The 55,078-nt window shown below is 73.6% G+C and carries 37 protein-coding genes and 2 riboswitches (2 of these 39 cut by a window edge); of the genes, 22 read left to right on the top strand and 15 right to left on the bottom strand.

Annotation, left to right across the window (positions count from 1 at the left end):
* On the top strand, positions 1-27 hold the 3' end of the coding sequence (locus tag STBA_RS30995; RefSeq protein WP_077062353.1) for a hypothetical protein. 1,437 nt of this gene lie to the left of the window's left edge; 27 of the gene's 1,464 nt are visible here — the last part of the coding sequence; its start codon lies off the left edge, out of view; the stop codon is at positions 25-27.
* On the opposite strand, the gene STBA_RS31000 is transcribed toward STBA_RS30995, so the two are convergent.
* Positions 1-1,496 carry the 5' portion of a PucR family transcriptional regulator gene (locus STBA_RS31000; protein WP_077062354.1) on the bottom strand. 7 nt of this gene lie to the left of the window's left edge, so the window shows 1,496 of its 1,503 coding nt (coding positions 1-1,496); its start codon is at positions 1,494-1,496; its stop codon lies off the left edge, out of view. The two genes, STBA_RS30995 and STBA_RS31000, sit on opposite strands and share 34 nt — an antisense overlap.
* A 110-nt stretch (positions 1,497-1,606) precedes the next feature.
* Between STBA_RS31000 and STBA_RS31005 the strand changes: the two genes are divergently transcribed.
* The 6 genes from STBA_RS31005 (at position 1,607) to STBA_RS31030 (ending at position 7,072) form a co-directional block, all read left to right on the top strand.
* Positions 1,607-2,110 (top strand): Lrp/AsnC family transcriptional regulator, encoded by a 504-nt coding sequence (locus STBA_RS31005; protein ID WP_077062355.1) that lies wholly within the window; start codon positions 1,607-1,609, stop codon positions 2,108-2,110.
* 84 nt (positions 2,111-2,194) lie between these two features.
* Complete coding sequence (gene ddaH / locus STBA_RS31010; protein WP_077062356.1) at positions 2,195-3,007, top strand: dimethylargininase; 813 nt, start codon at positions 2,195-2,197, stop codon at positions 3,005-3,007.
* Positions 3,004-4,233, top strand: coding sequence for an ornithine--oxo-acid transaminase (gene rocD, locus STBA_RS31015; protein ID WP_077062357.1), 1,230 nt, complete (start codon positions 3,004-3,006; stop codon positions 4,231-4,233). The genes ddaH and rocD overlap by 4 nt, the downstream gene beginning before the upstream one ends.
* Positions 4,234-4,419: 186 nt before the next feature.
* Positions 4,420-5,004: a hypothetical protein gene (locus tag STBA_RS39115; protein ID WP_077062358.1), complete on the top strand. Its 585-nt coding sequence runs from the start codon at positions 4,420-4,422 to the stop codon at positions 5,002-5,004.
* Between the two features lie 17 nt (positions 5,005-5,021).
* A complete protein-coding gene (locus STBA_RS31025; RefSeq protein ID WP_079252249.1) occupies positions 5,022-6,368 on the top strand; it encodes a sensor domain-containing protein in 1,347 nt (448 codons plus the stop codon).
* Between the two features lie 53 nt (positions 6,369-6,421).
* The gene (locus tag STBA_RS31030) at positions 6,422-7,072 is read left to right on the top strand and encodes a response regulator transcription factor (protein WP_077062359.1); all 651 of its coding nucleotides are present in this window, start codon (positions 6,422-6,424) and stop codon (positions 7,070-7,072) included.
* A 65-nt stretch (positions 7,073-7,137) separates the two neighbouring features.
* Here STBA_RS31030 and STBA_RS31035 read toward each other — a convergent pair whose 3' ends face one another.
* Positions 7,138-8,433, bottom strand: a complete 1,296-nt coding sequence (locus STBA_RS31035) for an aminotransferase class V-fold PLP-dependent enzyme (protein ID WP_077062360.1) — start codon at positions 8,431-8,433, stop codon at positions 7,138-7,140.
* 15 nt (positions 8,434-8,448) lie between these two features.
* Positions 8,449-8,567: riboswitch (SAM riboswitch) on the bottom strand.
* Positions 8,568-8,759: 192 nt separating this feature from the next.
* On the opposite strand from STBA_RS31035, the gene STBA_RS31040 reads away from it, so the two are divergent.
* On the top strand, positions 8,760-9,095 hold the full coding sequence (locus tag STBA_RS31040) for a hypothetical protein (protein ID WP_077062361.1): 336 nt from the start codon (positions 8,760-8,762) through the stop codon (positions 9,093-9,095).
* Between the two features lie 4 nt (positions 9,096-9,099).
* Here the strand turns inward: STBA_RS31040 and STBA_RS31045 are convergent, their stop codons facing one another.
* A complete protein-coding gene (locus tag STBA_RS31045; RefSeq protein ID WP_077062362.1) occupies positions 9,100-10,146 on the bottom strand; it encodes a zinc-binding dehydrogenase in 1,047 nt (348 codons plus the stop codon).
* Positions 10,147-10,282: 136 nt separating this feature from the next.
* Between STBA_RS31045 and STBA_RS31050 the strand changes: the two genes are divergently transcribed.
* Together STBA_RS31050 and STBA_RS31055 are read left to right on the top strand one after the other, a co-directional pair.
* Complete coding sequence (locus tag STBA_RS31050; RefSeq protein ID WP_077062363.1) at positions 10,283-11,506, top strand: acyl-CoA dehydrogenase family protein; 1,224 nt, start codon at positions 10,283-10,285, stop codon at positions 11,504-11,506.
* Complete coding sequence (locus STBA_RS31055; protein ID WP_077062364.1) at positions 11,503-12,540, top strand: phosphotransferase family protein; 1,038 nt, start codon at positions 11,503-11,505, stop codon at positions 12,538-12,540. Before STBA_RS31050 ends, STBA_RS31055 begins: the two co-directional genes overlap by 4 nt.
* A gap of 19 nt (positions 12,541-12,559) precedes the next feature.
* Here the strand turns inward: STBA_RS31055 and STBA_RS31060 are convergent, their stop codons facing one another.
* The 4 genes from STBA_RS31060 to STBA_RS31075 form a co-directional block, all read right to left on the bottom strand.
* Complete coding sequence (locus STBA_RS31060; RefSeq protein ID WP_171987820.1) at positions 12,560-13,429, bottom strand: alpha/beta hydrolase; 870 nt, start codon at positions 13,427-13,429, stop codon at positions 12,560-12,562.
* Complete coding sequence (locus STBA_RS31065) at positions 13,416-20,939, bottom strand: type I polyketide synthase (RefSeq protein WP_077062365.1); 7,524 nt, start codon at positions 20,937-20,939, stop codon at positions 13,416-13,418. The genes STBA_RS31060 and STBA_RS31065 overlap by 14 nt, the downstream gene beginning before the upstream one ends.
* A gap of 181 nt (positions 20,940-21,120) precedes the next feature.
* Positions 21,121-21,945: a GNAT family N-acetyltransferase gene (locus STBA_RS31070; protein ID WP_077062366.1), complete on the bottom strand. Its 825-nt coding sequence runs from the start codon at positions 21,943-21,945 to the stop codon at positions 21,121-21,123.
* 180 nt (positions 21,946-22,125) lie between these two features.
* Positions 22,126-23,151 (bottom strand): glycoside hydrolase family 5 protein, encoded by a 1,026-nt coding sequence (locus STBA_RS31075; RefSeq protein WP_077062367.1) that lies wholly within the window; start codon positions 23,149-23,151, stop codon positions 22,126-22,128.
* Between the two features lie 216 nt (positions 23,152-23,367).
* Here STBA_RS31075 and STBA_RS31080 point away from each other — a divergent pair, with 216 nt between their 5' ends.
* Positions 23,368-24,129: a GNAT family N-acetyltransferase gene (locus tag STBA_RS31080; RefSeq protein WP_077062368.1), complete on the top strand. Its 762-nt coding sequence runs from the start codon at positions 23,368-23,370 to the stop codon at positions 24,127-24,129.
* A 14-nt stretch (positions 24,130-24,143) separates the two neighbouring features.
* Here the strand turns inward: STBA_RS31080 and STBA_RS31085 are convergent, their stop codons facing one another.
* The 5 genes from STBA_RS31085 to STBA_RS31105 all read right to left on the bottom strand — a co-directional run bounded on the left by STBA_RS31085 (position 24,144) and on the right by STBA_RS31105 (position 30,177).
* Positions 24,144-24,629 (bottom strand): hypothetical protein, encoded by a 486-nt coding sequence (locus tag STBA_RS31085; protein ID WP_171987915.1) that lies wholly within the window; start codon positions 24,627-24,629, stop codon positions 24,144-24,146.
* Positions 24,630-24,682: 53 nt separating this feature from the next.
* Positions 24,683-25,495 (bottom strand): VanZ family protein, encoded by an 813-nt coding sequence (locus STBA_RS31090; RefSeq protein WP_253195130.1) that lies wholly within the window; start codon positions 25,493-25,495, stop codon positions 24,683-24,685.
* A gap of 108 nt (positions 25,496-25,603) precedes the next feature.
* Positions 25,604-26,809: a helix-turn-helix transcriptional regulator gene (locus STBA_RS31095; protein WP_077062370.1), complete on the bottom strand. Its 1,206-nt coding sequence runs from the start codon at positions 26,807-26,809 to the stop codon at positions 25,604-25,606.
* 170 nt (positions 26,810-26,979) lie between these two features.
* Positions 26,980-29,112 (bottom strand): PQQ-dependent sugar dehydrogenase, encoded by a 2,133-nt coding sequence (locus STBA_RS31100; RefSeq protein WP_077062371.1) that lies wholly within the window; start codon positions 29,110-29,112, stop codon positions 26,980-26,982.
* Positions 29,113-29,214: 102 nt separating this feature from the next.
* Positions 29,215-30,177: a sugar phosphate isomerase/epimerase gene (locus STBA_RS31105; RefSeq protein WP_077062372.1), complete on the bottom strand. Its 963-nt coding sequence runs from the start codon at positions 30,175-30,177 to the stop codon at positions 29,215-29,217.
* 361 nt (positions 30,178-30,538) lie between these two features.
* Here STBA_RS31105 and STBA_RS31110 point away from each other — a divergent pair, with 361 nt between their 5' ends.
* The 5 genes from STBA_RS31110 to STBA_RS31130 all read left to right on the top strand — a co-directional run bounded on the left by STBA_RS31110 (position 30,539) and on the right by STBA_RS31130 (position 35,667).
* Positions 30,539-31,339 carry an alpha/beta fold hydrolase gene (locus STBA_RS31110; protein WP_077062373.1) on the top strand — a complete coding sequence of 267 codons (801 nt, stop codon included), beginning with the start codon at positions 30,539-30,541 and terminating at the stop codon, positions 31,337-31,339.
* Between the two features lie 79 nt (positions 31,340-31,418).
* On the top strand, positions 31,419-31,799 hold the full coding sequence (locus STBA_RS31115; RefSeq protein WP_077062374.1) for a hypothetical protein: 381 nt from the start codon (positions 31,419-31,421) through the stop codon (positions 31,797-31,799).
* Between the two features lie 226 nt (positions 31,800-32,025).
* On the top strand, positions 32,026-33,315 hold the full coding sequence (thrS, locus tag STBA_RS31120) for a threonine--tRNA ligase (RefSeq protein WP_077062375.1): 1,290 nt from the start codon (positions 32,026-32,028) through the stop codon (positions 33,313-33,315).
* 145 nt (positions 33,316-33,460) lie between these two features.
* Positions 33,461-34,546 (top strand): LacI family DNA-binding transcriptional regulator, encoded by a 1,086-nt coding sequence (locus STBA_RS31125; protein WP_077062376.1) that lies wholly within the window; start codon positions 33,461-33,463, stop codon positions 34,544-34,546.
* A gap of 113 nt (positions 34,547-34,659) precedes the next feature.
* Positions 34,660-35,667 carry a hydroxyacid dehydrogenase gene (locus tag STBA_RS31130; RefSeq protein ID WP_077062377.1) on the top strand — a complete coding sequence of 336 codons (1,008 nt, stop codon included), beginning with the start codon at positions 34,660-34,662 and terminating at the stop codon, positions 35,665-35,667.
* Here the strand turns inward: STBA_RS31130 and STBA_RS36045 are convergent, their stop codons facing one another.
* Positions 35,668-36,660, bottom strand: a complete 993-nt coding sequence (locus tag STBA_RS36045; protein ID WP_171987821.1) for a GNAT family N-acetyltransferase — start codon at positions 36,658-36,660, stop codon at positions 35,668-35,670.
* A 241-nt stretch (positions 36,661-36,901) separates the two neighbouring features.
* On the opposite strand from STBA_RS36045, the gene STBA_RS31145 reads away from it, so the two are divergent.
* Together STBA_RS31145 and STBA_RS31150 are read left to right on the top strand one after the other, a co-directional pair.
* Entirely contained in the window at positions 36,902-38,155 is a 1,254-nt protein-coding gene (locus STBA_RS31145; protein WP_077062378.1) for a hypothetical protein, read from the top strand.
* Positions 38,152-38,766 carry a hypothetical protein gene (locus STBA_RS31150; protein ID WP_143659593.1) on the top strand — a complete coding sequence of 205 codons (615 nt, stop codon included), beginning with the start codon at positions 38,152-38,154 and terminating at the stop codon, positions 38,764-38,766. The genes STBA_RS31145 and STBA_RS31150 overlap by 4 nt, the downstream gene beginning before the upstream one ends.
* An 87-nt stretch (positions 38,767-38,853) precedes the next feature.
* On the opposite strand, the gene STBA_RS31155 is transcribed toward STBA_RS31150, so the two are convergent.
* A complete protein-coding gene (locus STBA_RS31155; protein ID WP_077062380.1) occupies positions 38,854-41,151 on the bottom strand; it encodes a tetratricopeptide repeat protein in 2,298 nt (765 codons plus the stop codon).
* A 301-nt stretch (positions 41,152-41,452) separates the two neighbouring features.
* On the opposite strand from STBA_RS31155, the gene STBA_RS31160 reads away from it, so the two are divergent.
* On the top strand, positions 41,453-44,482 hold the full coding sequence (locus STBA_RS31160) for a BTAD domain-containing putative transcriptional regulator (protein WP_077062381.1): 3,030 nt from the start codon (positions 41,453-41,455) through the stop codon (positions 44,480-44,482).
* A gap of 675 nt (positions 44,483-45,157) precedes the next feature.
* Here STBA_RS31160 and STBA_RS31165 read toward each other — a convergent pair.
* A complete protein-coding gene (locus tag STBA_RS31165; protein ID WP_077063739.1) occupies positions 45,158-46,204 on the bottom strand; it encodes an enoyl-CoA hydratase/isomerase family protein in 1,047 nt (348 codons plus the stop codon).
* Positions 46,205-46,353: 149 nt separating this feature from the next.
* Positions 46,354-46,501: riboswitch (cobalamin riboswitch) on the top strand.
* Between the two features lie 176 nt (positions 46,502-46,677).
* Between STBA_RS31165 and metE the strand changes: the two genes are divergently transcribed.
* From metE to STBA_RS31180, 3 genes are all read left to right on the top strand, one after another.
* Positions 46,678-49,002 carry a 5-methyltetrahydropteroyltriglutamate--homocysteine S-methyltransferase gene (metE, locus tag STBA_RS31170; RefSeq protein WP_077063740.1) on the top strand — a complete coding sequence of 775 codons (2,325 nt, stop codon included), beginning with the start codon at positions 46,678-46,680 and terminating at the stop codon, positions 49,000-49,002.
* A 254-nt stretch (positions 49,003-49,256) separates the two neighbouring features.
* Positions 49,257-50,723: a beta-N-acetylhexosaminidase gene (locus tag STBA_RS31175; RefSeq protein ID WP_253195132.1), complete on the top strand. Its 1,467-nt coding sequence runs from the start codon at positions 49,257-49,259 to the stop codon at positions 50,721-50,723.
* Positions 50,724-51,069: 346 nt separating this feature from the next.
* Positions 51,070-55,078 (top strand): type I polyketide synthase (locus STBA_RS31180; RefSeq protein WP_253195134.1); only part of this gene is annotated, 4,009 nt, incomplete at its 3' end.

Consider the following 55,078-nt stretch of genomic DNA (forward strand, 5'->3'; position numbering starts at 1 on the left):
GCGGCGGCGTCCCCGCGCAGCGCGTGAGCCTGGAGCGCGAGGGCCAGCTCAAGGCGGACGTAGGAGGAGTCCAGGTCCGCGTCCAGCACGTCGCCCACCACGCCGAGCCGGAAGTGCAGCGTGTGCCGGTGCACGCCCAGCTCGGCGGAGGCCCTGGCCACCGAACCGTTGTTGTCGAGGAACGCGCGGACCGTCGCGACCAGCGGGATGCCGCGCTCGGTCTCGGCGCGCCGCAGTGGGTCGATGAGCCGCCGCACCAGGGCGTCCGGCACGGAACGTTCGGCCGAGGCGAGCAGCAGCTCGATCACCCCCAGATCGCCCACCGAGGTGACCTGGCGGCCCTCGCGCAGCCCGATGACCAGGGCCTGCCGGGCCTGGCGCAGGCCCTCGGCCAGCTCGCCCGCGCCGACCCGGCCGCTGGCGCCCACGCCGGCGGTGCGGTCCTCCAGCAGGGCGAGCACCCGTTCGGGCTCTGAGGTCAGGAGCACGGTCTCGCCGTCGGTGCCCGCGGCGGCGAGCACGGGCAGGTCCTGGTCGGCGAGCACGTCGTGCGCGTCGCCCGGCCAGCGGGCGGCGCGGGCCACCAGCACGGTGACCGCCGCGGGGTCCAGGCCCCAGGCCGACAGCAGCCGCCGCGCCGCGGCCGGGTCCGCGCCCTCGCGCAGGGCCTGGCGCACCGCGTCCGTACTGGACCGCCTGGCCTGGGCCGTGGCGGCGCGGCGCTGCTCGAACTCGTACGTCACGAGCGAGGCCGCCGCGGCGACGACGCTGTGCTCGGGTCCTGTGAACGCGGTGTGCCGCCAGATCAGCAGTATCCCGCGGGCCGCCCCCGCGCCCAGTGCGTGCCCCACCAGGTGGCCGCGCGCATCGACGAACGAGAGCGACTGCCCCTCCCGGCCGCGCAGGCCGCCCGCCTCCGCGGCGGCCCCGGCCGCCTCGGCCGCCGCGGTCTCCGGGGCGGCGTGCAGGACCGCGCCCGAGGCGTCGACCACGGCCGCCCAGCCGCCGTACTCCCGGGCCAGCACGCGGACCGCGCCGGGCGCCGCGCCATGCGCGAGGGCCGCCTCGGTCAGGCGCCGGTGCACCAGCAGGGCACGTTCCAGCGCGGCCCGTTCCTCGCCCGCGACGCGGCTGGCCACCGCCTGGGAGATCGCCACGAACGGCGTCGCGTAGGGCACCACGAGCACCGGCAGCCCGGTCTCCTCGCCGACCGCCGCCACCTCGGGCGGCACGGTCCGGTACACCAGGTCGACGGCGATGCCGATGCCGGCCGCGCCGGTGGCCGCCAGCCGCCTGGCCATCGCCGCGACCGAGGCGGGGTCCTCGTGGCCGACGCCGGTGGTCAGCACGAGCGAGCCCGCCTCGAGCCAGGGGGTCGGATCGGGCACCTCACTGGCGTGCACCCAGGTGATCGGCCGGTCGAGCCCGGCCTCGCCCGCGACCACGGTCAGCCGGAACTCGCGGCGCGCCACCAGCTCCCGCACGCTCAGCGGCATGCCGGGGCCGCCGCCCGTCGCACGGGCGCCGCACCGGCGCCGACCGGGGTATTCACCATGACAGGCAGACTATCCGTACCGCCCACCGGCCGAACAAAGGGCTATCAACCATGACAAGTCACCCCGCGTCGCTGGACGATCTGGACCGCAAGATCGTCGCCGCCCTCGTGGCCAACGCCCGCACCAGCTTCGCCGAGATCGGGGCGGCCATCGGGCTGTCCGCCCCGGCCGTGAAACGGCGGGTGGACCGCATGCGGGACGCGGAGGTGATCACCGGCTTCACCACGATGGTCTCGCCGACGGCACTCGGCTGGCGGACCGAGGCGTACGTGGAGGTCTACTGCCACAGCGCGACGCCCCCGCGGCGGCTGGCGGAGGTGGTCCGCGACTATCCCGAGATCACCGCCGCGATGACGGTGACCGGCGGCGCCGACGCCCTGCTGCACATCAGGGCCGAGGACATCGGGCACTTCGAGGAGGTGCTCGAACGCATCCGGGCGGAGCCGTTCATCGACAAGACGATCAGCTACATCGTGCTCTCCCACCTGCTGTCCGGCAGCCCGGAGGCCGGCGCGAGCCCGGCCACCCCCGCCGACGAAACGAACCGCCGCTGAGCGGCCCAAGGACGCAACACTGCTGCGCGTATACGCAATCGTGGTTTCTTGTCGCCCGCCTGCGGCGTTCCTACCGTGGAAGACATGCCAGTCACGCGCGTTCGGCGCCCCAGGCGCTACCTGACCTGCGAACCCCGGTTCTTCGACGTGCGGTATGCCATCAATCCCTGGATGCGCGAGGACGCGCCCGTGGACACCGCCCTGGCCCTCACCCAGTGGCACGGCCTCCTGCGGGCCTACCGCGACCACGGCCACACCGTGGAGACGGTCGCGCCGGTGCCGGGACTGCCCGACATGGTCTTCGCGGCAAACGCGGCGCTCGTCCTGGACGGCCGCGTCCTCGGCTCCCGGTTCCACGCCGCGCAGCGGCAGCCGGAGAGCGCGGCCTACGAGCTGTGGTTCAAGAACGCCGGCTTCGACGTCCACGAGCCCCAGGCCGTCTGCGAGGGCGAGGGCGACCTCGTGCCCGTCGGCGGCCTGATCCTGGCCGGCACCGGCTTCCGCACGGCCATCGCCGCGCACGCGGAGGCGCAGGAGCTGTTCGGCGTGCCGACGGTCGGCCTGCGCCTGACCGACCCGCTGTTCTACCACCTGGACACGGCGCTGTTCGCGCTGGACGAGGAGAACGTCGCGTACTACCCGGAGGCGTTCTCCCCGGGCAGCCGCGCGGTGCTCCGGCGGCTGTTCCCCGACGCCGTCATCGCCACCGGGGCCGACGCCATGGCCTTCGGCCTCAACTCCGTCTCCGACGGCCGTCACGTGTTCATCGCCCCCGAGGCGTCCGGCCTGATCGCCGAGCTGGACCGCCGCGGATACGTTCCCGTCCCCGTCGAGCTTTCCGAGCTGCGCAAGGCCGGCGGAGGCATCAAGTGCTGCACCCAGGAGATCAGGTCATGACCGCACCGACCGCCCACGCCGCCACCCGCTCCTCGGCCGAGCTGATCCGCGCCGAGGACACCGCCCTCGCGCACAACTACCACCCGCTGCCGGTGGTCGTCGCCCGCGCCGAAGGAGTGTGGGTCAGCGACGTGGAGGGGCGGCGCTACCTGGACATGCTCGCCGGGTACTCCGCGCTGAACTTCGGCCACCGCCACCCGGCGCTGATCGAGGCGGCGCACCGCCAGCTCGACCAGCTCACCCTTACCTCCAGGGCCTTCCACAACGACCGGCTCGCCGGCTTCGCCGAAGGGCTCGCGGAGCTGACCGGCCTGGACATGACGCTGCCCATGAACACCGGCGCCGAGGCCGTGGAGAGCGCGGTCAAGGTCGCCCGCAAGTGGGCGTACGAGGTCAAGGGTGTGGCCCGGGACCGGGCGACGATCGTGGTGGCCGCGGACAATTTCCACGGCCGCACCACGACCATCGTCGGCTTCTCCACCGACGAGGTCGCCCGGGAGGGCTTCGGCCCGTTCGCCCCCGGCTTCCGCGTCGTTCCCTACAACGACCTGCCGGCCCTGGAGGCGGCGGTGGACGAGACCACCGCGGCCGTGCTGATCGAGCCCATCCAGGGCGAGGCGGGCGTCGTCATCCCGGACGACGGCTACCTCGCGGGGGTGCGGGACCTGACACGCCGCGCGAACGCGCTGTTCATCGCCGACGAGATCCAGTCGGGCCTGGGCCGCACCGGTACCACCCTGGCCGTCGAGCACGAGCGCGTGCTGCCGGACGTGCTGCTGCTCGGCAAGGCCCTGGGCGGCGGGATCGTGCCGGTCTCGGCCGTGGTGGCCCGCCGTGAGGTGCTCGGCGTGCTGGGCCCAGGGCAGCACGGCTCCACGTTCGGCGGCAACCCGCTGGCCGCGGCCGTCGGCTCCGCCGTGCTCGATCTGCTGCGCACCGGCGAATACCAGCGGCGGGCCGCGGAGCTCGGCGAGGTGCTCGACGCCGGCCTTGCCGCCCTGGCGGGCCGCGGGGTCGTCGGCCACCGCAGCCGCGGCCTGTGGGCCGGTGTCGACATCGACCCGGCGATCGGCACCGGACGGGAGATCAGCGAACGGCTGATGGCCGAGGGGGTGCTGGTGAAGGACACCCACGGCTCGACGATCCGCCTCGCCCCGCCGCTGACGATCACCCGGGAGGAGCTGACCTGGGCACTGGCCCGCCTGGCGGCGGTCCTCTCCGCCTGACCGCGGCGGGCGGTGCGGCTGCGCGAAGCGGATGCAGCCGTTCGAGTGCGGTTCCGGCGGGCCGGGTCGGCCGGTGTGCTGCCCGATCACCAGCTTTGGCAATAGGGCTGGGTGGGGGAAACCGAACCCCGGATCTCCGTGGTCGCACGATGGATCTCCGCGCCCGCGCCGCGTCAGGCTGGACGCATGACCGAGAGCCGCACCGCCACCGCCCGCACGCTGACCGTCCTGCGCCGGCCGTTCCTCGCCGAGACCTGGAAGCGCGTCGCCTACCTGCTGCTCGCCCTGCCCGTGGGCGCGCTCTGCGTGCCGTTGGCCCTGGCCGGGGGGCCGGCCGGCCGGGTGCAACGGGGCCTGGCCCGAGTGCTGCTCGGCGTCGAGGTCGCCGCGCCCGAGCGCGCCGGGCGGGTGCGAGGGCTGGCGCACGCGGTGCTGTCGCTGCCGCTGAACCTGGTCGCCGCGCTGGTCACCGTCTACGGCTGGTGGTTGGTGCCGATGAACCTGGGCTATCCGCTGCGGCCGGACGCCCGCCCGGAGACGGACTGGGGCGGGCCGACGCTCGCCGGTGCCTGGCTGACGCATGCCATTCCCGGTGGGGTGACGTTCCTGCTGGTGATGCCCTGGATAGGCCGGGGGCTGACCACCTCCCAGAGCCGGCTCCTCACCGCGCTGCTGGGTACGGACCATGCCCCGGGCCGAACCCTCGTCAGGGCGTTGCTGACCGTCGCGATCGGCGGCGCACTGGCGTGGCCCGTCGTGAACCAACTGTGAGGCGGATCCAGCGGCGAGTGCACCAGCGCCGGACCGGGGACTGGCTTCGCCCGGGCCGCCCGCGCCTGGCCTCGCCCTTCACCCCACGGGCACTCGCCGCCCTGCTGTGTGCCGTGTGCGCGCTGCCCCTCGCGCTCCTGGTGCTGGTGCTGGTGCTCGCCGGACTTCTCGTTGCGGGGGTGCTGTCCTGGACGACGTTCGGCCTGTGGCTGATGGCGCTCACCGTCCGTGGCGCGCTCGCCCTGGGCGACGTCCAGCGGGCCCTGACCGGGGCACTCCTCGGTCAACGGATCGACCGTCCGGCCGACATCCCGGTGGGGAACGAGCCCTCGCGGCGGGGTGCCCTGGGGTGGCGGAGGGCGCGGCTGACCCAGCGCAATGGCTGGCGTGCCGTGGGTTATGCGCTCACCGCGCCGTTCGCCGCGCTGCTGCCGGCGTGTGCGGCGCTGGTCGGATACGTGTACGGGCTCCTGCTGTTCGCCCACCCGGTGGTCCGGCACTGGAACAACCACACGGTCCGCCGCTCCGACGGGAGCATCGACCACGTCGCGATCGAGGTGGCGGGGGTGCAACTCGACACCTGGCCCCGCTGGCTGGTGCCCATGGCGGTAGGTGCCCTGCTGCTGCTGGCGGCGCCATGGCTGTTGCGGGTCGCCACCACTCCACACGTGCTGCTGCAACACGCGCTCCTCGGCCCCGGCGTCACCGACGACCGGGACCGCCGCATCAGGACGCTGGAGGAGACCCGTGCCCAGGCGGTCGACGACGCCGCTGCCACCCTGCGCCGTATCGAACGCGACCTGCACGACGGCACGCAGGCCCGGCTGGTGGGACTAGGGGTGCACCTCGCCACGATCCGGGAGCTGATCGAGGCCGGCGCGGACCCGAAACAGGTCCTGGCCGTGATCGAGACGGCCCGGACCAACGCCTCGGCGGCCGTGTCCGATCTACGGGGCCTGGTCAGAGGCATCCACCCACCGGTACTCGACCAGGGCCTGGACACCGCGCTCGCCACGCTCGTCACCGACGGGCCCCTGCCCACCGAGCTGACGACCGCCCTGCCGTTCCGGCCGGCCCCCGCCGTCGAGTCCATCGCCTACTTCTGCGCCGCCGAATTGCTCGCCAATGCGGCCAAGCACAGCCGCGCCACCCGCGTCCGGGTGGACGTCCGGGTGCGGGGCGGCACCCTGGTGCTGACCGTGTGGGACGACGGGGCCGGCGGGGCGACGCCCGGAGCGGGCAGCGGGCTCACCGGACTGCTGGCCCGGGTCCGTACGGTGGACGGCACACTCGCCTGTACCAGCCCGCCCGGTGGGCCGACCACCGTCACCGTCGAACTGCCCGCCCGTCGGCGCGCGGGCTGAGCGGGCCGGGGCCAGGCAGGCCGGAAGACAACCGCATCAGCGAACGGAAGCACATGCGCATCGTGATCGCCGAGGACTCCGCCATCCTGAGGGAGGGCCTCGTCCAACTCCTTGGCCTGCGGGGCATCGAAGTCGCAGCCGCCGTCGGGGACGCGGAGGCGCTGCTCGCCGCCGTCGCGGAACACCGGCCGGATGCCGCCGTCGTCGACATCCGGCTGCCGCCCGGCCACTCGGACGAGGGACTGCGGGCGGCCGTCGCCATCCGCAGGGACCACCCGGGCACCGGGACGCTGATCTTCTCCCAGTACATCGAGACCAGGTACGCCGCCGAACTGATCGGCGACGGCGCGGCGGGGGTCGGCTACCTGCTGAAGGAGCGGGTGATGGACATCGCCGAGTTCACCGACTCCCTGCGCCGGGTGGCGGCAGGCGGCACCGCCCTCGACCCCGACGTCGTGGGCCGTCTCTTCGGCGCGGCCCGGGGGGCCAACGCGCTCGACGCGCTGACGCCACGCGAGCGCGAGGTGCTGGCGATGATGGCGGAGGGGAGGACGAACCAGTCCATTGCCGCGTCGTTCGTCGTCTCGGAACGCGCGGTCGAGAAGCACGTCGCCCACATCTTCCTCAAGCTGGGGCTGCCCCCCACCGAGCCGGGCCACCGTCGGGTCCTCGCGGTGCTGCGCTTTCTCGAACACACGTCGTGACACGACCCGTTACGACGTGAGCGGGTCCGTGGCCGTTCCCGGCCGGGGCCGCGCCGCCCGCGTCCTCAGCCCGCCAGCTCCCGCACCGCGCGGACCAGGCGGTGCACGTGCTCGGCCGGGGTGCCGGCGCCGAAGCTGGCCCGGATCGCCTGCACGGGCCCTTCGCAGTCGCCGTCCGTATCCGCCTCGCCCAGCAGCCGGCGCACCAGCGGCTGCGCGCAGAACAGTCCCGAGCGCACCCCGATCCCGTAGCGCTCCGACAGCTCCCGCGCGAACTCCGCGCTGTCCCGGCCCGCCACCGTGAACGACACCACCGCGATCCGCGGCGCGTCCGGGCCGAACAGCGACAGCTCCCGGACCGCGGGCACCGCCGCGAGACCGTCCCGCAGCACCCCGAGCAGCCGCTCCTCGTGCTCGGTCAGCGCCCCGTACCCGGCCGCCGACAGTGCCCGGCACGCGGCGGCGATGGCGTAGGCCCCGATCACGTTCGGCGAGCCCGCCTCGTGCCTGGCCTCGCCCGCCGACCACTCCGCCGCCAGCCGGCCGTCCGCGCCGCGCGTCACCACGCGCGTCGCGCCGCCGCCCGCCAGGTACGGCTCGGCCGTGTCCAGCCAGTCCGCGCGGCCGGCCAGCACGCCCGAGCCGAACGGGGCGTACAGCTTGTGGCCCGAGAACGCCACCCAGTCGACGTCCAGGTCCGACACGTCCACCGCCCGGTGCGGCACCAGCTGCGCCGCGTCGAGCACGATGCGGGCGCCGTTCCGGTGCGCGGCCGCGGCCAGTTCGCGCACCGGCCACAGTTCACCGGTGACGTTGGAGGCCCCGGTGACGCACAGCAGCTTCGGCGCGCCCGCGGGCGCCTTCGCGAGGGCCGACTCCGCGGCGCGTACGGCCGCCGCGTGGGAACGGGGCGCGGGCAGGTGCGTGACGTGGTGGCGGCGCCACGGCAGCAGCGCCGCGTGGTGCTCGGTCTCGAAGACGAAGACGTGCGTGCCCGCGGGCAGCGCGGTGGCCAGCAGGTTCAGCGAGTCGGTGGTGGACCGGGTGAACACCACCCGGTCGTCCGGGCGGCAGCCGAGGAACGAGGCCACCGTCTCCCGGCTGCGTTCGAACAACTCCGTGGCGCGCTGCGAAAGGTACCCGGCGCCGCGGTGCACGCTGCCGTACAGCGGCGCGAACTCCGCGACGTCCGCCCACACCGAGCGCAGGGCGGGGGCGCTGGCCGCGTAGTCGAGGGCCGCGTACTCCACTTCGCCGCCGGCGGCGAGCGGCACGCGCACCCCGTCGCTCAGCACGGACAGCGCGGGGCCGGTGGGGGCGTGTGTGTTTCCGGGCAGCGTGCCGCAGGACAGAGTGGTCATGGCGAAAAACTCCAAGATCCGCGCTTGCCACGGACCTTGCTGTCCGCGGCCCGGTCATCACCCGGAGCACCCCACCACGGCAGGAGGGTTGCCGGACAGCGGACCGGGGTCCATCAGCGCTGTCACTCGTGACCTTGTGGGTGATTCTGCCACACACCGCCGCCTCGTCGGCCACTCGCCCGTGGGATGAGGATCACACGAAGGAAGTACGCAGTGCATGCGGGCGATTGCACCGGGTAGCACGGGCGGTGTTCATTGGCCCCGATCACGGCGCTGCCCCGCAGCGGCGCCGCCACGCAGGGCCATTGCCAAGCCGAGAGGACATCATGCGCATTCGACACGCCGCGGGCACCCTGGCCGCCGCCGCCCTCATCGCCGTCACCGGACCGGCCGTCACCGCCCAGGCACAGACCGGGGAGTTCAGGTACCACACCCTCGGCGGCAACGAGAACGTCGTCGACCTCCCCGAGCCGTACCTGTGCTACCCGCTGGCCGACCCGGAGGAGCCCGCCGTGGGCGGCTTCAACGCGACGGTGTTCACCGCCCGCCTGTACGCGGACGGCGCCTGCACCTACGAGTTGCCGCGGGACATCCAGTCCGGCGCCGGATTCGAGAGCGAGGGGGCAGGCAGCGTGAAGTTCTTCCCGACGAGGAACGCCTGACCGTTCACGGCACGAGCACCAGGCGTACCGGCCGGTCCGCGCCGCTCGTCAGCCGTTCCACCGCATGTGGCGCCTCGGTCAGCGGCACCAGGCCGCTGACCGAGGGCCCCAGGTCCAGGCGGCCCGTCGTGGCCAGCCGGATCAGCTCCTCGATGTGCCCTGGTCCTGAACCGTAGTGGCCGCGCACCTGGTTGCCCAGGTAGCTGAACCGCGTGCCCTGCGTGATCGTCAACGGTTCGTGTGTCAGCCCCACCAGCACCAGCACACCGGCCGCGCCGAGCACCGCCGCGGCCTGCTCGCGCACCGCGGGCACGCCCGCGAAGTCGAGCGCGACGTCGAGGCCCGCGCCGCCCGTCGCGCGCAGCACCGCCGCGGTGAGATCGGGCGCCGCCGGGTCGAGGGCGGCGTCCGCGCCGAAGGCCAGCGCCCGTTCCCTGGCCACGGGCAGCGGGTCCACGGCGATGACCGGCACCGCGCCCGCCAGCCGCGCCAGGCGCACGGCGTGCGCCCCCAGGCCGCCCGCGCCCCAGATCCCCACCGACTGTGCCGGCCGCACCCCCGCCGTTCCCACGACGGCCGCATAGGGCGTGGAGACCGCGTCGGGGATGATCGCCGCCTGCTCGAACGGCAGCCCGTCCGGAATCGGCACCAGCGTGTCCTCGCGGGCCAGCGCGTACCGCGCCCACCCGCCGTCGTAGTCCACGCCGCGGGTCAGCACCCGCGGGCACGGCCTGCGGCGCACGCACGAGGGGCACACCCCGCAGCTCTGCCCGGCCGCCAGCAGGACCCGCCGCCCGGGCGCCCAGTCGCCCACGAGCCGCGGGCCGGCCGCGTGCACCACGCCCGCCACCTCGTGCCCGAGCGTCACCTTCTCGCCCGCCAGGTACAGCGGCCGCAGCGAGCCGTCGATCAGGTGCGCGTCCGAGAGGCACACCCCCGCCGCCCGCACCTCGATCAGCACCTCGCCCGGTCCCGGCTCCGGCACCGGAACCTCCTCGACGGTGAACCGTCCCGCCGCCACGTCAAGCCGTCCCGCAGGCATCGTCTCCACCGGCCGAACCGTAGCCCCGCCTCGCCGCGCGCGCCAGAGCGCGCCAGGCCGCGCGAGGGCACGCCCTGTTGAGCCGCGCCCCGCCCGCCGCTAACCTCCCCGGGCACGCACCCCACCACCGCACGAGGAGGCCGATGTGGACTTCGCGCACACTCCCCGGGCGCGCGGCTACCTCGAATCCGTGCGCCACTTCCTCGAATCGGAGATCCTGCCCGCCGAGGCCGCACACCGGGCGCATCTGAGCGCCGCGCGCGAACGGCCAGGACCGTGGACCGTTCCGCCCGTGACCGCCGAGCTGAAGGCCGGCGCCCGCGCCGCCGGACTGTGGAACCTCTACCTCTCCGACCCGGCGCACGGGCCCGGCCTCACCACTGCCGAATACGCCCCGCTCGCCGAGCAGATGGGCCACTCGCCGCTCGCGCCCGAGGTCTTCAACTGCAACGCCCCCGACACCGGCAACGCCGAGGTCCTGCTGCACCACGGCTCCCGCGAGCAGCGCGACCGGTGGCTCGCGCCGCTGCTCGCCGGTGAGATCCGTTCCGCGTTCTGCATGACCGAGCCCGGTGTCGCCTCATCCGACGCCACCACCATGGCCGCCACCGCCGTCGTCCAGGGCGACGAGGTCGTCCTCAACGGCCGCAAGTGGTGGAGCACCGGCCTCGGCCACCCCGACTGCCGGTTCCTCGTCTTCATGGGCCTCACCGACCCCGCCGCCGAGCGCCACCGGCGGCACTCCATGGTGCTCGTCCCCACCGGCACCCCGGGCGTCCGCATCGAACGGATGCTGCCCGTGCTCGGCCACTATGACGAGCCCTACGGCCACGGCGAGGTCACCTTCACCGATGTGCGCCTGCCCAGCGACGCGGTCATCGGCGGCCCGGGTCACGGCTTCGCCATCGCCCAGTCCCGGCTCGGCCCCGGCCGCATCCACCACTGCATGCGCCTGATCGGCCTCGCGGAGCGCGCCCTCCACCTCGCCTGCCGCCGCGCCACGGCCCGCACCGCCTTCGGCCGGCCGCTGGCCGACCTCGGCGGCAACCGCGAACGCATCGCCCGCGCCCGCATCGCCATCGACCAGGCGCGGCTGCACGTGCTGCACGCCGCCTGGCTGCTCGACACCCGGGGGCCCGCAGCGGCCCGCGGTCCGCTGTCCCAGGTCAAGGCGGCCGTGCCCGCCATGGCCTGCGACGTCGTCGACATGGCCGTCCAACTGCACGGCGCCGTCGGCCTCTCCGACGACACCCCGCTCGCCGCCGCCTACGCCACCGCCCGCGCGCTGCGCCTGGCCGACGGACCCGACGAAGTGCACCTCGCCCTCGTCGCCCGCCTCGAACTCGCCGCGCAGCAGGAGCAGTCGTGAACGCCGTCCGCGCCGAGGACGCCTTCGACGTCGCCCGCGTCGACACCTGGCTCAAACGGCAGCTCCCGCACCTGACCGGCACCCCCGAGGTCTCCCAGTTCACCGGCGGCGCCTCCAACCTCACCTACCTGCTGCGCTACCCCGGCGCCGAACTCGTCCTGCGCCGCCCGCCCGCCGGGCACAAGGCCGCGTCCGCCCACGACATGGCCCGCGAACACCACGTGCTCCAGGCGCTCGCGCCCGCGTTCCCCCTGGTGCCCGCCGTCCGCGCGCTGTGCCGGGACCCCGCCGTCATCGGCTGCGACTTCCTGGTGATGGACCGCGTGCCCGGCGTCGTCCTGCGCCGCGACCCGCCGCCTGGACTCGCCCTGGACACCGCCCGCGCCAGGGCCCTCTCGGAAACCTACGTCGACACCCTCGTCGAGCTGCACCGCGTCGAGCCCACGGCCCCCGGCCTGGCGGAACTCGGCCGTGGCGAAGGCTACGTGCGGCGCCAGGTCGAGGGCTGGACCCGCCGCTACGAACGGGCCCGCACCCCCGGCTCGCCCGACTTCGCCGCCGTCACCTCCTGGCTCGCCGCCCACCGGCCGGCCGACACCGGGGCCCGCGTCATCCACAACGACTGGCGGCTGGACAACCTCGTCCTGGACGCCGACGACCTGCGCGTGCGCGGTGTCCTCGACTGGGAGATGGCCACCATCGGCGACCCCCTGATGGACCTCGGCGGCGCCCTCGCCTACTGGACCGAGGCCGGGGACGGCCCCGCCGCCCTCGCCGCCCGCCGCCAGCCGAGCCACCTGCCCGGGATGTACACCCGCGCCCAGATCGTGGCCCGCTACTGCGCACGCACCGGCCTGCGCGCGGACCACTGGCCGTTCTACGAGACCTTCGGCCGGTTCCGGCTCGCGGCCATCGCCCAGCAGATCACCTACCGTTACCACCACGGCCAGACCCACAACCCGGCGTTCCGCGACCTGCCCGCCGTCGTGGCGGACCTGCACCGCCGCTGCACGGCCGCCGTCCGCGCCGCCTGACCCGGCCTCCGGCGCCGGGTCACCGTGCGCCGCAGGCCAGTTCGCCCACGGACCGGCCCGAGAAGAAGTCGTCGAGCAGCCCGACGAACTGCCTGGGCCGCTCAAGCCACATCAGGTGGCCCGCGTCCGGCACCGTCACGAAGGCCGCCCCGGGGATCATCGCCGCCACCCGCCGGCCCGTCTCCGGCGGCGTGCACAGGTCCAGCTCACCGGCGAGCACCAGCGTCGGCACCTCGTGCCCCCCGGACCGCAGCCGCGGATGGGCGAGGACCCGCGCCGAGTTCTCCGCGTACCGGACGGCCGCCTCCGGCGTCATCCCGGCGAACTGGGCGCGCAACAGCTGCGTCAGCGCCTCGTTCCGCCCGTCCGCGGCTCCGGCCCGCGTCCGCGGCGCCAGCAGCGACAGCATCACCTCCGTGAACTCCACGGTCCGGCCGGCCGCGAGCAGCTCCACCGTCCGCTCGTGCGTGGCCTTGGTGTGCGCCGGAACGCCGTCGAACGCGCCGCTGAGCACCATGCGCGCGATCCGGTCGGGACAGCGCTGCGCCAGGCAGTAGGCCACCAGCGATCCGTAGGACGCCCCCACCAGGTTGACCCGCGGCCGGCCGAGCCCGGTGAGCAGGTGCTCAAGCGCGGCGGCCAGGAAGTCGTAACCGTACCGGGCCGGCAGGTCGTCCGCGTCGCCCCAGCCCGGCAGGTCGACGGTGACCAGGTCGGCCATCGCGCCGAAGTACGGCTGGTGCTGCCGCCAGGAGTCCTTGTCCTGGAACGCCCCGCCCAGGATCAGCACCGGGTCGAGGCGCGGGCGGTGCGCTGCGACCACCCGGCAGCTGTATCGGAACCCCTCGTAAGCGAACTCCCGCACCTCGCCGGTGTCATGCCCGGACACCCGTATGCTCCTTCCGCGCGGCGCGGCCGACCCTGGGCACGGTGCGCCGGGCGAGGTCGGTGAGTCCGGAGGCGTTCATGATCTCCAGGGCCGGCAGGTCGCAGCCCAGGCGCCGCCGCGCCGCGACCACCAGCTCCGCGGCCATCAGCGAGTCCATGCCCAGCCGGTCGAGGCGGCGGGCCCGGTCGATGCGGTCCGGCTCGGTGTGCAGCACTCTGGCCAGCTCCTCCGCGAGTACGTCGGCGACCACGCCCGTGGCCTCCTCCTCCGACAGGCCGGAAAGGCGTCTGCCCAGCTCCTCGGGGCCCCCGTCGCGCGGCCGGCCGCCGCCCTCGGAGAGGACGGCCGCGAAGCGCGGACCGTTCACCCCCGGCATCACCTCGCGCAGCCGGTCCCAGTCGAAGTGCCCGACGGTGCCCACCCCGACGCCCGCCGCCTCGAAGGCCAGGCTCGCGGCGTGCGCCTCCGCCGGCGTCATCGGGTGCACCCCGATCCGCTCAAGGCGGCTCGTCAGCAGCGGATCGCGCGCCGCGAAGCCCGTCTCGCCCAGCGTGCCGAGCGCCACGGCCAGCCCGGGGGAACCCGCCGCGCGCCGTCGGCGGACCAGCGCTTCGAGATACAGGTTCCCCGCGGCATAGGCCGCCTGCCCCAGGTTCCCGACGCCCGCGGCGAACGAGGAGTAGGCCAGGAACAGATCCAGCGGCAGCTCCGCGGTCAGCCCGTCGAGCAGCGCGCCGCCGAGGAACTTCGGCGCCAGCACGGCCCGGATGCGCTCCGCCGTCAGCTCCGCGAGCGGCGCGTCGTCGATGTGCATGGTGGCGTGCACGACGCCCCGCACCGGCCGCCCCTGCGCCGCGGCCCGGGCGACGATCCCGCGCAGCACCGCCTCGTCCGTGACGTCCGCCGCGTGCACGGACGTCCGCGCGCCGAGGCCGTGCAGGGCCGCGAGCAGCTCGGCCGCGCCCGGGGTGTCCGCGCCGCGGCGCGACAGCAGCGCCAGGTGCCCGGCCCCGCGCCCGGCGAGCCGGCGCGCGGTGTCGGCGCCGAGCCCGCTGAGGCCGCCCGCCACCAGATAGGTGCCGCCCGGGTCCAGGGCGGGCGGCTCGGCGGGACGTTCCACCCGCGGCGGGCGCGTCAGGTCGATGACGACCTTCCCCAGGTGCCTGGAGTGCTGGAGCGCGGCCAGTGCCTGCCCGACGCCCGCGGCCGGCCACTGCCGGTGCGGCAGCGGCGGGTACGTGCCCGCCGCGACCCCTTCCGCCACGGCGCGGAAGCGCTCGGCGGCCAGCTCGGGCGCGGCCGCCGTCAGCCGGGAGGCGTCCACGACGAACACGCTGATGTTGTCCCGCAGCAGCCGCATCGGCAGCGGGCTGTCCGCATAGATGTCGCGCTTGCCCAGCTCGACGAACCGCCCGCCGGTGCACAGCAGTTCGAGGCCCCGGGTCAGGGCCTCGCCGGCCAGCGAGTTCAGCACGATGTCGACGCCCCGGCCGCCGGTGCGCTCCCGCACCTCCTCGGCGAAGCGCAGGCTCCGCGAGTCCAGCACGTGCTCGACGCCGAGCAGCCGCAGCAGGCTCCGCTTCGCGGGCGTGCCCGCGGTCGCGATCACGGTGACCCCGAGCGACCGCAGCAGGTGCACGGCGGCCAGGCCCACCCCGCCGGCCCCGCCGTGCACCAGGGCCGTTTCACCCGGTACCGGACGGGCCAGCCGTTCGAGGCCGTGGTGCAGCGTGAACCACACGACGGGCAGGGTCGCGCCCGCCGCGAAGTCCATGCCGTCGGGCAGGCGCCCGGCGGAGCGCGCGTCCGTGACGACGTGCGAGGCGAGCGAGCCCGGCGCCAGGGCGAACACTCGGTCGCCCGGCGCAAACTCCTCCACACCGGCGCCCGTTGCGCGGACCACGCCGGCGCATTCGAGCCCGAGCCGGTGCGCCACGGCCGCACCGTCCTCCGCCCCCGCGGGCAGCAGCCCGGTGGCGAGGAGCGCGTCGCGGTAGTTGAGCCCCGCGGCCCGCACCTCGATCAGCAGTTCGCCGGGGCCGGGCGCGGCGGTCGGCGCGGGCACCCAGGCCAGCCGCGGCGTCAGGCTCGCCTCGCGCAACTGGAGCCGGAACGGCGCCCGTTCCGCGACCTCGCCCTCGCCCTCGCCCGCGTCCGTCGTCGCGTCCGCATCCTCACCCGTGCCCCCGTCCGCCGCGGCGCCCAGCGGCAGCATGCGCGGCGTGAAGCGGCCCCTGCGGGTCAGCACCACCTCGTCGCCGTCGTCCGGCGCCAGCAGCTCGCGGGCCAGCCGCCGGGCGTCCGCGGCCGGATCGGGACCGCGGTCCAGCGAGATGCGGCGCACGGCGACCCCCGGCCGCTCGTTCCCGAAGGTGCGGGCGGCGGCCCACACGGCCGCGTCCCGCACGTGGGAGACGCCCGCGGGCGCGGGCAGCGCCCCGCACGGCCGCGTGACCAGGGACAGCGCGGCCCCTGGCGCCGAGACGAACGCCTCGTGCCCGGCGAGCGCGGCGAGGAACGCGGTGCGCCGCACCGCCTCGTCCAGCGCCCCCGCCGGGTCCGCCGCGGCCGGGTCGTCCGCGAGCAGGAAGACGACGTGCGGCGCGCCCCGCACACCGGAGAGCACCTCGCCGGGCAGCCCGCCCGCCGCGCCCGCGTCCACCACGGGCACCGGCGCCCCGGCCGCCGCGCCGAGCTCCGCGGCAAGGGCGCGCGCCGCCGCGTCCGCCGGCCGCTCGGCGGCCACGACCAGGCCCGCCCCGCCGGCCGCGGGCGGCCCGCAGTCCGCCGCGGCGGGCCCGCCCGCCCGGCGGGCGAGCAGCACGGACATCGCCGGCTCCGCGCCGTCCGCCACCGGCTCCCCGGCGCGGCACACGTCCGTGAACCCGCACTCGGCGAGGAGCGTCGCCCAGCGTTCCGCGGGCAGCAGCGGCGACGCGGTGCGCAGCTCCGTGTCGGTGAACGCCCAGAAACCGTCGAGAAGTCCGAAGGCGATGGCGCCGAGGCGCGCGTCGTGGAACTCGAACGCGAGCAGCTGGCCGCCGTCCGCGAGCAGCCGCGCCACGTTTCGCAGGCAGTCGCGCAGATCGGCCGTCACGTGCAGCGCGTTCGCCGCGACCACCAGGTCGAAGCCGCCCGCGGGCAGCCCCTGCGCCACCGGGTCCGCCGCCAGGTCGAGCGTCCGGTACTCGATGAAGTCGTGCGCGGCGAAACGGGCCCTGGCCCGCGGCAGGAAGGCGGGGGAGACGTCGGTGAAGACGTAGGTGGTGCGCTCCGGCGGCAGCACCTGGAGCAGCTCGGCGGTCATCCCGCCGGTGCCGCCGCCGACCTCGAGAATGCGCAGCGGCTGGTCCGCCGGCCACGCCTCGACCGCGGCCCGCAGCAGCTCCCGCGCCGTCCTGTTGTGGAAGCGGCAGTCCGGGGTGTCGCTGTAGAACTGCTCCACCAGGTGCCGGTCGGCATCGGCGAACAGCACCTCCACCGGGTCGGCCCGGCCGCACAGCACCTCGGCGAGGTGCTCCCCGCAGTGGCAGAACAGGGCGAGCGAACCCGGCTGGTCGAGCAGCGCGGCGGACAGCACGGCCCGCACCGCACGGCCGGGCTCCGGCGGCGCGGCGACGCGCCGCGGCGGCTGCTCCCCGCGGCCGTGGGGCGGCGCCAGCAGCCCGTGTTCCGTGGCGAGGCCGAGGAGCAGCCGGCACAGACCCGCGTACTTCGGCAGCAGCCCGGCGGCCAGCAGCGCGGGCAGCCCCACCTCGTCCGCGTCCGGCAGCAGCTCGGTCAGCGCGCGGGCCGCCAGCTGCGCCTGCACCTCACGTGCGGCGCGCCGGGCGCGTTCCGGCCGCTGGGCGCGGTGGGCCGCGGTCAGGGCGGCGCGCCGCGCCGCGCTCGCTGCCAGCAGCGCGCCGGGCGCGGGCAGGGCGCACGGCGCGCCGTCCGCCGCGCGCGGCGCGGCGCGCAGCACCGTCGTCAGGCGCTGCGCCGCGCTGTCGCCACGGGCGAACAGCCGCAGCCGGCAGCCCGTCAGCTCCATGACGATGCGCCCCGTTCGATCGGTGACGGTGAAGTCCCAGCCGACCTCGGTGCCCGTGACCTCCCGGCAGCGGGCGTGCAGCCAGCCCGCGGCGGGCACGTCGTCCCAGCTGCGGGCGCTCTCGACGGCGGCGGGTAGGAACAGGGCGTCCTGGCCCGTGAGTTCGGCCGCGAGGCAGGCGCCCGCCTGCATGACGCCGTCCAGCAGCGCCGGGTGGGCCCGGTAACCGTCGGTGTCCACCTCGCCGGCGAAGGCGGCAAGCGCCTCGCCGTCGCGCGCCCACAGGCCGGTGACGACGCGGAACGCGGGCCCGAGCCCGAGGCCGCGGCGCGCGGCCTGCTCGTACGCCTCCGCCGCGCCCGGCCAGGGCCGAAGCCGCGCCAGGACGGCGTCGACGTCCAGGGGCGGCGGCACGGCGCGCAGCAGCCGGCGTGCGCGGCAGCGTGCGTGTTCGCGCCAGTCGGCGTCGGCGCCCTCGCGGGTGGCGATCCGCAGGGCCTGGCCGTCGGGCCCCGCGGAGACCTGCACCCGCGGGCCGCCCGCCGCCTCGTCGTCCCAGGGCAGCACGATGGCGCGGCTGATCGCCAGGTGCTGGACCTCCACGGGACCGGGGGCGAGCTGCCCCGCGGCGGCGAAGGCCATCTCCAGGTAGGCCACGCCCGGCATCACGACGAGGCCGTCCACCCGGTGGTCGGCCAGCCACGGCACGCGGGCGGGCTCCACGGGGCCCGACCAGACGGCGTCCCCGGCGGGCAGCCGGGCGCCGAGCAGCGGGTGGGGGCCGCCGCCCGCTTCGCCTTCGCCGGAACGCGACCACCAGCCGGGGGCGCCGTTCCAGTGCCGTTCCCGCTGCCAGGAGTAGGCGGGCAGGTCGACGACGCGCCCGGGCTCGGGGAAGACCGCGGACCAGTCCGCCGCGGCGCCCGAGGCCAGAATCCTCGCCACCGCCCGGTGCATCCGGTCCGGCCCGTCGTCCTCGCGGCGGCACGTGGGCACGATGGCCGCCGGCTCCGCCCGCAGGTTGGTCACGCGCCGCAGGTAGGGCGTCAGGACGGGGTGCGGACCGATCTCGACCAGCACGTCGCAGCCCTCGGCGAGCAGCGCCTCGGCGGCCTCGGCGAACAGCACCGGCTCGCGCACGTTGCGCCACCAGTAGTCGCCGTCGAGGTCCGTGCCGTCCAGCAGCGCCCCGGTGACGCCCGAGGCGAACGGGAGGGCGGGCCGGGCCGGGCGCAGCCGGGCGAGGGCGGCGCGCAGCGGCTCCTCGATCGGGTCCATGGACCGGCTGTGGTACGCGTAGTCGAGGTCCAGCATGCGGAAGAACACGTCCCGGCCGCTCAGTTGACGCCCCAGCTCCGCCAGGTCGGCCGCGGGCCCGGCGAGGGTGACGTCGCGCGGGCTGTTGACGCCGGCGAGCTCGACACGGCCGCCGAACGCGGCCAGTTCCTTGCGTGCCGCCGCCTCGGGGAGCCCCACGGCCGCCATCCGGCCCGCGCCCGCCGTGGCGGCCTGCGTGCGGCTGCGCGCGGCCACGACCAGCGCGGCCGCGGGCAGGTCGAGGGCACCGGCCGCCCAGGCCGCGGCGATCTCGCCGACGCTGTGCCCCAGCACCGCGGACGGCGTGATGCCGTGCGCGCGCAGCAGGCTGACCAGACCGGCCTGGACGGCGAACAGCAGCGGCTGCGCCACGGCGGCGTCCGCCAGGCCCGGGTCCGCATGGACGCCGGAGGCCAGGGCGGCGGCCACGGACCACCCCAGGTGGCGGGCCAGCGCCTTGTCGACATCGGCCACGGCCGCCGCGAACGTTTCTTCGCGGGCGAGGAGCCCGGCGCCCATCCCCGCCCACTGCGAGCCGTTGCCGGAGAAGACGAACGCCGTCCGGCCCCTGGCCACGGCCGTCGCCGTGGCGGCCCCCGGCGCCCGGTCGCCGGCGGCCAGCGCCCGCAGGGCGTGCGCCGCCTCGGCGGGGCCGTCGGCCAGCACGACGGCGCGGTGCTCGTGGTGCGCGCGCCGCCTGGTGGCCGTCCAGGCCGCGTCGCGGAACTCGGCGTTCCCGGCCGCCGCGAGGCGGTCGGCCATGCGGCCCGCCATGGCGGCCGCGGCGCGCGGCGTGCGCCCGGAAACGGTCAGCGGAACGGGCCGCGGGGCCGGTGCCGGCCGGGGCCGCGGCGGCGGGGGAGCGGCCAGCACGGCGTGGGCGTTCGCACCGCCGAAGCCGAAGGAGTTGACGCCGACGACCGGCCTGGCCGCCGCGGCGGGCACCGGCAGGTCGCCGAGCACGGGGGCGAGGCCCCAGGCGTCGAACGGGATGTGCGGGTTCAGCGGCTCGGCGTGCAGCGTCCGCGGGATGCGGCGGTGCCGGAGCACCAAGAGCGCCTTGAGGAGACCGGCCATCCCCGAAGCGCACTCCTGATGGCCGAGGTTGCTCTTGACGGAGCCGATCGGCAGCGGCCCCGCGGTGCGGTGCCGGCCCAGCGCGTGGCCGATCGCGGCGCACTCGATCGGGTCACCCGAGGGCGTGCCGGTGCCGTGCGCCTCGAAGTAGACGAGGTCGTCGGGAGGCACGCCGGCCCGGGCGTAGGTCTCCCGCAGCAAAGCTTCCTGGGCGGCCGAGTTGGGCACCGACAGGCCGGCGGTGCGCCCGTCGCTGTTCGCGCCGGTGGCCAGGATCAGGCCGTGGACGCGGTCGCCGTCGGCCAGGGCGTCGGCGAGCCGCTTGAGCAGCACGGCGCCGCCGCCCTCGGAGCGGACGTAGCCGTCGGCGTCGGCGGCGAAGGAGCGGCAGCGCCCGGTGGGGGAGAGCATGGCGGCGGCGGAGAAGCCGACGAACGGCGCGGGGTTGAGCAGGATGCTGACCCCGCCGGCGAGCGCCGCGCGCGAACGCCCGGCCCGCAGGTGACCGCAGGCGAGGTGCAGGGCGGTGAGGGACGAGGAACAGGCGGTGTCGACGGCGGTGCTCTCGCCGTGCCAGTCCAGGGTGTAGGAAATGCGGTTGGCCGCATTGGCCGCCGTGCCACCGGCCATGGTCCAGGCGTTGACACTGTCGGTGTCCGCCGCCTGGAGATCGGCGTAGTCGTGGCCGGAAATGCCGATGAACACCGCGGTGTCCGAGCCGGCCAGCGCGGTCCCGTCCTGCCCCGCGTCGTCCAATGCTTCGACCGCGAGTTCGAGCAGCAGACGCTGCTGCGGGTCGATCCGCGACGCCTCGCGGGGGGAAATGCCGAAGAATTCCGCGTCGAACTGACTTACGTCGTCGAGAAATCCGCCCGCCGCCGTGAGGCTGCGTCCCGGGCGCGGTCCGCGGGCGTCGACGAACCGCCCGGTGTCGAAGCGGTCCGGCGGTACGGTGGTGACCACGTCCCGGCCCTGCTCCAGGATGTCCCAGAGCCCGGCCAGGTCGTCGGCACCCCCGGGCATCCGGCAGGCCACGCCCACGATCGCGACGGTGTCTTCTGCATCTGCCACAGCGTCTGTCACGGGTAAGTCTCCACGCTCACGGATGTCGAACACCGGTAAAAAATGACGGTGTGATGCGGAGTTGGTCGTCGAGGAGCCTCGCGCATCCGGAATGCCCTGAAGCATGGGTACCAGACGCACCGTGAATTCCGCCAATGGCGTTCAGCCGAGCATCATTTCTGCATATGAACGGGATAGCCGTTCACTCAGGATAGTCTTTTCCGACCGGCCGGAGCACGTGAGGAGTCGTGATGCTCAGCGGTGAGAAGCCGAGGCGGGCGAGGATCGGGCGGCTGAGATCGGAGGCGTCCGCGTACACGTAGCGGTGGCCGAGCGCCGCGGCACGGGCGGCCCGGTACGCCACCAGGGCGCGGTAGATGCCGCGGCCCCGCCACTCCGGCGCGGTGCCGCCGCCCCAAAGACCCGCGAACGGCGCGCCGGCCACCAGCTCCATGCGGGCCGCGCTCACTGCCCGGCCGTTCGCCAGGGCCAGCACCGCGACGGTCGTCGTGCCGCCCGCGGCCGGTGCCCCGGCCCCGAGCTGCGCGTGCAGCCGCAGCCGCAGCCGGGGCGGCAGCGACCCGCCGAACGCCTCGTCGTGCACGTCCGCGAGCGCGGCGATGTCCGCCTCGTCCGCCACGGCGCGCAGGCGGACACCCGCGGGCGGCTCGTCCGCGGCCGACAGGACGGCGGTCTCCGCGACCATCAGCGTCTCCGGCGGCTCCGGCACGAAGCCCACGGCCCGCAGCCGGTCCGACAGGTCCCGCGGCCGGTCGTGCGAGTAGACCTTCCACTCGAACTCCCGGCCGAGCGCGGCGGCATACGCCGTCTGCGCGGCGATGTCCGCATCCGCCGTGGACGCGTCGAGGTCCGACCAGAGCACGCCCTCCCAGGCGCCGGCCGCCGCGTCCACGCCAACCTGCCGCACCACATTCCCGGCGTGCTCGACGCGGGCGCCGGGCGCGTCGGCCACCGCCCCGCGCCGCATCGTCCGGTCGAACAGGTCGAGCACCGCAGCATGATCCATGGGCCCACCTCAGCAGGGCGCGCCGGGCCCGGCAACGGGATTACCGCCGGGCCACTGCCGGACAGCGCCGCGCGGACGATGGCCCGCGCCATGCCGTCGGCCGCCTCCGCGACGCCGGGGTTGCCGAGGCGGCCGGTCCGCACGTTTACGCCCGCGGGGGCGGCGGGCGGCGGCGTGGCGTCAGGCGATCCGGTCCCTGATCCAGGTGCCGGCCTCCTTCAGCGAACCCGGATCGCCCCAGGAACCGCTGTCGCAGGTGCCGGGCTCGAATACGGCGCCGGTGCGGAAGTCATCCGAGAAGTTCCAGTTCGTCCAGCTGATGTTCTTCTCGGCCATCAGGTCGATGTACTGCTGGGCGAACGCGAAGTCGTTCGGCCCGTCGCCGGTGTACTCCTGGGTGCCGAACTCGGTGACGAAGATCGGCAGCTGGTCCGCCGCGCGGGAGAGCGTCGACAGGTACCCGTCCTGATGAGAAGCGGCGTAGAAGTGGAAGGTGTACATGATGTTGTCGGCGTTCACCGGGTTGGCCACGATCTCCGACTCGTCCGAGCCCTCCGAGACGCCGAGCGAGGACCAGCCGCGGGTGCCGACGATGACGACCGCGTCCGGATCACCCGCGCGCACGACCGGAACGATGTCCTCGGCATAGCTCTTGATGGACTGCCAGCTCACGCTGCTCGGCTCGTTGGCGATCTCGTACAGCAGGTTGTCCTGGTCGCCGTGCCGCGCCGTGATGTCCGTGAAGAATTGCTCGGCCAGCTCCGTATTGGCGTTCGGGTCGCCGGGCGTGAGCATGTGCCAGTCGACGATGACGTACATCCCGCGCGCCGTCGCCTGGTCGATGATGCGGCTCGCCAGCTCGGTGAAGTGCTCGGGGTCCGTCTCGTATCCGTCCTCCTGCACGTAGGTGGAGACGCGCAGCACGTCCGCGCCCCAGTCGCCGGCCAGTACGTCGAGGGAGCCGTCGGTGACGCACTGCGCGTACCACTGGGTGCCATGGGTGCTCATGCCGCGCAGCTGTACCGGCTGTCCGTCTTCGCCGCAGAGCGTGGTGCCGCACACGTCGAGCGCACCGTAGCTCTCGAACGGGGTGGCGGCGGGTGCGGCGCCCGCCGGGCCGGCGGGGAGCAGCGCCGCGGTGCCGGCCACCAGGCCGGCGGTCAGGGCGGGGGCGCGGAAGCGGCGGAGGATGTGGGCGAGGGCCATAGCCGTCCTCTCCAAGGTCCCCGGGGCTGCGAATGCCGTCCGGGGGGTGGGGGAATGGAGCTGCGGTCGGTGCGAAAGTAAGGGCAATTCCCGGCCCGGTCAACAGGTCTGTACCAACGGTCGGCGGCGGCCGGTCGCTCCCCTCGGCCCGGCACGCGGCGTGCGCCGGCGGAATTGCGGAGGCGGACGTTCCGCGGCGGCTTCTAGGCTGCCCCCATGTCAGGCTCTCACCTACCGCGGATTCGCTCCTTCCTGGCCGATTTCGCCCGCCGCCAGGCGGGGCGCACGATCGCGCTGCCCGGCGGTTTCGCCGTCCTCAACGACGCCCTGGGGCACTCCCACACGGACAACCAGCTGATCGTCGACGGGGCGGCCGACCCGGGCACGCTGCCCGCCACCGCCGACGCGCTCCTGGGGCACCTGCCGCACCGCCTGATCACCGTGCTCGACGAGCGGGCCGGAGCGGCCTGCGGCCCCGCCCTGCTCGCGGCCGGCTACACGAAGGCCGTTCACCTGGTCATGCTGCACACCGGGCCGGTGCCCCAGGGCGGCGCCGCCCAGGCGGTCGGCCTGGACGCGCTCCGCGCGCCGCTCGTCCGACGCTGGCGCGGATTCCTCCCGGCCGCCGACGAGGAGGCGATCCGCCAGCTCGTCGAGCGCCGCGCCGTACGCCACCGCGGCGCGGACACCGTGGAGTTCATCGCCTCCCGCGCGCCGGACGGCGAGGCCGCGTCCTGGGCCGACCTCTACCTCGACCCGGCCGCGGGCGTCGCGCAGATCGAGGACGTGCTCACCGCGGAGGAACACCTGGGGAAGGGACACGGCAGCGCCGTGCTGACCACGGCGCTGCGCCGGGCCGCGGACGCCGGCTGCGGCACGCGGTTCCTGCTGGCCGACGAGGCGGACTGGCCGCGCGACTGGTACGAGCGCCTCGGGTTCACGGTGATCGGCCGCACGTTCGCCTTCGAACGCGGCTGACCGCACACCGGAAGCTACGCGGCCTCGGGCAGGGGAGTGCCGCACCGGCCGCAGTAGCGGGCGTCCCGCTCGCCGGCCAGCCGCCCGCACTCCGTGCAGACCCGGTGGAGCAGGCAGGCCGCCTCGCCGCCCTCCTGCTCCGCGGCGGTGCCCCGGACGGCGAGCGCGGGGCGGCGCCGGTGGACCGTGAGGTGCACCAGGCCGGCGCGCCCGGCGGACAGGGCGCGGCGGCTGCCGCGCGGCAGCCAGGTGATGGTGCCGGGCACCAGGTCGAGGTCTCCGGCGTCCGTCTCCAGGTGCCCGGCGCCCTCGATCACGAACAGCAGGACGTCCAGGTCCCGTTCGACGTGTCCGGCGATGCCGGCGAGCGGGGCGAGACGCACCACGTTGGCGTCGAGCTGGCGGTCGGCGGGGCCGAGGCGCCACAGCGCGCCGTCCTGGTCCACGGGGGCCTCGCGCAGCAGCTCGGCCACCCGGGCGAGTACATCGGGTGTCTGCATCGGCGCCACGTCGTTCTCCTCAAGCGCTGTCGTTCACGTTCCCGGCCAGCATGTCACGCGGCCCGGGGCACGCGGTCCTCGTCAGCGCCGCGTTCCGCGTCGGCGGGTCCGCCGGTCCACCGGTGCCACCAGTGGTGGCGGCGGGGGTGCAGGGCCCGGCCGAGCCGACGGCCCGCGAGCACGTAGCCGAGCAGGGCCCCCGTCATGTTGAGGAAGACGTCGTCGACGTCGAACGCGCGGCCCGCCACGATCCAGCCCTGCGCGATCTCCACCATGATCATCACCAGTGCGGTGAACGCCATCACCCGCACCAGGCCGCGGACGCGCGGGAAGAGCATCGGCAGCAGCACGCCCCACGGCACCCCGAGCAGCACGTTGCCACCGATCTGCCGGACCGTGTCCTGCCAGTCGGGCTGGTCGAGGTAGGTGCGGATCGAGTGCCCGGGCCGCAGGTTGGTGTGCACCAGCTCCGTGGCGCCGGGCGAGGGCACCAGGGTGACCCGGGCCAGCGCGACCGCGAACGCCACCATGCAGACCATGGCCAGCCACCGGAGCGATTCGCCGTCCGCCCATGGGCCGCCGATGCCCTCGGCGGGCGGGACCAGCGCGGCCAGACCCGCCCCGATGACCAGCATTCCACCGGCCCGCGGCCAACCGTCGGCCGAGCCGACGGGTACCAGCCACGTCATCGTGCGCAGCGCTTGATCCTCGATCACCGGCCCGGACCGCTCGCGTAGTACGCCCACCACACGCGTACCGGCGAGCGAGGTGACGCGAACCGCGTCCCACCACCGGCCGGACGGCAACACCGCCGCACCACCGGACGGCAACCACTCGGGCAGGATCTCGGAGGCAGCTCTCGACATGTTCGCTCCTGTGACAGGTCATGTGCTGACCGTCACAGCGTGGCGTGTGCAACAGTCCGTGGTGTTCCCGTAACTGGGAACAACAGGGGGTGTTGCCGCGTAGCGCGTCTACAAGCCGACCCAGGCCGCCAGCGACGCGAGGGTGCCCGGGACCGCGCGCGACCGACGGACCAACACGCCGACCGTCTCCCGCATCAGCGGGTGATACCGAGCCTGCTGTGGCGCCGCCTCGCGCGCCCGGAACAACTCCTCCTGCGCCGCCTCCGACCGGCCCATCCGCGAGTAGGCCCGCGCCAGCTCCATGTGATAGCGGCCGACCCGCATCCGCGGGTGATCCGCCGGGAACCGCACCTTCCGCGCGGACTTCATCGCCTCGCCGAGCTGCCCCAGCTCGACCGCGGTCGCGACATCGAAGTGGGCGACACTGGTCAGCCCGAACGACGCCCAGTACACCAGGGGCACATCCCTGCCGATGCGGTCGGCGACGGCACGGGCCTCCGTCATCCGCTCCTTGACGTCCTCGGCGTTCTTCGCCTGCGCTGTGGCGATGGCTCCCGCGAGGTGGAGACTCCCGGACACCGCGAGCGCCGGCACGGAACGGGGCGCGTCATGCTGTGCCACGAGCTGGTGGGCGTGGTCGAGGACGCGGAGCGCCATCGGGTTGTCGCTGCGGCGCAACAGCATGCTCGATCGGCGCTGGAGCCGTAGTGCCAGGAGCAGCGGGTCCTGGGCCTGCTCGCCCATGAAGCCCATGCGTTCCAGTGCGATGGAGGCGAGGTGGTGGAACCCCAGCCGGTAGGCGAATTCGTAGGCCACCCAGTAGCACCACGCGAGTTGCGCAGCGGCTCGGCGGCGCTCGGCTCCTTCCGGCAGACCGCTGATGATCGTAGTCAGCTCGGACAGCAGCGCCGGCAGCCGGTCACCCGTCCTGGTGTACTCAGTCGCGCAGGCCGCTTTGCACAGCTCGTCGACCTCGGCCGACACCTGCTGGAGGGGCCTGGGCCGGATGCCCGGATCGGGTCCGAGGTCGTACGTGTCGAGGGCGTAAGTCAGCGGCGCGATCATGCGGTCGAGCTGGTCCTGCCGCATCTCTTCGAGGTACGGCTGGCCGTTGAGCACGGCGACATCGACTTCGAGCGCGCGGGCGACGGCCGCGACGACAGCGGGGGAGGCGGGCGACAGCCCTGCCTCGATCTTCGCGATGGTGCCCCGGGAGACGAACGCGCGCTGTGCCAAGCCCGCTTGGGTGAGGTGACGCAGCTTCCTGTAGTCGGCGATCCGTGCGCCGGTGTGGTCGTCAGCGGGACGTCGCATGCCGAACTCCGTTCTGAACTCAGACCATCAGGACGGTACCTCCCGTAAGTACCCGTAAGTACCCGGGCGAACAGCGAACAGCGAACAGCCCCGCCGTGACCGGCGGGGCTGTTGTGCTGCGGCCGTTCTGCGGGCGGCGTTACTGCCGCACGCCGCCCGGCGTGGGGGCATCAGTGGGTGGGCGTCAGTACGACCTCCGCCCTGCCGGTGACCGGCGGGGTGCCGACATCGGAGCCGGGGTCGGTGTAGGAGGCGTTGAACACGCCGGCGAGATTGTCCTCACCCTCGTGCCCCTCCGGGTGCGACGTCCGGATCGTTCCGGAGCAGCCGGTGGCGGAGGACTGCGGGTGGCCGTGGGTGTCGTGGCCGAGGATGTACGACACGGTGACCTGGGCACAGTCGACCGGCTGGTCGTCCGTCACCTCGACCTCGAACGCGACCTCGTCGCCGAAGGCGAACTCGTCCCCGTCCTGCGGGGTCACGAAGGTGACGACCGGCCGGTCGTTGCCGACCGAGATCTCCACCTCGGCCGACGCGGAACGCCCGCGGTGGCGCCCGCCGTGGTCGGTCACCTGGAGGCTGGCCAGGAACAGGTCGTTCTCCTCGTAGGTGTGCTGCGGGTTCGGCTCGCGGGAGTCGACCCGCCCGTCCGAGTCGAAGTCCCAGGCGTAGCTCAGGCGGTCGCCCTCGGCGTCCGCCGTGCCCTCGCTGGAGAACGACACGGTCAGCGGCGCGTCCCCGGACGTCACGTCGGCGCTCGCCACCGGCACCGGCGAGTGGTTGCCGCCGGACCCGATGTGGTCGATGCGGGCCAGCTGCGCCGCGTCGTTCTCCGCGAAGTAGCCCTCGCCGTACTCCAGGACGTACAGCGCGCCGTCGGGGCCGAACTCCATGTCGATCACGCCCCAGAGCTCGATGCCGGGTACCACGTCCTCCATGTCGGTCAGCTCGCCCGACCGGTCGAAGTGGAAGCCCTTGATGTAGTGGCGCGTCCACTCGTAGAACAGCGGGACGCCGTCGTACTCACGCGGCCAGGCGACCGGGTGCCGGCCGATCGCCGTCCACGGGTTGTAGTCGTACGCGGGGCCGGCCATGGGCGCCACGCCGCCCTCGCCCAGCTCGGGGAACTCCTCGGACGGCGAGCCCGGGTACCACACGTCGGGCTGCTCGACCGGCGGCAGTTCGGTGAGGCCGGTGTTGTGCGGCGACTCGTTGACCGGCGCGGCGCAGTCGAACGCCTCGCCCGACGTCTCGGCGGCGAAGTCGTAGTCGATGTACGGCAGGTCGGGCGTCACACAGTAGGGCCAGCCGTGGTTGCCCGCGTCCCTGGCCACGAACCATTTGCCGTGCCCCTGGGGACCGCGCTCCGGGTCCGGTTCGCCCGCGTCCGGCGAGTAGTCGCCGACGAACAGGTCGCCGGTCTGCCGGTCGATCTCGATGCGGAACGGGTTGCGCAGGCCCATGAGGTAGATCTCCGGGCGGGTCTGCGGGGTGCCGGGGGCGAACAGGTTGCCCCGCGGAATGGTGTACGAGCCGTCCCGGCCCACCCGGATGCGCAGCACCTTCCCGCGCAGGTCGTCGGTGTTGGCCGCGGTGCGCTGCGCGTCGAAGGCGGGGTTGCGCCCCTCGCGCTCGTCGATGGGCGTGTAGCCGCCCGACTCGAACGGGTTGGTGTCGTCGCCCGTGGCCAGGTACAGGTCGCCCCTGCGGTCGAACGCGATGTCGCCGCCGACGTGGCAGCACACGCCGCGGTCCGCGTCGACGTCCAGGATCTGCTGCTCGGAGTCGAGGTCGATGGTGTCCCCGTTCAGCTTGAAACGGGACAGCCGCGTCACACCCTCGAACGGCTCGAAGTCCGCCGGCTCCCCGGTGGTGGGCGCGTCGCCCTCGTTGACGTCCGGGGTGTCCGGGTTGTCCACGGGGGTGTCGAGAACGGGCGCGTAATACAGGTAGACCCAGCGGTTGGTGATGCCGTTGAACCCGGGGTCCACGGCGATGCTCTGGAGGCCCTCCTCGTCGTGCTCGTACACGTCGAGCTGGGCGGCGAGCGTATTGAGGCCGCTGTCGGGGTCGTTGAGCCAGACCTCGCCGTTCCTGGTGGTGTGCAGGACCCGGGAGTCCGGCAGGACGACCAGGTCGATCGGCTCGCCGGGCGTGTCGTTGAGGGTGACCTTCTGGAACGCTTCGTCGGCGGGGGCGGTTTCCTCCGGCGGATGGTTCTCGTGGGCCGCCGCGGGGGCGGGGGCGGTCAGCAGCCCCGCGGCCATGAGCGCCGCGGTGGCAAGGATGGGCAGGGTGCGCATGACGACCTTTCGTGGCGTTCCGGCCTGGGCGGGCGCCGCCGGGCAGGAACCGGTCGGGTTCTTCTGGGCGTTCTGAGCCGTGAACGGCGCGACTGCCGGACCTCAGCAGCGCCCGTGACGGAGGTAGGCGTAGCCGACCTCGGCGGTCTGCTGGGGCGTCACGTCCGGGGTGTCGTTCTCCACGATGTACTCCTTGACCGGATGGGCCCGGAAGATTCGCTCGAAGTCGATCATCCCGGTCCCCACGTCGACGGTGTCCCCGGTGACCGGGTCGCGGTCCTTGACGTGGTACTGGAGCACACGCTGCGGCGCGGACCTGATGACGTCGATGGTGAAGCGCTCCGGGTCGCGGACTCCGTCGCCGCTCTCGATGCCGCCGGTGACGGCCCAGTGAATGTCGATCTCCAGGTGCACCAGACGCGGGTCGAGCTCCGAGGTCAGCACGTCCCAGGGCGTCACGCCGCCGCCGAGGTCGCGGGTGAACTCGTGGGCGTGGTTGTGGTACCCGTAACGCACGCCGTAGCGCCGCGCCCTGGCCGCCTCGTGGTTCATCTGCTCGGCGAAGCGCTTCCAGTCGTCCAGGACCTCGGAGTCCAGGTAGGGCACGTTCATGTACGACTGACCCAGCGTCCTGGCGTCGCGCAGCTTGGTCTCCAGGGCCTCCTCGTCGGCGCTGATGTCGTTGTGGCTCGACGTGGCCCGGACGCCTATGTCCTCGTAGAAGGCGAGCAGTTCCTCCGCGGTGCGGCCGAAGAGGCCCAGGGCCTGCTCGACCCGGGGGTACCCGATGCGGGCCACCGCGCGCAGGGTCTCGTCGAAGCCGCGCTCGCCGTTCAGGTCGTCGCGCATCGAGTACAGCTGCAGACTGATGCGCCCCGGGGGCACGAGCGGACGCCCGCGCCGGTGCGTGTGGGCGTGCGCGCCCGGCGCGGTGGCCACTCCCGCGGCGAGCGCGCCGGCGCCCACCGCGCCCGCGAAGGCGCCCCTGAGCATGGCGCGCCTGCCGGGGCCGCGCTGGGCACGCGCGGCGCTCAGCGCCTGTTCATCCGGAAATCCGTAACACATGGCGGCTCCTGTCGGGGAAGGTCGGTACTACGGCGGGCCCCGCCGCGGGCTCGCGGAACGGGGCGCGGGGCCGGTGGGGCGGGGACCGGGGCGAGACGGCGGGCCGGGGATCGTGGGGCGGGGGCACGCGCCGGGGAACGCGCGGGCGTGCGCTCATCGAGGGTCGCGAGCCGGGATGTTCGTCGATTCCTGCGGGCCGGACGTCTCCGGCGCGCCTGCCATGGCCGACAACGTAGAAACGACTTTCCTCATAGTCAAGAGAAAGTTCCGCACTTTTGCGCGAAACCCTGTCCAAGAGCGGTACAAAGCCCCGGAAGCCCGCCGGTGCACGCCCCGCGTTCCGGCTGCGTAGGGTCGGGGCATGCCCACAGCCATCACCCGGGACGGCGTCACGCTCCACCACCAGACCCGAGGCCGCGGCGAGCCGCTTCTGCTGCTGCCCGGTCAGTCCAACAGCCACCACTGGTGGGACGGAGTCCGGGAGGACTTCGAGGAGGCCGGCTACCGCACCACGACGTTCGACTACCGCGGCACCGGCGCGAGCGACAAGCCCGACCTGCCCTACAGCACCCGCGAGTTCGCGGCCGACGCCGTCGCCGTGCTCGACGCACTCGGGGTGCGGCGCGCCCACGTCTACGGCACGTCCATGGGCGGCCGGGTCGCCCAGTGGCTCGCGGCCGACCACCGCGACCGGGTCGCCGCGCTCGTCCTCGGCTGCACCTCACCCGGCGGCGAGCACGGCGTGGAACGCGGCTACGACGTCAGGAAGGCGCTGTCACAGCCGGACCGCAAGGCGGCGGGCCGCACCCTGCTCGAACTCATGTACACACCCGCGTGGTTGGCCACCCACCGCGGCCCGTACCGGACCGTGGGCGATCCGGGCATGCCCGCGCACGCCCGGCGCCGCCACCTGGCCGCGAGCGCGGAGCACGACGCCTGGGACGCGCTGCCCCGCATCACCGCCCCGACCCTCGTCATCCACGGCACCGACGACAGGTTCAACCCCGCGGCCAACGCCCCGCTCCTGGCCGACCGCATCCCGAACGCCACCACGCACCTCGTTCCCGGCGCCAGGCACGCCTACTTCGAGGAGTTCCGCGAGACCGCCTCCCCGGCCGTCCTGGACTTCCTCGCCCCCCACCGGCAACTCGCCGACCGATAACGTCAGCACACGTCGGCGGAGGTGGCCGAGTGCACGCGGTACGGGAGAAGCGCCGACGGCACGATGGGGAGACGACGCCATGGCCACCTTCAAGTATTTCTTCGATCCGGGATCGGGCACCGTGCTGTGGGCCGTCGGGCGGGAGGCCCGCGAAGTCTGGGACTATGCGGTCGATCACAATCGGCTGCCCGTCAGTCAGGAGCTCCGGGATGAATTGTCGAGACTGGTGAACTGGTTCGACACGTCGCTGAACTGGGATTACCCCCCTGACCCCGGACCGTGGCGCGAAGCGGAGTGCCGCCGGTTCAACGAGGCAGCACTCCGGGCCATCGATCGTCTGCGTACCGAGCTCGGGCAGGGATGGCAGATCCTCAACGAGTTCAGCGAGCTCCACGAGGACCCGGACCTGGACCGCTACGAGGCCGACCCCGCCAATTTCGATCGCTCGAATTGCCAGTGAGCACCGGGCCGCTCTTGGTAAGGGACTTGTGGAAAACGATGTCTATCCGTGCGATCCGGTGCGGGGCGCTCTGCTACGGTTGCCGGTATGAAGCGCGCTGTGTTCGAGACGACGACGCCGGAGAGTGTCCCGGCGCGCTGACAGACGTTTTGTTCTCAAGCCCCGGGGCGAGTGCCCCGGGGCTTCTTCCTGTGGTCACCCGTCCCATGACCGCAAGGAGATCCCCATGCAGGACCAGCACGCCGTTCCCGGCCACCGCCACGACCACCGCAGACTCGGCCGCGAACTCGGCATCTTCGGCACCGATCCGCTGATCGGCGCCGGACTGCCCTACTGGCTGCCGGACGGCGCCGTCGTGCGGCACACCCTGGAGGAGTACATCCGCACCGCCGAGCGCCGCGGCGGCTACCGGCACGTGTACTCGCCCGTGCTCGGCAAGCGCGAACTGTACGAGATCTCCGGGCACTGGTCGCACTACAGCGACGACATGTTCCCGCCGGTCGACCTGGGCGGGGAACAGGTCGTCCTGCGGCCGAGCCTGTGCCCGCACCACGCCGTGATCTTCCGTTCCCGCGGCCGCAGCTACCGCGAACTCCCGCTGCGCATCGCGGAACTGGGCGCCATGTTCCGTTCCGAGCTGTCCGGCGTGCTCGGTGGGCTGACCCGCGTGCGGTCCATCCAGCTCAACGACGCGCACATCTTCTGCACCCTCGACCAGGTCACCGAGGAGGCGCGGGCCGCCCTGGAGCTGATCCGCGCCGCCTACCAGGCGCTGGGCATCCGCGCCGCGCGCTACCGCCTCTCCCTCGCGGGCGAGGGCGGCAAGTACGTCGCCGACCCCGGCATGTGGCGGCGGGCCGCGGCGCTGCTGACCGACGTCCTGGAACGGTCCGGGCTGCCCTACGAGGCCGTCGAGGGAGAGGCGGCGTTCTACGGGCCCAAGATCGACGTCCAGGTCACCGACAGCGCGGGCCGGGAGTCCACCCTGTCCACCGTCCAGATCGACTTCCACCAGCCCGAACGCTTCGACCTCCACTACACCGGCGCGGACGGCGGCCGCCACCGGCCCGTCATGGTGCACCGCAGCATCATCGGCAGCGTCGAACGGGCCGTCGCCCACCTGATCGAGCAGCACGGCGGGGCGTTCCCGGCCTGGCTCGCGCCCACCCAGCTGGTCGTCCTGCCGGTGTCCGACGCGGAAGTGCCGCACGCCGCCGCGCTGGTCCAGCGGTGCGCCGAACACGGGCTGCGGGCCGAGGTCGAGGGCCCGGAGCGCGGCAGCCTCGGCGCCCGCGTCCGGCAGGCCAGGCTCGTGCCCTACCAGGCGGTCATCGGCGCCAGGGAGGCCGCGGCCGGTCAGGTGGCGCTGCGGCTGCGCGACGGGCGCCGCCCCGGCCCGCAGCCCGCCGAGGCCGCGCTGTCCCGCATCGCGGCACTCGTCGGCGCGCACCGCACCGTGCTGTGGGAGGAGGAGGGGGACGGTGCGGGGAACGGGGGCGGTGGCGGGGGCGTCTGAGGCACGGCGCGAACGGCCGTCCCGCGGCCCGCCGCGCCCGGAACTCGCACCGCCGGTGCGGCCCCGTTCCGTAAGATGCGCGGGCCGCACCGCGGGCCGCGCGACGGGGGAGGGCCCGTGTGGGCCCGCGGTTAAACTGGCGCGTGTGACGACGCAGACCGGGCAGCCTGGCGGCGCCGCGACGGGACGGGCCACGCTCAAGGACGTTGCGCACCGGGCCGGTGTCTCGGTGCCGACGGTCTCCCGGGTCATCGCGGGCAACTACCCGGTCGCCTCGGCCACCAGGCGACGGGTGGAAAAGGCGCTGCGCGAGCTGGACTACGTGGCCAACACGCACGCCAGGGCACTGCGCGGCCACGGCGCGCAGACCGTCGCGTTCGTGCTGAAGGACGTCCGCGGGCCGTCGTTCGCCGAGGTCGCGCACGGTATCGAGGAGGAGGCGTCGCGCCGCGGGCGGTTGTGCCTGGTGTGCGTCAGCGGGGGCGATCCCGCGCGCGAGCTGGAGGCGGTGCACCTCATGCGGCAGCAGGGCGCCGAGGCCGTCATCCTCATCGGCAGCGTCCGCGACGACGAGCCGTACCGGCGGCAGATGTCGGCCATCGCCCGTTCCCTGCACCAGTCCGGCTCGCGGCTGGTGCTGTGCGGTCGGCCGGCCCCGGGGGAGTCCGTGCCCGCCACCGTGGTCGAGTACGACAACGAGGGCGGCGCGCACGCGATCACCAGCCGCCTGCTCGCGGCGGGGCACCGGCGGGTGCTGTTCTTCGGCGGCGACGCGGAGCTGACCACCAGCGCGGAGCGCCTGGCCGGGTACCGCAGGGCGCTGTCGGACTTCGGCGTTCCCTTCGACGCGGCGCTGGTGGAGAAGGTGCCCTTCGACCGCGGCGAGGCGTACCTGAGCATGCGGGCCCGGCTGCACCGGGACCGTGATTTCACCGGCGTGTTCGCGCTCACCGACGCCGTGGCTGCGGGCGCGCTGCGGGCCCTCGCGGAGGCGGGGCTCTCCGTGCCGCGCGACGTGTCACTCGTCGGCTTCGACGACGTGCCTCCTGCCACGGATCTGCGTCCCCAACTCACCACCGTGCACGTGCCGTACGAGGAGATGGGCCGTACCGCGGTCCGGCTGGCGCTCGACCGCCGCGGGGACGGCGCGGGCGTTCCCGAGCAGCATGTGCTGCTCGGGACGCACGTCGTCGTCCGCGAGTCCGTCGCCCCGCCGCCGAAGGCGGACTGAGCCCGCGGCCGGCCCGGCCGCGGGCTCAGTCCGCCTTCGGGGGGAATTGACCGCGCGGTTCGCCGCCTCCTAGATTAGAGAACGATTTCTACCGCCCGGGAGGGACCTTCCTCATGTCCGCACGTCCCTCTGCGCTGTTCGTCCTGGACGCACAGCACCTGCCGATGCTCTTCCCGCCCGCGGTGCTGTCCCGGCTGACGACTGTGGCCGATATCGACCCGGGGCTGGTCGCGGCCGACTTCCACGACCCGCGGATCGGGCCCCTGCTGCCGTCGCTCGACGTGCTGATCACCGGCTGGGGCTGCCCGCAGGTGCCCTCCGAGGTGCTGGCCGCCGCCCCCAGGCTGCGGGCCGTGCTCCACACCGGCGGTTCGGTCCGCCACCTGCTCCCGACGCGCGGGTGGCAGCGCGGCCTCGTCGTCTCCTCTGCCGCCGCGGCCAACGCCCTGCCCGTCGCCGAGTACACGCTGGCGATGATCCTGCTGGCCGGGAAGGACGCGCTCGGGCTCGCCGACCGCCTCCGTGCCGAACGCCGCTTCACGCTCGGGAAGATTCACCCCGGCATCGGCAACCTCGGCCGCCGCGTCGGCATCATCGGCGCCTCCCGCATCGGCCGCCGCGTGATCGAGCTGCTGCGGCCCTTCGACTTCGACGTCAGCCTCTACGATCCCTACGTGGACGACGCGGCGGCCGACCGGCTCGGTGTGCGGTCCGCCGGCCTCGCCGAGCTGCTCGCCGACAGCGACATCGTCAGCGTGCACGCCCCGGCGAACGACGGGACCCGGCACCTGATCGACCGTTCCGGCCTGGCCCTCATGCGCGACGGCGCCGTCCTGATCAACACCTCCCGCGGGTCGCTGGTCGACACCGGGGCGCTGACCGCGGAGCTGGCCGCCGGGCGGCTGCGCGCCGTCCTCGACGTCACGGAGCCGGAGCCGCTGCCCGCCGACTCCCCGCTGTACGGCCTGCCCAACGTGCTGCTCACCCCGCACATCGCCGGCTCGCACGGCAACGAGCTGCGGCGCCTCGGGCTCACCGTCGTCGAGGAGCTGGAACGCCTGCTGGCCGGCGTGCCCCTCCTGCACCGCGTGACCCCCGAGCAGCTCGACCGGGCCGCCTGATCAGGCGTCCACCAGCACCGGCCGCGCGGGCGGTCCTTCGGCGAGCAGCCGGGCCAGCAGCCCGGGCAGCCCGGCCGGGCGCAGCACGTCCGCCGTGGCCGCCAGCTCCTGCTGCGGCCACCAGCGGTGGCCCGTGACGCGCGCCCGTTCCAGCTCGTCGAAGCCGGACGTGTCGATCTCGCAGACCGGCACCCGCGCCAGGAAGTAGCGCTGTCGCAGCTCGTGCGCGACGCCGCCCCACCGCGCGATCACCGGCCGGCCTCGCCACACCTCGCCGCTCAGCCGCACCCCGGTCAGGCCGGTCTCCTCGCGCAGTTCGCGCAGGGCCGCCTGCTCGTGGCTCTCGCCGGGTTCGAGGCCGCCGCCGGCCGAGTACCAATAGGTCGTCCCGTCCCTGCGCCCGGAGAACAGCAGCAGCCGCCCCTCGTCGTCCACCAGCAGAACGCGCGCCGCCGGCCGCGGCACGGGCACCGGCCCGGGCGGCGGGCCGAACGCCCGCTGGAACAGCCGGTACCCCCGCGCCTCCCCGGCCGCGGCGAAGCCGAGCCGCCCCAGCACCGCCGCGCCGCGCCGGTTGGCGCCGGTCACCGCCGCGTACACGTCGCGCGCGCCGCGCACGTCCCCGGCGTGTGCGACGGCCGCGCGCGCCGCGGCCGTCGCGAGACCGCGCCCGGTGTGCCGTTCGTCCAGCCAGTACGCGATCCGGTAGCGCGAGGCGGCCGTCGCGATCAGGTCCACCCGCCCGACCAGGCTTCCGCCCAGTCGCAGGCCGAACCGCACGGAGCCGTCCGACGGCACCTCCGCCAGCTGCTGCCCGATCCACCCCGGATCGGACGACCGTTCGTCGTCCCAGTCCGCGTACCGCCCCAGGTGCTCCCGGTTCGCCGCCAGCAGACTCACGTACTCCCCGGCGTCCGCGGCCAGCAACTCCCGCAGCACGAGACCGGGTTCGGACGTCGGTATGCAGGTCCCACCATCCCGCCGATGCGTCATACCGGCGTACCTTAACCGGGCCCGTGACGTGCGGGAACGCGGGGGCACACCCCGCGCCGCCGCCGGGGCGTGGCGCCACGCGGCACCGCGTGGCAATGCGCTGCAACCTTTCTGCAAGGCTTCCGTCCACCCGCGCGGGAATGCGCCGTACTGGCGGCCGAGAGGCACCATGCCGTCGGCGGGTGCGCGGCCGTGCAACCGCCCCGATCAGGGGGATCGGGGCGATCCTAAGGGGGATGTCATGTCATCCGTGATCGGCCTCGACGGGCCGATACCTCACACTCACGAGCAGTGGCTGACCGTTCGTGGCTGCAAGAGGGTGCTCGTTGTCGCTCAGACACTCACCTTCGCTCAGCGTCTGCTCGACATCTTTCCGCTGCTCGAGTCCGACATGCGGATCGAGGTCCACTTCACCGTGGCCCCGCACGCGTTCAGCGAAGGAGTGGCGCGGTTCCTGCACCGCCTCGGCAGCCCGGTGCTGCCGTGGCGGGAGGCGACCGCGACCGAGTTCGACCTCGCGCTCGCCGCCGGCTGGGAGGGTATCGACGCGGTGCGCGCGCCGCTCGTTCTGCTCTCTCACGGCGCCGGGCACATCAAGCTTCAGAAGTCATGGGCCGGAGGCACCGTGCGGGAGCGGCCGCCCGGCATGCTCAGCCGGGACAACCTCATGCGCGGCGACCGGCTCCTCACCGCCGCGCTCGCCCTGGCCCACCGCGACGAACTGACCACGCTGGCCCGGGACTGCCCCGAGGCACTGCCGGTCGCCACGGTGGTCGGCGACCCGGCGTACGACCGGCTCCTGGACGGCATCGGGCACCGCGACCGGTACCGCGGGGCACTGGGCCTGAACGACGGCCGCAAGCTGGTGGTGGTGGCGAGCACCTGGGGCGCTTCGGCGTCCTTCCAGGCGTTCGACGCGCTCCTGCCCCGGCTGCTCAGCGAACTGCCGCAGGACACGTTCCGCACGGCCGTGCTGCCCCACCCCAACATCTGGGCCGCACACGGCTGGTACCAGATCCGGGCCTGGCTGGCCGCATACCGGCGCCGCGGCATCGCCATCATCCCGCCGGAGGTCGACTGGCGGGCGGTCCTGCCCGCGGCCGACTGGGTCATCGGGGACCACGGATCGCTGACCTCCTACGCGACCCTCATCCCGGTCCCCATCCTGCTGGCCCGCTTCCCGCACGCCGAGGTGCACCATGCCTCACCCGCGGCGGCCCTGGCCGCCACCGCGCCCGTGCTGTCGCCCGGGTCCCCGCTCGAAGAACAACTCGACTACGCGAGAAGGGAGTACCGGCGGTCCGCGTACGCGCGCATCGCCGAACGCATCTCGTCCGAGCCCGGGCGCTTCCACCGCAACATGCGGTCGCTGATGTACCGGATGCTGGGGATCGGGGAGCCCGCCTGCCCGCCGCTGCTGCCCCCGCTCCCCGCGCCGCCGCCGCTGGACACCTGGACCCACGGGGCCGGGGACGACGCGGAGGTGGCGGCATGAAACGGTGCCTGTCCGTCGCCGTGGCCCGGGCGGGCGAAGGACCGCCGCCGGCCGGGGCGGGGGCGCGTCCCGGAATGACGGTGGAGCTGACCCGTTCGTCGGAGCGGCTGCACTTATGGGCGCGGCACTGGTCCCCGCCCTTCACCTCGCCCCCGGACTGCGGTCACGGCGTGGGAGCGGCCGACGTTCACCTGAGCGCGGCCCTCGATCCGCGGTACGGCTCCCGCTGGTACGAGACCGCCGACGTGCTGCGCGTCGACCGCAGCCAGCCCGTCGGCCGCGCCGCCGAGGCGGTCGGCCGGGCGCTGTCCCGGTATCCGGGTTGCCTGGTCGCGGTCGCGCGGGAGGACACCGGCGGCTGCGTCGTCGGCGCCCGGGACGGAACGCGCCTGCGGGCCGTACCGGACGGCGCGCACCGCCCGGCCCTGACGGCGGCCGACTGCTGTGCCGTGGCCTCCCTGCTGCACTGCCAGTTGGTACTGGGCCGCCCCTGGTCCACGCTCGGCCCCGTCGCCCTGACCCGGAACGGCCTGCTGGTGGCGGGCGGCGCGCTACGCGTGCTGCTGCTGCCGCTGAACGGCCCGGCGGCGGGCGGTGACACGGTGGCCTGAGGGCGGCGGGCCCCGTCCCGGAGCCCCTCCGGGGCGGGGCCCGTCTGCCGGACGCCCTTTGCAGGCGGCCCCTTGTGCAGCCGGAGGTCAGGAGGGCTCGGGGGCCTCGGGGGGCTCGGGTTCCGGCTCCTTGAGGCGCTCCGCGACACGTTCGGCCTCGGGCGCGCCCGCGGCGGTGAGCAGCGGGAAGGCCTGCTCGAAGAACTTCCGTGCCCCTGCCGTGTCGCCCCGGTGCGCCGCCAGTTGACCGAGCATGTCGAGAACGCGCCCGTGCCAGAAGCCGGAGCCCGTGGTGGCGAAGTGCTCCCGAGCGGTATGCAGCCGGTCGAGCCCTTCGCGTTCGTCCCCCTGCTGAACGAGGGCGAAGCCGAGCAGGGCACCCGCCCGGGTGCCGTCATATGTGTCGTTCTCCGCGTCGAGGTCGGCACAGGCCCGCCGCAGGAAGGCGACGGCCCGCGCGAAATTCCCAGTTTCCAGGGCGAGTTCGCCCAGGCGCACCCGCGAGAGCGCGGCCCCACGGCGGTACCCGATCTCCTCGCGCAGGGTGAGGGCCTCGGTGAAGCACCGCTCCGCCTCCTCACGCCGTCCGGCACCTTTCAGCGAACTGCCCAGGCCGTTGAGCGCCTGGGCCTCGTCCCGCCGGTCGGACGTCTCCCTGGCCAGGTCCAGCGCCTGGCGGAACCACTCGACCGCGTCCTCCCAACGGCCCGCGCTTCGAAGGCCGATGCCGCCCGAGGTCAGCATGCGTGCCTCGGCCCGCCTGTTCCCGGCGCGCCGCGCGGCGGCGAGCCCGCGCCGGTGGGCATCCGCCCAGAACTCATAAAGGCGCAGCCGCTGGAAGAGCGGCCACAGGGCATCGGTGAGCTGCCACACGGTGTCGTCCCACCCGGCGTCCGCGGCATACCGCAGGGCGGCCGCCAGCGTCTCGCGGTGAGTTTCGAGCCATGCCATCGCCGTGCCCTCGTCCGGCAGGGAGCACGGCGGCGCGGGCGGGTGGCGGTACGTGCGCGGGCCCAGCGTTCTGTGGGAGGGCGTCAGCGTCTCCTCGGCCGCGGTGGCGCCGGCCAGGCACCAGTCGAGGAACCTGCCCACCGTCTCTTCGCGTGCGGCGTCGGCCTCCTGGCGGCCCCGCTGCACGGCATGGGTGTGCACGAGGTCGTGAAAGCGGTAACGGCTCCCATCGACTGCCTCCAGCAGGTTGACGTCCAGCAGGAGTTGCAGCCGTCGGTCGGCCTCGTGCTCGTCGGAGCCCAGGGCGGCGCCGGCCAGGGACGCGTCGAAGACGGTGATCGGGAGCAGGCCGAGGCGCCGGTAGGCGTCCGCCGCGTCGGGTGCCAGGGCCGCGTACGACTCGTCCAGAACGGTCTGCATGGTGCGGTCACCTTCCACGGCCAGCGTGCCCAGCGGCCCGGCGCCCCGGGTCAGGGCCTCGACGAAACGCGCCATCGGCTGCTCGGGGCGCGCGGTGATGCGGGCCGCGGCCAGGCACAGGGCCAGCGGCAGAGAAGCACAGAGCGTGACCACCTGACGCGCGGCGGACTGTTCCCGCGCGATCCGTTCATGACCCACGCTGAGTGACAGCAGTTCCACGGCCGCCCCTTCGTCGAGCGTGCCCACGTGCCGGAAGGACGCACCGTCGGTCACCAGCCCGGTCAGCCGGTGTCTGCTGGTGACGACCACCAGGCTCCCCGAGGCGCTCGGCAGCATGAGCCGGGCCACGGCCGCGGTGAGCACGTTGTCCAGGACGAGGGCGAACCGGAGCTCGGCGGTCACCGAACGCCACAGTGCGGTCAGCTCCGGCAGCTTTTCGGGCAGTTCTTTCCGGCCGAAAGCCCGCAGCAGATCACCGAGTATGTCGGAGGGGGAAACCGGAGGCCCGGGTGAGTAGCCCTTCAGGTCCGCATAGAGGTGGCCATCGGGGAACTCCTCCTTGTGCTGCCACAGCCACTGCGACACCAGGGTGGTCTTGCCCACCCCCGCCGGGCCGCTGACCACGATGACCTGGGGCCGGTCGGCCCTTCGTGCACTGCGCATGACGTCGAGCGCGTCAAGGTCGTTCTCCCGCCCTGTGAAATGGGCGGGAACGGGCAGAAGTTGCCGCGGCACGGGCGGCCGGGTGACCTGCTCGTGCAGATGAATGCCCCCGAGGATGTCCCGGGCCTGAACAGCCATTCCCCAGCTCTGGCCGAATCCGTCCATCACATTGTGGTGATCGGCACGGTCGGGAAGGCGGGGCCTGTTCCCCAGTGTTCTGCCGACCCAGTGGCGCAGCTTTTCGGCCAGTGCGGCGTCCCGCTCGCCATATCGGGCCAGGGCCTCGGCGAGCGACGCGATGTCCCCGGCCCCGGCGCCGGTCTTCGTGAGCCGTGCCCATTGTGTCGCCATGTCGTGGTATTGACCGCGAAGTTGACCGAGGATGGCGGCCAACTCCGCACGGGCCGGCTCATCCTGCCCCCGGTCGAGAGCCACTGCAAGTGCCCTTGACAACTCAGATTCCGCCACTGCTCCCCCTCGGCATTTCACGCGGCCAACCTGAAACTTCAGTATCGTACAAGTGATCGAAGGCGGGCAAGGGTGTCAATCGCGAGCGAGAGGGCCTTCGGGGCACTGGTGGCAACTCCGGCTTGTGTGCCATTCTTATACTGTCTTACTTGAATCGGGGAGCGATACCGGCAGGAGGGGGCTGGTGGAGTTCCGGATACTCGGCAGCGTGGATATGGTCGTGGACGGTGAAGTGCGCCGTCCCGGCTCCATCAAAGAGCGCATCGTGCTTGCCTCCTTGGCGCTTGACGTGCGCAAATCCGTATCCTCCGACACATTGATCAACCGATTGTGGGAAGATCGGCCCCCGGTTTCCCCGCGTGGCAATCTGCGCTCTCTGACGTCGCGCCTCAGGAAGGCAACGAAGCATCCCGGAACGCATCAGTCCCCCGTGGTGCAGCAGGATCACGGCTACCTCCTCGATGTCGTTCCGCAGAGCATTGATCTCTACCGTTATCTCGGGCTCAGTGCACGAGCCCGCCATCTCGTCGACGGAGGCGATGACGAGGGGGCACTTCAGGCGCTCGACGAAGCGGCGCCGCTGTGGCGCGGCGACCCGCTGGCCGGAATCACCGGTCTGTGGGCCGAAGAAGTGCGCCGTTCACTGACGCCACGCCTGCTCGCGGCGGCACTCATCCGGGCCGGAATAGGCCTTCGCCGTGGCCATTTCGCCGATATCGTCGGCGCGCTGGTGTCACTCACCAGCCAGTACCCCGAGGATCAGCGGCTGGCCGAGTACCTGATGCTCGCCCTTTACGGCTGCGGGCGGACTTCGGAAGCTCTTCAGGTCTACCAGAGGACTTGGCGGCGGTTGCGCGAGGAATCCGGCGTCGAGCCCGATCACCGACTCAGGCGCCTCCAGAAGAGCATCCTGCGCAACGTCCCCGTAGGGGAACTCGTGCCCGGTGGCGTCAGGGAGCAGCTCCGGTCTGCCACCGGTCCGCCCCCCGACAACCTGCCGCCCGCCGCCGGTCTCGTCGGCCGAGATCAGGAACGCTCCGCGCTGAGGGGTGCATTGGAGCGCGGGGAGAGCGCGGTGGGCGGCTCGGTGGCCCTGGAGGCCATCGAGGGGATGTCGGGCGTGGGCAAGACCGCGCTGGCCGTCGCCGTGGGGCGTGAGATGCGGCATTTATTCCCTGACGGGCTCATATATATTAATTTGCGGGCGCACGCCGGTGCCTCCGCCCCCATGAGTCCGGCGGCGGCGCTCGATTTCCTGCTGCGCTTCCTCGGCACGCCAACCGACCGCATACCGAGGGACCTTGACTCGGCGACGTCGCTGTGGCGCGCGATGCTCACCCAGCGAAGGGTGCTGGTACTGCTCGACGACGCGGCCGACCCCGGCCAGGTGCGCCCGCTGCTGCCCGGCGACTCCCCGTCCGTAGTCGTGGTGACCAGCCGCCGCCGGCTGGTCGGCATCCCAGGACTGCGCCGCATCACGTTGAGCATGCTGCCGGAGCGCGACGCCATCGCACTGTTCCGGCGTCTGGTGGGCGAGGAACGCACGCGGGACGATGCGGAAGTGGCGGACATCGTCCGGCTGAGCGGCTACCTGCCGCTCGCGCTCGAGATCATGGCCGGTCGGCTCAACTCCCACCCCACGTGGAGCCTTTCCGACCTGACCCGACGGCTTCTGGGCAGCAGTCAGCGGATAAGTGCGATCCGCGACGGCGATCGAGAGATCTGGCGAGCATTTGAGTTCTCCTACCGCTTGCTCACCGGTGAACAGCAGTGCCTCTTCCGGCGCCTCGGCCTCCATGTCGGCCCGGACATTACGCCGGAGGCGGTAGCCGCGCTGACCGGCATGACCAGCCACCGGGCGGAGCACCTTCTCGAAGATCTCCTCGACCGGTACCTCATTCAGGAACTCGTGCCCGGGCGCTACTCCCTACATGATCTGCTGCGAGAGTACGCGCAGATACTGGCCTCTTCGGAGGAGCCGGAGACGGAACGCGCGGCTGCGAAGGGCCAGCTGATCGACTTTTACCTTCGGTACGCGGACGCCGCCGATCGCACTCTGTACCCCCACCGCCCGCGAACGCCTGTCGACGCAGTGGCGCACACAATCTCCGAATGGGCCGACCAAGCGCAGGCGCGTACGTGGTTGGGAGCGGAACGGGAGAACCTGCTCGCAACTGCTGAACACGCGTGGCACGTCGGCCCGCCACGACGCGCCGCCCTGTTTGCGCATGTCCTTGCCGGATTCCACGACGCGGAACGTCTCGGCTCCGTGGCCGCGGAGCTGATACGGCGGGCCGCCGCTTATTGGCGGACCACGGAGGAACGGGCGGAAGAGGCCCGCGCCCTGATTGACTTGTGCGCGGCGCGCACGCACGCCGGTCTTCTGCCGGACGCGGTCACCGCGGGGAAAAGGGCGCTGGATCTGGCTCGCTCGCTGGGTGACGCGGACATCGTGGCGGAAGCGCTCACGCGATTGTCCCTGCCCGAGACTTTCCTCGGGAACCGGCACGGTGCCGCCGAACTGCAAAGAGAAGCACTCGACATCTGGCTGCGGACATCCGATCGCAGCCAGTCTGCCAGGGCGCAGAACAATCTCGCCATTACGCTTCTCCACCTGGGCGATCTCGACACCGCTCAGGAACTTTTCCAGTCCGCTCTGAAGGGTTTCGAGGCGAGCGGCCATCACCGGTTGATGGGGTTGGCGCACAATAACCTGGGTGACATTTTCGGGGAACGCGACAAGCCGGGTGAGGCTCGTTCCTCCTACGAGCGTGCACTCCGGATCTTCGAGACTCATGGCAGTGCTGTGGAGCGTGCGACCGTGCAGCTCAATCTGGCGGATCTACTCCAGCACTTCGGCGAATTCGATGCCTCGCTCGACCTGTACGAGAAAGCGCTGCCCGTGCTGCGCGACGCCGGTGAACGGCGCACCGAATCCATCGTTCTGAATGGAATCGGTGTAATCCTGCGGAGGCAGGGCCGGAGAGAGGCGTCCGTACGGCACCATGAGGAGGCCCTGCGGGCCGCCCGAGCCATCGGTGCCGCGCCGGAAGAGGCGCAGGCCCTGCTGGACATGGCTGCCACCGAGCATGACTTCGGCGCGGACGAGGCCGCGGCCTCGTCCGCGGCGGCGGCACTCGAGGTGGCGCGGCGTATCGGTGCGGAAAGTGAGGCTGCACGTGCACAGGAGTTGCTTTCCGTCCTGAGGTCTTGACAGCAGTCCTGTCCGGCGTGACCGGGCGGTCGGCCCGCAAGCTCTCGGTGACTGACAAGTTCACCGATCAACGAGACAGCTGAGACCGGGCCGTAGGCCCTGGCAAGCGCGTGGGGCAGAAGGTATTCGCGGTCACCGGCCCGCCCTGCGGGGGGTACCATATTCGTGGTCCGTGCCACCGTCGGCGTGACGCGCGAATGTGCTCCCGTGTGAATCTGCCGGCGATTGAGTCATGCCCATGGGGTAATGCCCGTGTGCTCGTCGGGCCCGATATCTCTCAGGGTCCTCCTTCGAACATACGATTTTGCATCCGTCGGCTGGATGATCTACGCTGATCCAGCCCTCGGCGGATAAGCCGCCCGAGGCGGATATTTCCGTTCGGAAAGGCGCGCCCTTTTGTCCCCGAAGCGTTCTTCGATTGTTACCCTCTTGGCCTCCACCGCCGTTGTCACGGTATTAATGACGAGCGGTGCGTCCGCGCACGACCGTCATCCGGTGTCAGGTGCCGCGGTCATAGCGGACGAAGAGGCGGGAGCCGCATATCAGACGAAGCTGGTGAGGCTGGTGCCCAAGGTGTGCCTCTACGCGTGAATCGATTTGATCCGGGTCCGGGACCGTACGGTCTCGGACCTTCTTTGTTTTCGGGGGGTTCGCGGGTTTCAGGGGCCGAGTTGTTTACGGCAGGGTCAGTTCTTCCGGGCCGCGGTGGGTGAAGAAACGGGAGATTGTTGAGGGGGTGACTTCTTGCAGGGTGGCGGGGGACCAGTGGGGGGTGCGGTCCTTGTCGATGACCTGGGCGCGGATTCCTTCCACCAGGTCGGGGGTTGACAGGGCGGCGCACGAGACGCGGTAGTCCTGTTCCAGGACGCGTTCCAGGCAGTCGAGGCGGCGGGCGCGGCCCAGGGCGGCGAGAGTGACCTTCAGCGCGGTGGGGGAGCGGGCCAGGAGGGTGTCGGCGGTGGTGCGGGCGGCGGGGGTGGGGGAGGTGCGCAGGCGGGCCACGATCTCCTCGACGCTGCCGGCCGCGTAGCAGTGGTCGATCCACTCGCGGTGGGCGGCGAGTTCGCCCGCGGGTGCCGGGCGTGCGTGGCGGGGCAGGACCTCCGCGGCGGGGGCCGTGGCCAGATCGTCGCGGAGGGCGCCGAGCCGGTCGGCGGGCACGTAGTGGTCGGCGAGCCCGCAGGCGATGGCGTCCGCCGCGCCCACCGGGGCGCCGGTCAGGGCCAGGTGCGTGCCGAGCCGGCCGGGGGCGCGGGCCAGCAGGTGCAGGCCGCCGACGTCGGGCGCGAAGCCGATGCCCGTCTCGGGCATCGCGACGCGCGAGCGTTCGGTGACGACCCGCACGCTGCCGTGGGCGGAGAGACCGACGCCGCCGCCCATCGTAATGCCGTCCATCAGGGCCACATACGGCTTGGGGTAGCGCCCGATGCGCGCGTTGAGGCGGTACTCGTCGCGCCAGAACGCCCGCGTGGGCCCGTTGTCGCCGGCCAGCGCGTTGCGGTGGATGGCGCGGATGTCGCCGCCCGCGCACAGCCCGCGGGGACCCGCGCCGTCGATCACGACGGTCTGGACCGCGGGGTCCTCCGCCCAGGCGGTCAGCGCCCGGTCCAGGTGCTGGACCATGGGGTGGGTGAGTGCGTTGAGGGCCTCGGGCCGGTTCAGGGTGAGGCGGGCCGCGCGGCCCTCGGTGTGCAGCAGGACGGGGGCTTCTGCGGCCATCATGCGGTCCATGGTGTCGTGCGTTCCCCTCGGTCTCCGGTCGGGGTTTCGGACGATCTTCTCAATTCGCGGGCGCAGCCTCCGCGCCGGGGCGCCGCGCGTTAGGCTGGCGGCGCAGCTGGTTCGCCCTGCCCGCCAGGCAGGCGCGTCGCAAGAGGGAACCCGGTGGGAATCCGGGACTGCCCCGCAGCGGTGAGCGGGAACGACCGCCGTCTTGATGCACTGGGTCCGGCCGGGCCTGGGAAGCGACGGCCACTAGGTCTCTGCCCCTGGCAGAGGTGCCCGCGAGTCCGAAGACCTGCCACTGCCCGCGCGGGACCGATTCCGCGCGGTGATCGCGGTGACCTTCGAGGGCGGGTCGGCCTGGGCGAGCGCGGCGCGGCAACCACCGTGCGGCCGCCGTCCGTTCGCCATCCCTTCGCAGCCCTCGTCCGTCCCGGCGGTCAGCAGGAGACATGCTCGCGAAGGAGAGTTTCTTGACCACCAAGTCCGCAGCCGCGGCAGCACGGGCCACCGTGTACGGCTATCCCCGGCAGGGCAGCAACCGCGAACTGAAGAAGGCGACCGAGGGCTACTGGAAGGGCCGGGGCACCGCGGAAGACCTGCGCGGCACCGCCGCCCGGCTGCGCCGCGCCACCTGGGAGCAGCTGTCGGAGGCGGGGATCGACGAGGTTCCCACCGGCCACTTCTCGCTGTACGACCACGTCCTGGACACCTCGGTGATGGTCGGCGCCATCCCGGACCGGCACCGCGCGGCCGTGGCCGCGAGCGCCCTCGACGGCTACTTCGCCATGGCCCGCGGCACGCAGGATGCCGCGCCGCTCGAGATGACGAAATGGTTCGACACCAACTACCACTACCTCGTGCCGGAGCTGGGCCCCGACACGTCCTTCGCCGCGGACCCCGCCAAGCAGCTCGCCGAGCTGAAGGAGGCCATCGCGCTCGGCCTGACCGCCCGGCCCGTGCTGCTCGGCCCGGTCAGCTACCTGCTGCTGGCCAAGCCCGCCCCCGGCGTCGCGGGCGACTTCCCGCCCCTGGCCCTGCTGGAGCGGCTGCTGCCGGTGTACGCGGAGGTGCTGGCCGATCTGCGCGCGGCGGGCGCCCGCTGGGTGCAGCTGGACGAGCCCGCGCTCGTGCAGGACCGCAGCCCGTCCGAACTCGCCGCCGCCGCCCGCGCCTACGGCGAGCTCGGCGCGCTCGGCGACCGGCCGAAGATCCTGGTCGCCTCCTACTTCGACCGGCTGGGCCCGGCGCTGCCGGTCCTCGCCAAGACGCCGGTCGACGGGCTCGCGCTGGACTTCACCGGCAGGGCCGCCGCCAACCTCGGCGATCTGGCCGCCGCCGGCGGGCTGCCGGGCAAGCGCCTGGTCGCGGGCGTCGTCGACGGCCGCAACGTGTGGATCAACGATCTCGAACGCTCCCTGGCCACGCTGGCCACGCTCCTCGGCCTGGCCGACGGCGTCGACGTCGCCGCCTCCTGCTCCCTGCTGCACGTTCCCCTCGACACGTCGGCGGAACGCGACCTCGACCCGCAGATCGCCCGCTGGCTGTCCTTCGCCCGGCAGAAGGTCACCGAAGTCGTCACCCTGGCCCGCGGGCTCAACGGGGACAGCGTCGCCATCGGCGTCCAACTCGCCGCCAACCGCGCGGACCTGGCCTCCCGCACCGCCTCACCCCTCACCCGCGACCCGGCGGTCCGCGCCCGGGTCGAGGCCGTCACCGGCGCCGACGCCCGCCGTTCCCGGCCCTATCCGGAACGGGCCGCCGCCCAGCGCACGCGCCTCTCCCTGCCGCCGCTGCCCACGACCACCATCGGCTCGTTCCCCCAGACCACGGAACTGCGCACGGCCCGTGCCGACCTGCGCGCCGGGCACATCGGCACCGAAGCCTACGAGGAGCGGGTGCGCACCGAGATCCGGGACGTCATCGCCTTCCAGGAGGCGGCCGGTATCGACGTCCTGGTCCACGGCGAGCCCGAACGCAATGACATGGTCCAGTACTTCGCCGAACAGCTCACCGGCTACCTCGCCACGCAATCCGGCTGGGTCCAGTCCTACGGCACCCGCTACGTCCGCCCGCCGATCCTCGCGGGCGACGTCTCGCGGCCGGGGCCGATGACGGTCCGCTGGACCCGGTACGCGCAGTCGCTGACGGACCGGCCGGTCAAGGCCATGCTGACCGGCCCGGTCACGATGCTCGCCTGGTCCTTCGTCCGCGACGACCAGCCGCGCGCCGACACCGCCCGGCAGGTCGCCCTCGCCCTGCGCGACGAGGTCGACGATCTGGAGGCGGCCGGCAGTGTGGTGATCCAGGTCGACGAGCCCGCGCTGCGCGAGACCCTGCCGCTGCGCACCGCCGACCACGCCGGGTATCTGGCCTGGGCCACCGAGGCGTTCCGCCTCACGACCGGCGGGGCGCGCCCTGACACCCAGATCCACACGCACATGTGCTACGCCGAGTTCGGTGATGTCCTGGACGCCATCGACGACTTGGACGCCGATGTCATCAGCCTGGAGGCGGCGCGTTCGCACATGCAGGTCGCCGTCGAGCTCGCGGGTGCCCACTACCCGCGCGAGGTGGGCCCCGGCGTGTACGACATCCACGCGCCGCGCGTTCCGGGGGCGGCGGAGGTGGCGGCCCTGCTCCGCAAGGGACTTGAGGCCATCCCCGCCGAACGGCTGTGGGTCAACCCCGACTGCGGCCTGAAGACCCGCGGCTGGCCCGAAGTACGGGCCTCGCTGGCGAACGTGGTGGCGGCGGCGCGCGAGGTCCGCGCCCAGCTGCCCGCGGCGCGGTCCTGACCGCGGCGGCCGGTGCGCCCGCGTTCGCCGCGGGGGTACCGGCCGCAGGGGGGCGGGGGTGCCGCGGCCCTATTGGCAGCGGGTCGAGCGAGATGTACCTTCTGTCGCATTGGCGGGCACGGCCCCCTTCCCTTCGCCGACGAGTCTGGAGTCCCGCACGGCATGGACGCATCCCGGCACCGCACCGCGCACCGGCCCCCGGCCGCCGATCCGACCGCCCCCATATCCCCCCGCGGCGCCGGCCGCGCCGCCCGGTGAGCCGGCCGCCGGCCGTCGTGCCGCGGCCCGAGACGATGCACGTGGGGGAGGGGCACTTCACCTTCGGCCCCGGCACCGCGGTGCGCGCCCCCGACGACATCGGCGATCTGCTGCGCGAGGTACTGGGCGTCGCGGGCGGCGCCGCGGCGGATGAGGGGATCGAACTGTCCCTGACCAGGGATAACGGCCCCGGCACCGGCCTCGGCGCGGAGGGCTACCGCCTGCGGGTCACGCCGGACGGGGTGCGTGGCGAGGCGGCGACGCCGGCCGGGCTGCGCTGGGCGGTGCAGACCCTGCGGCAGCTCGCCGACGGCGACCGGCTGCCCTGCGTGGAGATCACCGACCGGCCCCGGCACGCCTGGCGCGGCTCGCTGCTCGACGTGGCCCGCTGGTGCCACCCGCTGCCGTTCCTCTACCGCTATGTCGACCTGCTCGCCCTGTACAAGCTGAACACCCTGCACCTGCACCTCACCGACGACCAGGGCTGGCGGTTCGAGGTCGAGCGGTACCCGAGGCTGACCGAGGTCGGCGCCTTCCGGACCGGTTCCCCTGTCGGTCACGCCAGGGACTGCCGCACCGACGAGGTTCCGCACGGCGGCTTCTATACCCAGCGCGAACTACGCGGACTGGTCGCCCACGCCGAGCGGCGCGGCGTGCGAATCATGCCGGAGATCGACGCCCCCGGGCACATGCAGGCCGCCATCGCCGCCCACCCCGAGCTGGGCAACGACCCGGCCCGCCGGCTGCCGGTGCGGCGGGAGTGGGGCATCTCCTCCCACGTGCTCAACGCCGCCGACGAGACCGTCGCGTTCGTGCGGCACGTGCTGGACGAGCTGACGGACGTCTTCCCCTTCCGCTACGTGCACATAGGCGGCGACGAGGTGCCCCCGCACGAGTGGCGGGCCAGCCCGGCCGCGCGCCGCCGTGCCGCGGAGGAGGGACTGCCGGGGCCGGACCAGCTCCTCGGCTGGTGGTCCGCGCGGCTCGCCCGGCACCTGTCGGGTCTGGGGCGGCGGGCCGCCGTCTGGGACGAGTTGATCGAGCACGGCGTGCCCGAGGGCACGGCCGTCTTCGCCTGGCGCACGTCGGAACGCGTCACGCTGGCCCTCCGCCAAGGGCTCGACGTGATCGCCGCCCCGCAGGAACGGACCTACCTGGACTGGTCGGAGAGCGACGCCCCGCAGGAGCCGCTGGCCATCCGCGCCGGCCTGCCGATGTCCGAGGTGTACGGCTACGCGCCACCGGACGGCGTGTTGGGCGTTCAGGGCCAGTTGTGGAGCGAGTACCTGCCGACGCCCGAGCTGGTCGAGTGGCGCGCCTTTCCCCGGTTGGCCGCCCTGGCCGAGGTCGGCTGGTCCACGGGCGGCCGGGACTTCGCCGAGTTCCGCCGCCGGTTGACCGCACATCTGCCGCTGCTCGACGCGCTGGGTGTGGGCTACCGACCCCTGGAACCGGCCGCCTGACGCCCCCCGGGCCCGGCCCCGGGCCCGGCGCTCGATGTACGGCCCTGATAGAGGGCCTCTCAAGCCCCACTGAAGCGCCACGCCCGAAGCGCCGGTTCCGTTTCGTGCGGAAGCTGCCCCTTTCGCCGCGGCGTTCCTCCAGTGCCCCAGGAGTCGCCGCAGTTCAGCGCCGGGGCCGAACGCACCACCGCGCCCCGGCGCCGCGACGGGAAATGAGCGGAACGTGACAGAGCCGTAACTATCCTGGAGCGACGCGCAGTCCGCCTCGTCTAGGATGCGGACTGACCTGCCCGAGTACCAGCCCGGGCCGAAGCAGATCAGACGTGTGGCCATGACGGGGGAACACGTGACCGGAACGTCAGGTAGCTCTGCCGCGCGCCCGCGGACGTCCACGCAGGACTCGACAGCCATAGCCGTCGTCGGGCTGGCCTGCCGCCTGCCACAGGCGCAGGACCCGCAGGAGCTATGGCGGTTACTGCGCCGGGGCGGCAGCGCCATCACCGAAGCCCCGGCCGACCGACCGGGGCTCGGCCCCGGCGGCTACCTGGCGGCCCCCGACCGTTTCGACGCCGCGTTCTTCGGTGTCTCGCCGCGCGAGGCGGCGATGCTCGACCCGCAGCAGCGGCTGATGCTCGAACTCGGCTGGGAGGCCCTGGAGGACGCGGGGCTCACCCCGGCCGTGCTCGCCGCGGACGGCGGCGAGACCGGTGTCTTCGTCGGCGCCACCGCGGACGACTACGCGGCCCTCCTCCACCGGCGCGGCACGGACGCGATCACCCACCACACGGTGACCGGCCTCCAGCGCGGCATGGTCGCCAACCGGCTCTCCCACACCCTGGGGCTGCGCGGCCCCAGCATGACCATCGACACCGGCCAGTCCTCGTCCCTCGTCGCGGTCCACCAGGCGTGCCAGAGCCTGCGCGCCGGGGAGTCCGCCGTCGCCCTCGCGGGCGGCGTGCACCTCAACCTCGCCGAGGAAAGCGCCCTGGGCGTCCGCGCCTTCGGCGCCCTCTCGCCCGACGGGCAGTGCCACACCTTCGACGAGCGCGCCAACGGCTACGTCCGCGGCGAGGGCGCCGGTCTGGTCGTCCTCAAGCCGCTGGCCGCGGCCCTGGCCGACGGCGACACCGTGTACGGAGTCGTCCACGGCAGCGCCGTGAACAACGACGGCGGCGGCGCGGGGCTCACCGTGCCGCGGCAGCGCGCCCAGGAGGACTGCATCGCGCTGGCCCACCGGCGGGCCGGGGTGGACCCGGCCGACGTGGCGTTCGTCGAACTGCACGGCACCGGCACCCGCGCGGGCGATCCCGTCGAGGCCGCGGCGCTCGGCGCGGTCCTCGGCTCCGCGCGGCAGAAGGAAACGTTCCTGCCCGTCGGGTCGGTGAAGACCAACATCGGGCACCTGGAAGGCGCGGCCGGTATCGCGGGGCTGCTCAAGGCGCTGCTGGCGCTGCGCCACCGCGAACTCCCGCCCAGCCTCAACTTCGAGCACCCGAACCCGGACATCCCGCTCGACGACCTCGGCCTCCGCGTGCAGACCGCGCTCGCCCCGCTGGGCGGTGCCGGGCGGCCGCCCGTGGCCGGCGTCAGCTCTTTCGGCATGGGCGGCACCAACTGCCATGTGGTCGTGGGCGCGTGGGACGCCGAGGCCGAGGCCGAGGACACCGGGGAGGCGGAGGCCGCCCCGGAGGAACGGCCGCGCGCCCTGCCGTGGCTGCTGTCCGCGGCCACCCCGACGGCGCTGCGGGCGCAGGCGGACCGCCTGGCCCGCCACCTCGACGCGCCTCCCGCGCAGCCTGCGGCCGACATCGCCCACACACTGGCCACCGCCCGCACGCACCTGCCGCACCGCGCCGCGTTCGTCGCCGCCGACCGGGAGCAGGCCGCCGCCGCGCTCGCGGCGCTCGCCGGGAACCGGCCGGCCCCTGGTCTGGTCACGGACACCGCCGACGGCGCGGGCCCCGGCGGCCTTGGGCTGCTGTTCACCGGGCAGGGCAGCCAGCGCCCCCGCATGGGCCTGGCACTGCGCGAGACGTCCCCGGCATTCCGCGCCGCCTACGACGCGGCGTGCGCCGAGGTCGACCGCCACCTGGACGAGCCCGTCCAGCGGGTCATCGCCGAACGCCCCGACCTCCTCCAGCGCACCGCCTACGCCCAGCCCGCGCTGTTCGCCCTCGAAACGGGCCTGTTCCACCTGGTCACCTCCTGGGGCCTGCGCCCGGACGCGCTCGTCGGCCACTCGGTCGGCGAGATCGGCGCCGCCCACGCCGCCGGTGTCCTGTCGCTGGCCGACGCGGCCGTCCTCGTCACCGCGCGTGGCCGCCTCATGCAGGCGCGGCGCGACGACGGCGGCATGGTCGCCGTGCAGGCGTCGGAGGACGAGATACGCGCCACGCTCGCCGGCCACGAGGAACGCGTGACCCTCGCCGCCGTCAACGGACCGGATGCCGTCGTCATCTCGGGCGACGCCGGGGCCGTCGCCGACATCGCCGCGCACTGGCGGGAACGCGGCCGCCGGGTCAAGCAGCTGACGACGTCCCACGCCTTCCACTCCCACCACCTGGACGGCATGCTCGACGAGTTCGGCGAGATCGTGGCCGGCCTGGGCCTCCACGCCCCCCGGCTGCCGGTCATGTCCAACGTGACCGGCCGTGCCGCCGACCCGCAGGAGATCCGCACCCCGGCCTACTGGGTGGCGCAGGCCAGGCGGCCCGTCCGGTTCGCCGACGGCCTGCGGCACGCCCACGGCGCGGGCGCGCGCACGTTCCTCGAACTGGGCCCCGGGGCCGTGCTGTCCGCCATGGGCCGCGGCTGCCTCCCGGACGATCCCGCGGCGCTGTTCGTGCCCCTGCTCCGTGCCGACCAGCCCGAGCCGCGGACGGCCGCCACCGCAGCCGCCCGACTGCACGCGCGCGGCCACCGCGTCGACTGGTCCGCGTTCCCGTTCGCCGAAGGGCGCCCCGCCCGGCGCGTCGCCCTGCCCACCTACGCGTTCCAGCGGGAACGTTACTGGCTGGACGAACCCGCCCCCGGCGCGCCCGCCGCGGCCCGGCCGGAGCGGGACCCCGAGCCCCGGCCCGAAGCCGCGCCGGCCGCACCGGCCGTGCCGCCGCGCGACCGCCTGACCCTGGTGCGGCAGGAAGCCGCGGCCGTGCTCGGCCACGCCTCGGCGGACTCGGTGCCGGAGGGCACCACGTTCCGCGACCTCGGCTTCGACTCCTTCATGGCCGTCGAACTGCGCGACCGGCTCCGGGACGCCGCCGCGCATCCGCTGCCCAGCACCGTGCTGTTCGACTACCCCACGCCCGCGGCACTCGCCGACTACCTGGCGCACGGCCCCCGGCAGGAACGGCCCGCCCCGTCCGTCGCCGGTGGTGGTGGCGGGGCGGATGAGCCGGTGGCGATTGTGGGAATGGCGTGCCGGTATCCGGGTGGTGTGGAATCGCCGGAGGATTTGTGGCGGCTGGTGGTGGACGGCGGGGATGCGGTGGGTGATTTCCCCGGTGATCGGGGCTGGGACCTTGCGGGGTTGTTCGACGCCGATCCGGAGCGGGTGGGGACGTCGTATACGCGGCGGGGTGGGTTTCTGTCGGGGGCGGGGGATTTCGATGCGGAGTTGTTCGGGATTTCGCCGCGTGAGGCGTTGGCGATGGACCCGCAGCAGCGGTTGCTGCTGGAGGCGTCGTGGGAGGTGTTCGAGCGGGCGGGGCTCGATCCGCTCGGGCTGCGCGGCAGCGGCGTGGGCGTTTTCGTCGGGGCCACCGCCCAGGATTACGGGCCGCGGCTGCACGAGTCGACCGACGACATCGGCGGCCACCGCCTGACCGGCATCACCCCGAGCGTCGCATCGGGCCGGATCGCGTACAGCTTCGGGCTTGAGGGTCCGGCGCTGACGGTGGACACGGCGTGTTCCTCGTCGCTGGTGGCGCTGCATCTGGCGGCGCAGTCGCTGCGCAGCGGCGAGTGCTCGATGGCGCTGGCGGGTGGCGTGACGGTGATGTCGACGCCGGGGATGTTCGTGGAGTTCAGCCGTCAGCGGGGGCTGTCCCCCGACGGCCGGTGCAAGGCGTTCGCGGCGGGCGCGGACGGCACCGGCTGGGCGGAGGGGGTGGGGGTGTTGCTGTTGGAGCGGTTGTCGGATGCGCGGCGGAACGGTCATCGGGTGCTGGCGGTGGTGCGGGGTTCGGCCGTGAATCAGGACGGTGCGTCGAATGGGCTGACGGCGCCGAACGGCCTGGCGCAGCAGCGGGTGATCCGGGCGGCGTTGGCGAATGCGGGTGTTTCGGCGGCCGAGGTGGATGTGGTGGAGGCGCACGGCACCGGGACGACGCTGGGCGATCCGATCGAGGCGGGGG

The sequence above is a fragment of the Streptomyces sp. MP131-18 genome, from assembly GCF_001984575.1.
Classification (GTDB): domain Bacteria; phylum Actinomycetota; class Actinomycetes; order Streptomycetales; family Streptomycetaceae; genus Streptomyces; species Streptomyces johnsoniae.

What these genes read in the sequence shown, in the direction of transcription:
- ddaH (WP_077062356.1), top strand. Translation starts at nt 2,195, where the DNA reads ATGCCAGTCACGCGCGTTCGGCGCCCCAGGCGCTACCTGACCTGCGAA.
- STBA_RS31080 (WP_077062368.1), top strand. Translation starts at nt 23,368, where the DNA reads ATGTCAGGCTCTCACCTACCGCGGATTCGCTCCTTCCTGGCCGATTTC.
- STBA_RS31075 (WP_077062367.1), bottom strand. Translation starts at nt 23,151, where the DNA reads ATGGCCCTCGCCCACATCCTCCGCCGCTTCCGCGCCCCCGCCCTGACC.
- STBA_RS31130 (WP_077062377.1), top strand. Translation starts at nt 34,660, where the DNA reads ATGTCCGCACGTCCCTCTGCGCTGTTCGTCCTGGACGCACAGCACCTG.
- STBA_RS31005 (WP_077062355.1), top strand. Translation starts at nt 1,607, where the DNA reads ATGACAAGTCACCCCGCGTCGCTGGACGATCTGGACCGCAAGATCGTC.
- STBA_RS31090 (WP_253195130.1), bottom strand. Translation starts at nt 25,495, where the DNA reads ATGTCGAGAGCTGCCTCCGAGATCCTGCCCGAGTGGTTGCCGTCCGGT.
- STBA_RS31030 (WP_077062359.1), top strand. Translation starts at nt 6,422, where the DNA reads ATGCGCATCGTGATCGCCGAGGACTCCGCCATCCTGAGGGAGGGCCTC.
- STBA_RS31110 (WP_077062373.1), top strand. Translation starts at nt 30,539, where the DNA reads ATGCCCACAGCCATCACCCGGGACGGCGTCACGCTCCACCACCAGACC.
- rocD (WP_077062357.1), top strand. Translation starts at nt 3,004, where the DNA reads ATGACCGCACCGACCGCCCACGCCGCCACCCGCTCCTCGGCCGAGCTG.
- STBA_RS31105 (WP_077062372.1), bottom strand. Translation starts at nt 30,177, where the DNA reads ATGTGTTACGGATTTCCGGATGAACAGGCGCTGAGCGCCGCGCGTGCC.
- STBA_RS31145 (WP_077062378.1), top strand. Translation starts at nt 36,902, where the DNA reads ATGTCATCCGTGATCGGCCTCGACGGGCCGATACCTCACACTCACGAG.
- STBA_RS31035 (WP_077062360.1), bottom strand. Translation starts at nt 8,433, where the DNA reads ATGACCACTCTGTCCTGCGGCACGCTGCCCGGAAACACACACGCCCCC.
- thrS (WP_077062375.1), top strand. Translation starts at nt 32,026, where the DNA reads ATGCAGGACCAGCACGCCGTTCCCGGCCACCGCCACGACCACCGCAGA.
- STBA_RS31155 (WP_077062380.1), bottom strand. Translation starts at nt 41,151, where the DNA reads ATGGCGACACAATGGGCACGGCTCACGAAGACCGGCGCCGGGGCCGGG.
- STBA_RS31095 (WP_077062370.1), bottom strand. Translation starts at nt 26,809, where the DNA reads ATGCGACGTCCCGCTGACGACCACACCGGCGCACGGATCGCCGACTAC.
- STBA_RS31070 (WP_077062366.1), bottom strand. Translation starts at nt 21,945, where the DNA reads ATGGATCATGCTGCGGTGCTCGACCTGTTCGACCGGACGATGCGGCGC.
- STBA_RS31085 (WP_171987915.1), bottom strand. Translation starts at nt 24,629, where the DNA reads ATGCAGACACCCGATGTACTCGCCCGGGTGGCCGAGCTGCTGCGCGAG.
- STBA_RS31150 (WP_143659593.1), top strand. Translation starts at nt 38,152, where the DNA reads ATGAAACGGTGCCTGTCCGTCGCCGTGGCCCGGGCGGGCGAAGGACCG.
- STBA_RS31040 (WP_077062361.1), top strand. Translation starts at nt 8,760, where the DNA reads ATGCGCATTCGACACGCCGCGGGCACCCTGGCCGCCGCCGCCCTCATC.
- STBA_RS31115 (WP_077062374.1), top strand. Translation starts at nt 31,419, where the DNA reads ATGGCCACCTTCAAGTATTTCTTCGATCCGGGATCGGGCACCGTGCTG.
- STBA_RS31165 (WP_077063739.1), bottom strand. Translation starts at nt 46,204, where the DNA reads ATGATGGCCGCAGAAGCCCCCGTCCTGCTGCACACCGAGGGCCGCGCG.
- STBA_RS39115 (WP_077062358.1), top strand. Translation starts at nt 4,420, where the DNA reads ATGACCGAGAGCCGCACCGCCACCGCCCGCACGCTGACCGTCCTGCGC.
- STBA_RS36045 (WP_171987821.1), bottom strand. Translation starts at nt 36,660, where the DNA reads ATGACGCATCGGCGGGATGGTGGGACCTGCATACCGACGTCCGAACCC.
- STBA_RS31100 (WP_077062371.1), bottom strand. Translation starts at nt 29,112, where the DNA reads ATGCGCACCCTGCCCATCCTTGCCACCGCGGCGCTCATGGCCGCGGGG.